General features: G+C 71.6%; 51 protein-coding genes and 1 other RNA gene. 20 read left to right on the forward strand and 32 right to left on the reverse strand.

Annotated elements, in window-relative coordinates; all coding sequences use genetic code 11:
- Positions 1–1,941, forward strand: a 1,941-nt coding sequence (locus tag VFW79_RS02760; RefSeq protein ID WP_329675783.1) for a DEAD/DEAH box helicase, incomplete at its 5' end; no start/stop codon positions are given.
- A 207-nt stretch (positions 1,942–2,148) separates the two neighbouring features.
- Positions 2,149–2,436: a hypothetical protein gene (locus tag VFW79_RS02765; protein WP_329675784.1), complete on the forward strand. Its 288-nt coding sequence runs from the start codon at positions 2,149–2,151 to the stop codon at positions 2,434–2,436.
- 14 nt (positions 2,437–2,450) lie between these two features.
- Here the strand turns inward: VFW79_RS02765 and VFW79_RS02770 are convergent, their stop codons facing one another.
- Positions 2,451–3,374, reverse strand: a complete 924-nt coding sequence (locus VFW79_RS02770; RefSeq protein WP_329675785.1) for a pseudouridine synthase — start codon at positions 3,372–3,374, stop codon at positions 2,451–2,453.
- A gap of 506 nt (positions 3,375–3,880) precedes the next feature.
- A complete protein-coding gene (gene katG, locus VFW79_RS02775; RefSeq protein ID WP_329675828.1) occupies positions 3,881–6,100 on the reverse strand; it encodes a catalase/peroxidase HPI in 2,220 nt (739 codons plus the stop codon).
- A gap of 733 nt (positions 6,101–6,833) precedes the next feature.
- On the opposite strand from katG, the gene VFW79_RS02780 reads away from it, so the two are divergent.
- Together VFW79_RS02780 and VFW79_RS02785 are read left to right on the forward strand one after the other, a co-directional pair.
- Positions 6,834–7,349 carry a hypothetical protein gene (locus VFW79_RS02780; RefSeq protein ID WP_329675786.1) on the forward strand — a complete coding sequence of 172 codons (516 nt, stop codon included), beginning with the start codon at positions 6,834–6,836 and terminating at the stop codon, positions 7,347–7,349.
- Between the two features lie 35 nt (positions 7,350–7,384).
- Positions 7,385–8,059 (forward strand): DUF4386 domain-containing protein, encoded by a 675-nt coding sequence (locus VFW79_RS02785; RefSeq protein ID WP_329675787.1) that lies wholly within the window; start codon positions 7,385–7,387, stop codon positions 8,057–8,059.
- A 452-nt stretch (positions 8,060–8,511) separates the two neighbouring features.
- Here the strand turns inward: VFW79_RS02785 and ssrA are convergent.
- Positions 8,512–8,878, reverse strand: a transfer-messenger RNA (tmRNA) gene (gene ssrA / locus VFW79_RS02790).
- Positions 8,879–9,064: 186 nt separating this feature from the next.
- Between ssrA and VFW79_RS02795 the strand changes: the two genes are divergently transcribed.
- The gene (locus VFW79_RS02795) at positions 9,065–9,586 is read left to right on the forward strand and encodes a DUF6328 family protein (protein WP_329675788.1); all 522 of its coding nucleotides are present in this window, start codon (positions 9,065–9,067) and stop codon (positions 9,584–9,586) included.
- Between the two features lie 12 nt (positions 9,587–9,598).
- On the opposite strand, the gene VFW79_RS02800 is transcribed toward VFW79_RS02795, so the two are convergent.
- From VFW79_RS02800 to VFW79_RS02865, 14 genes are all read right to left on the reverse strand, one after another.
- Positions 9,599–10,651 carry an ATP-dependent DNA ligase gene (locus tag VFW79_RS02800; protein WP_329675789.1) on the reverse strand — a complete coding sequence of 351 codons (1,053 nt, stop codon included), beginning with the start codon at positions 10,649–10,651 and terminating at the stop codon, positions 9,599–9,601.
- A gap of 46 nt (positions 10,652–10,697) precedes the next feature.
- Positions 10,698–12,545, reverse strand: a complete 1,848-nt coding sequence (locus VFW79_RS02805) for a DUF2207 domain-containing protein (protein WP_329675790.1) — start codon at positions 12,543–12,545, stop codon at positions 10,698–10,700.
- Between the two features lie 86 nt (positions 12,546–12,631).
- Complete coding sequence (gene smpB, locus VFW79_RS02810) at positions 12,632–13,102, reverse strand: SsrA-binding protein SmpB (protein ID WP_329675791.1); 471 nt, start codon at positions 13,100–13,102, stop codon at positions 12,632–12,634.
- A gap of 50 nt (positions 13,103–13,152) precedes the next feature.
- A complete protein-coding gene (locus tag VFW79_RS02815) occupies positions 13,153–14,472 on the reverse strand; it encodes a peptidoglycan DD-metalloendopeptidase family protein (RefSeq protein WP_329675792.1) in 1,320 nt (439 codons plus the stop codon).
- Position 14,473: 1 nt separating this feature from the next.
- A complete protein-coding gene (gene ftsX, locus VFW79_RS02820; RefSeq protein ID WP_329675793.1) occupies positions 14,474–15,388 on the reverse strand; it encodes a permease-like cell division protein FtsX in 915 nt (304 codons plus the stop codon).
- An 18-nt stretch (positions 15,389–15,406) separates the two neighbouring features.
- The gene (ftsE, locus tag VFW79_RS02825) at positions 15,407–16,096 is read right to left on the reverse strand and encodes a cell division ATP-binding protein FtsE (RefSeq protein WP_329675794.1); all 690 of its coding nucleotides are present in this window, start codon (positions 16,094–16,096) and stop codon (positions 15,407–15,409) included.
- A 153-nt stretch (positions 16,097–16,249) separates the two neighbouring features.
- Positions 16,250–17,380 carry a peptide chain release factor 2 gene (prfB, locus tag VFW79_RS02830; RefSeq protein ID WP_329675795.1) on the reverse strand — a complete coding sequence of 377 codons (1,131 nt, stop codon included), beginning with the start codon at positions 17,378–17,380 and terminating at the stop codon, positions 16,250–16,252.
- Positions 17,381–17,409: 29 nt separating this feature from the next.
- Positions 17,410–17,835: a pilus assembly protein TadG-related protein gene (locus VFW79_RS02835; protein ID WP_329675796.1), complete on the reverse strand. Its 426-nt coding sequence runs from the start codon at positions 17,833–17,835 to the stop codon at positions 17,410–17,412.
- A gap of 35 nt (positions 17,836–17,870) precedes the next feature.
- Positions 17,871–18,335 (reverse strand): pilus assembly protein, encoded by a 465-nt coding sequence (locus VFW79_RS02840; RefSeq protein ID WP_329675797.1) that lies wholly within the window; start codon positions 18,333–18,335, stop codon positions 17,871–17,873.
- Positions 18,332–18,682, reverse strand: coding sequence for a TadE/TadG family type IV pilus assembly protein (locus VFW79_RS02845; RefSeq protein WP_329675798.1), 351 nt, complete (start codon positions 18,680–18,682; stop codon positions 18,332–18,334). The genes VFW79_RS02840 and VFW79_RS02845 overlap by 4 nt, the downstream gene beginning before the upstream one ends.
- Positions 18,683–18,764: 82 nt before the next feature.
- Positions 18,765–18,971 (reverse strand): hypothetical protein, encoded by a 207-nt coding sequence (locus tag VFW79_RS02850; RefSeq protein ID WP_329675829.1) that lies wholly within the window; start codon positions 18,969–18,971, stop codon positions 18,765–18,767.
- Between the two features lie 79 nt (positions 18,972–19,050).
- A complete protein-coding gene (locus VFW79_RS02855; protein WP_329675799.1) occupies positions 19,051–19,983 on the reverse strand; it encodes a type II secretion system F family protein in 933 nt (310 codons plus the stop codon).
- Positions 19,980–20,840: a type II secretion system F family protein gene (locus tag VFW79_RS02860; protein ID WP_329675830.1), complete on the reverse strand. Its 861-nt coding sequence runs from the start codon at positions 20,838–20,840 to the stop codon at positions 19,980–19,982. The genes VFW79_RS02855 and VFW79_RS02860 overlap by 4 nt, the downstream gene beginning before the upstream one ends.
- 7 nt (positions 20,841–20,847) lie before the next feature.
- Positions 20,848–22,074: a CpaF family protein gene (locus VFW79_RS02865; protein ID WP_329675831.1), complete on the reverse strand. Its 1,227-nt coding sequence runs from the start codon at positions 22,072–22,074 to the stop codon at positions 20,848–20,850.
- Between the two features lie 200 nt (positions 22,075–22,274).
- On the opposite strand from VFW79_RS02865, the gene VFW79_RS02870 reads away from it, so the two are divergent.
- Positions 22,275–23,192: an aldose 1-epimerase family protein gene (locus tag VFW79_RS02870; protein WP_329675800.1), complete on the forward strand. Its 918-nt coding sequence runs from the start codon at positions 22,275–22,277 to the stop codon at positions 23,190–23,192.
- 38 nt (positions 23,193–23,230) lie between these two features.
- On the opposite strand, the gene VFW79_RS02875 is transcribed toward VFW79_RS02870, so the two are convergent.
- The 3 genes from VFW79_RS02875 to VFW79_RS02885 form a co-directional block, all read right to left on the reverse strand.
- The gene (locus tag VFW79_RS02875) at positions 23,231–23,974 is read right to left on the reverse strand and encodes a M15 family metallopeptidase (protein ID WP_329675801.1); all 744 of its coding nucleotides are present in this window, start codon (positions 23,972–23,974) and stop codon (positions 23,231–23,233) included.
- Between the two features lie 246 nt (positions 23,975–24,220).
- Positions 24,221–25,264, reverse strand: coding sequence for a hemolysin family protein (locus VFW79_RS02880; protein WP_329675802.1), 1,044 nt, complete (start codon positions 25,262–25,264; stop codon positions 24,221–24,223).
- The gene (locus VFW79_RS02885) at positions 25,261–26,610 is read right to left on the reverse strand and encodes a hemolysin family protein (RefSeq protein WP_329675803.1); all 1,350 of its coding nucleotides are present in this window, start codon (positions 26,608–26,610) and stop codon (positions 25,261–25,263) included. Before VFW79_RS02885 ends, VFW79_RS02880 begins: the two co-directional genes overlap by 4 nt.
- 244 nt (positions 26,611–26,854) lie before the next feature.
- Between VFW79_RS02885 and VFW79_RS02890 the strand changes: the two genes are divergently transcribed.
- The 3 genes from VFW79_RS02890 to VFW79_RS02900 all read left to right on the forward strand — a co-directional run bounded on the left by VFW79_RS02890 (position 26,855) and on the right by VFW79_RS02900 (position 32,718).
- On the forward strand, positions 26,855–27,610 hold the full coding sequence (locus VFW79_RS02890) for a response regulator transcription factor (protein ID WP_329675832.1): 756 nt from the start codon (positions 26,855–26,857) through the stop codon (positions 27,608–27,610).
- Positions 27,611–27,612: 2 nt separating this feature from the next.
- On the forward strand, positions 27,613–28,695 hold the full coding sequence (locus VFW79_RS02895) for a HAMP domain-containing sensor histidine kinase (protein ID WP_329675804.1): 1,083 nt from the start codon (positions 27,613–27,615) through the stop codon (positions 28,693–28,695).
- 213 nt (positions 28,696–28,908) lie between these two features.
- On the forward strand, positions 28,909–32,718 hold the full coding sequence (locus VFW79_RS02900) for a multifunctional oxoglutarate decarboxylase/oxoglutarate dehydrogenase thiamine pyrophosphate-binding subunit/dihydrolipoyllysine-residue succinyltransferase subunit (RefSeq protein ID WP_329675805.1): 3,810 nt from the start codon (positions 28,909–28,911) through the stop codon (positions 32,716–32,718).
- A 10-nt stretch (positions 32,719–32,728) separates the two neighbouring features.
- Here VFW79_RS02900 and VFW79_RS02905 read toward each other — a convergent pair whose 3' ends face one another.
- On the reverse strand, positions 32,729–33,685 hold the full coding sequence (locus VFW79_RS02905; RefSeq protein ID WP_329675806.1) for a GlxA family transcriptional regulator: 957 nt from the start codon (positions 33,683–33,685) through the stop codon (positions 32,729–32,731).
- Positions 33,686–33,778: 93 nt separating this feature from the next.
- Between VFW79_RS02905 and VFW79_RS02910 the strand changes: the two genes are divergently transcribed.
- Together VFW79_RS02910 and VFW79_RS02915 are read left to right on the forward strand one after the other, a co-directional pair.
- Complete coding sequence (locus VFW79_RS02910) at positions 33,779–33,946, forward strand: hypothetical protein (protein ID WP_329675807.1); 168 nt, start codon at positions 33,779–33,781, stop codon at positions 33,944–33,946.
- Between the two features lie 184 nt (positions 33,947–34,130).
- Complete coding sequence (locus tag VFW79_RS02915; RefSeq protein WP_329675808.1) at positions 34,131–34,736, forward strand: GDSL-type esterase/lipase family protein; 606 nt, start codon at positions 34,131–34,133, stop codon at positions 34,734–34,736.
- A 39-nt stretch (positions 34,737–34,775) separates the two neighbouring features.
- Here the strand turns inward: VFW79_RS02915 and VFW79_RS02920 are convergent, their stop codons facing one another.
- The 3 genes from VFW79_RS02920 to VFW79_RS02930 form a co-directional block, all read right to left on the reverse strand.
- On the reverse strand, positions 34,776–35,384 hold the full coding sequence (locus tag VFW79_RS02920) for a PadR family transcriptional regulator (RefSeq protein WP_329675809.1): 609 nt from the start codon (positions 35,382–35,384) through the stop codon (positions 34,776–34,778).
- Positions 35,384–36,202 (reverse strand): hypothetical protein, encoded by an 819-nt coding sequence (locus VFW79_RS02925; protein ID WP_329675810.1) that lies wholly within the window; start codon positions 36,200–36,202, stop codon positions 35,384–35,386. The genes VFW79_RS02920 and VFW79_RS02925 overlap by 1 nt, the downstream gene beginning before the upstream one ends.
- A 71-nt stretch (positions 36,203–36,273) precedes the next feature.
- Entirely contained in the window at positions 36,274–37,362 is a 1,089-nt protein-coding gene (locus tag VFW79_RS02930; protein WP_329675811.1) for a PilT/PilU family type 4a pilus ATPase, read from the reverse strand.
- A gap of 157 nt (positions 37,363–37,519) precedes the next feature.
- Here VFW79_RS02930 and VFW79_RS16485 point away from each other — a divergent pair, with 157 nt between their 5' ends.
- Positions 37,520–37,594 carry a 50S ribosomal protein bL37 gene (locus tag VFW79_RS16485; RefSeq protein ID WP_371861044.1) on the forward strand — a complete coding sequence of 25 codons (75 nt, stop codon included), beginning with the start codon at positions 37,520–37,522 and terminating at the stop codon, positions 37,592–37,594.
- A 96-nt stretch (positions 37,595–37,690) separates the two neighbouring features.
- On the opposite strand, the gene rsrA is transcribed toward VFW79_RS16485, so the two are convergent.
- Together rsrA and VFW79_RS02940 are read right to left on the reverse strand one after the other, a co-directional pair.
- Entirely contained in the window at positions 37,691–38,005 is a 315-nt protein-coding gene (gene rsrA / locus VFW79_RS02935) for a mycothiol system anti-sigma-R factor (RefSeq protein ID WP_329675812.1), read from the reverse strand.
- A complete protein-coding gene (locus VFW79_RS02940) occupies positions 38,002–38,628 on the reverse strand; it encodes a sigma-70 family RNA polymerase sigma factor (RefSeq protein ID WP_329675813.1) in 627 nt (208 codons plus the stop codon). Before VFW79_RS02940 ends, rsrA begins: the two co-directional genes overlap by 4 nt.
- A gap of 259 nt (positions 38,629–38,887) precedes the next feature.
- Between VFW79_RS02940 and VFW79_RS02945 the strand changes: the two genes are divergently transcribed.
- From VFW79_RS02945 to VFW79_RS02965, 5 genes are all read left to right on the forward strand, one after another.
- The gene (locus tag VFW79_RS02945; RefSeq protein WP_329675814.1) at positions 38,888–39,421 is read left to right on the forward strand and encodes a ferritin; all 534 of its coding nucleotides are present in this window, start codon (positions 38,888–38,890) and stop codon (positions 39,419–39,421) included.
- Between the two features lie 46 nt (positions 39,422–39,467).
- Positions 39,468–39,968 carry a DoxX family protein gene (locus tag VFW79_RS02950; RefSeq protein WP_329675815.1) on the forward strand — a complete coding sequence of 167 codons (501 nt, stop codon included), beginning with the start codon at positions 39,468–39,470 and terminating at the stop codon, positions 39,966–39,968.
- 80 nt (positions 39,969–40,048) lie between these two features.
- Entirely contained in the window at positions 40,049–41,359 is a 1,311-nt protein-coding gene (gene aroA, locus VFW79_RS02955) for a 3-phosphoshikimate 1-carboxyvinyltransferase (protein WP_329675816.1), read from the forward strand.
- 28 nt (positions 41,360–41,387) lie between these two features.
- Positions 41,388–42,479 (forward strand): ribosome small subunit-dependent GTPase A, encoded by a 1,092-nt coding sequence (rsgA, locus tag VFW79_RS02960; RefSeq protein ID WP_329675817.1) that lies wholly within the window; start codon positions 41,388–41,390, stop codon positions 42,477–42,479.
- A 79-nt stretch (positions 42,480–42,558) separates the two neighbouring features.
- Positions 42,559–43,359 carry an inositol monophosphatase family protein gene (locus VFW79_RS02965; RefSeq protein WP_329675818.1) on the forward strand — a complete coding sequence of 267 codons (801 nt, stop codon included), beginning with the start codon at positions 42,559–42,561 and terminating at the stop codon, positions 43,357–43,359.
- Between the two features lie 49 nt (positions 43,360–43,408).
- On the opposite strand, the gene VFW79_RS02970 is transcribed toward VFW79_RS02965, so the two are convergent.
- Genes VFW79_RS02970 through VFW79_RS02980 form a run of 3 tightly spaced genes read right to left on the reverse strand, consistent with a single transcriptional unit; the run spans position 43,409 to position 45,978 of the window.
- Entirely contained in the window at positions 43,409–43,906 is a 498-nt protein-coding gene (locus VFW79_RS02970; RefSeq protein ID WP_329675819.1) for a DUF6912 family protein, read from the reverse strand.
- Positions 43,907–43,929: 23 nt separating this feature from the next.
- Positions 43,930–45,312: a hypothetical protein gene (locus VFW79_RS02975; RefSeq protein WP_329675820.1), complete on the reverse strand. Its 1,383-nt coding sequence runs from the start codon at positions 45,310–45,312 to the stop codon at positions 43,930–43,932.
- Between the two features lie 3 nt (positions 45,313–45,315).
- A complete protein-coding gene (locus VFW79_RS02980) occupies positions 45,316–45,978 on the reverse strand; it encodes a hypothetical protein (RefSeq protein ID WP_329675821.1) in 663 nt (220 codons plus the stop codon).
- A 125-nt stretch (positions 45,979–46,103) separates the two neighbouring features.
- On the opposite strand from VFW79_RS02980, the gene VFW79_RS02985 reads away from it, so the two are divergent.
- On the forward strand, positions 46,104–46,358 hold the full coding sequence (locus VFW79_RS02985; protein ID WP_329675822.1) for a helix-turn-helix domain-containing protein: 255 nt from the start codon (positions 46,104–46,106) through the stop codon (positions 46,356–46,358).
- An 11-nt stretch (positions 46,359–46,369) separates the two neighbouring features.
- On the opposite strand, the gene VFW79_RS02990 is transcribed toward VFW79_RS02985, so the two are convergent.
- Positions 46,370–46,897, reverse strand: coding sequence for a hypothetical protein (locus VFW79_RS02990; protein WP_329675823.1), 528 nt, complete (start codon positions 46,895–46,897; stop codon positions 46,370–46,372).
- Between the two features lie 206 nt (positions 46,898–47,103).
- On the opposite strand from VFW79_RS02990, the gene VFW79_RS02995 reads away from it, so the two are divergent.
- Both VFW79_RS02995 and VFW79_RS03000 read left to right on the forward strand, forming a co-directional pair.
- A complete protein-coding gene (locus VFW79_RS02995) occupies positions 47,104–47,916 on the forward strand; it encodes a LysM peptidoglycan-binding domain-containing protein (RefSeq protein ID WP_329675824.1) in 813 nt (270 codons plus the stop codon).
- The gene (locus tag VFW79_RS03000; protein ID WP_329675825.1) at positions 47,913–48,689 is read left to right on the forward strand and encodes an Rv3235 family protein; all 777 of its coding nucleotides are present in this window, start codon (positions 47,913–47,915) and stop codon (positions 48,687–48,689) included. Before VFW79_RS02995 ends, VFW79_RS03000 begins: the two co-directional genes overlap by 4 nt.
- Before the next feature lie 112 nt (positions 48,690–48,801).
- On the opposite strand, the gene secA is transcribed toward VFW79_RS03000, so the two are convergent.
- Positions 48,802–51,657 carry a preprotein translocase subunit SecA gene (gene secA / locus VFW79_RS03005; RefSeq protein ID WP_329675826.1) on the reverse strand — a complete coding sequence of 952 codons (2,856 nt, stop codon included), beginning with the start codon at positions 51,655–51,657 and terminating at the stop codon, positions 48,802–48,804.
- A gap of 144 nt (positions 51,658–51,801) precedes the next feature.
- A partial coding sequence (locus VFW79_RS03010; protein WP_329675827.1) for a DNA glycosylase AlkZ-like family protein occupies positions 51,802–52,135 on the reverse strand: 334 nt, incomplete at its 5' end.

Here is a 52,135-nt window from a genome sequence, read left to right on the forward strand (position 1 = left end):
CGGGCCCGGGTGATGCCCGACGGCGGCTCGACCGAGTCGGCGCGCGCCAAGCAGCTCAAGCGGCTCGACGGCGTGGCGACGGTGCTGGCCAGAACCGCTGCCCGGGACACCTCGCTGCTCGAGCTGCTCGCCGAGGATGCCCGGGTCTCCGACGCGGCGCGCGCCTTCAAGGCGACGGTGATGCGCGCCGGCGGGCTGGAGCCACCCGAGGAACCCGCGCCCGCCGCGCCGGCCCCGCCGGTGCCCGGCGCCGAGAGTCAGGTGGTGCCCCGGTCGGTGGTCTCGCGCCAGCTCGCGAACCCGTTCCTGGCCCCGGACTTCGGGGCCGCTGCGGAACGGAGCGCTCCACGGACCCGCCGTCTGGCCGGCTGGGAGCTGCTCGAGCCGCTCTTCAGGTCGTTCGAGCGGGCCGCAACCGGTGCACCCGCCTGCATGCCGCTGCCCGAGGCCCGCTCGGTGTCCGTTCCCCCCGGCCTGGAGCTGATGCCGCACCAGGCCAAGGTCGTCACGGCCACGGCCCGCGGCCATCGCACATTCCTGCTCGCCGACGAGCCCGGGCTCGGCAAGACCGCCCAGGCGCTGCTCGCCGCCCAGGTGGCCGGCGCCTACCCGCTGCTCGTCGTGGTGCCCAACGTGGTGAAGACGAACTGGGCGCACGAAGTCGAGCTGTGGACGCCGTCGCGGCGGTCCACGGTGGTCCATGGTGACGGTGACCGGGTCGACGGGTTCGCGGACATCGTGATCGTGAACTATGAGCTCCTGGACCGGCACGTCGGCTGGCTCGGCGACCTTGGCTTCCGCGGCATGGTCGTCGACGAGGCGCACTTCATCAAGAACAAGACCTCCCAACGCTCCCAGCACGTCCTTGCGCTCTCGGAGCGGATCCGCGCGCGCACCACCCGGCCGCTGCTGATGGCCCTCACCGGCACCCCGCTGATCAACGACATCGAAGACTTCCGAGCGATCTGGCAGTTCCTCGGCTGGATCGACGACACGAAGCCGCTCGGCGCACTGCAGACCGCCCTCGAGAAGACCGGGCTGACCCCGGCCGACCCGGGGTTCTACGCCGCCGCGCGGGCCAGTGTGATCAACATGGGCATCGTGCGTCGCCGCAAGGTCGACGTGGTCGCCGACATCCCCGCCCGCCGGGTCGCGGACCTGCCGGTCGAGCTCGACGGCGCGGCCGGCCGCTCGATCCGCGCCGCCGAGGCCGCGCTCGCCCGCCGGCTGGTCGAGCGCTACCGGACCGCACTGGAGGTGCGGACCGGCGGCGGCGTCCTGGACGGGATCGACCACGGGCTCGCCCGCCGGGTCGCGGCGGCGGAGCTCAAGGACTCGAGCTCGCAGACCGGTGGCGAGAACGTGTTCACGATGGTCCGCCGGATCGGCCAGGCCAAGGCCGGGCTGGCCGCGGACTACGCCGCGCAGCTCGCCCGCAACGTCGGCAAGGTGGTGTTCTTCGCCAAGCACGTCGACGTGATGGATCAGGCCGAGCAGACCTTCGCCGACCGCGGCATCCGCTTCGCCTCGATCCGTGGCGACCAGACGCCCAGGGTGCGTGAGAAGAACATCGCCGCGTTCGTGAACGACCCCGAGGTGTCGATCGTGGTGTGCTCCCTGATGGCCGCGGGCGTGGGGCTCAACCTTCAGGTCGCCTCCAACCTGGTCCTGGCCGAGCTGTCCTGGACCGACGCCGAGCAGACCCAGGCCATCGACCGGATCCACCGGATCGGCCAGGCCGAGCCCGTCACCGCGTGGCGGATCATCGCCGCGCAAACCATCGACTCCAAGATCGCCAAGCTGATCGACAGCAAGTCGGGGCTGGCTGCCCGGGCGCTGGACGGAGCGCCCGACGAGGACATCTCCTCGTCCACGACTGTGCAGCTCGAAGCCCTGGTCGAGCTGCTCACCGACGCGCTCGCCGCCGAGGGCGTGGGCTGAGCCGCGAACGTGCGAGCGGTGTGCAGCCATGCCGGACAGCGGCGTGTGCGGGCATCCGCAACCTGCGTGCGCATGTGACGACTGTGCGGAAGGCCAGCGTGCTGTTCGGTTACGGGTCGCAATCAGCCCGATGTCGAGTGAGATGGCGCAGCCGCCCAGTAACGTCTCCCGGGAGAGGCTCGCGAAGTACCGAGGAGGCCGCGTCCTGTGCATTCGACCGCGAAGAAGTGCGTTCAGTGGGCTGTCGCTCTGTTCATCTCGGGTGCGCTCTTGTTGGTGTTTGGGACCGATCTGTACGTGGGCCTCGCCCGTGTTGCCGGCGCCAACGCCGAGGCCGGGCTCGGCGTGGTCAACATCCTGCTGACCCTCATTCGATCGACGACCTTCCCGCTAGGCGCCGCTCTGATCGGGGCCGCCATCGTGGTCCAGACGCTGGCTCCCCGCGACGAGTCGCTCGCCCACGAGCGCAGCGATAGGCCTGATGACCGGGATTGACGGCATCTCCCGGCTCATTCCTCCGCGGTGAGCGGCAGCGAGCGCACGCTGCGGAACTGCCGGGGCTGCCCGTCGACGGGGTCTGTGAACGCGATCTCGGCCGCGAGGAGCTGGAGGGGTCGACGGAAGTCGTCGACCGGGACGTCCCGCACGACGGGGTACAACGGGTCGTCCACGATGGGGATGCCGAGCCCCAGCAGGTGGAGGCGCAGCTGATGCGTCCGGCCCGTACGGGGCGTCAGCCGGTAGACCCCGCCGCCGTCCACCTGACGCTCCAGCTCGACGAGCGTCTCGGCGTTGACGAGCGCCCCGGGCACGACCTCGGCGCACCAGGTGCCGGGCACCTTGCGGATGTGGTTGCGCACGATGGCGGGCAGCTCCAGGTCGGCGCGCAGCGGCGCGACCGCCCGGTAGGTCTTCTCGACCGCGCGCCGCTCGAACGCCGTCTGGTAGGGGCCCCTCCACCGGCTCTCGGTGGCCAGCATCAGCAAGCCGGACGTGACCCGGTCGAGGCGGTGCAGAGGCGACAGCTCCGGCAGGTCGAGCTCCGCTCGCAGCCGGACGACGACGCTCTGCATCACGTGCCCGCCGCGCGGGATCGTCGCGAGGAACGGCGGCTTGTCGACGACGACCAGACGCTCGTCCCGGTGCACCACGTGGATCCGACCCGGCACCTCCGGCTCGTCGCGCAGGTCGCGATGAAACCACACGAACAGGTGCGGCCCATACGGGTCGGCCTCGCGCACGGCGCGGCCGCTCTCGTCGACGAAGCGCTCCTGCGCCAGCATCCCCGGCACATCGACGTGCTCCGGCAGGCGGTGCCGCAGCCACGCACCCATCGTCGGCCACGAGGTCGGGCTCGCGCGATCGCGGTCGGGCGTGCGGAGCCAGGCAGCGGCGAGGCCGTGGCGTGCCGGGAGCGGTGAGCGGGGAGGCACCGGTCGATGGTACGAGGCAAGCCCCAGGGTGTCCCGCGCCTCCGCACAGCCGGTCAGTGGCGGTGCGGCACGCCTACTCGTGCAGGCGTTCATGCTCCTCGCGACCGGCCTGGGCTGCGACGCGTGCGGCGACGTCCTCGCGGCGCAGCGGCGGCGCTGGTCCACCGTCTCGAGGTGGAGATGCACGACGACGGTCGGCCCTTCGGTGACGACGATCGCGTCGCCAGCGTCCACCTCATGGGGCTACTGGTGATCGCCGAGCCTGAAGCCGCGAGACGCTGCGGGACGCCCAGGGGCAGTCGCCATCGCCATTACCCTGATGCCGTCTTTGCGGGCGATGCCGCGGGCAGCGTCGTGTGTGGAGGCAGGACGTCGGATCGTGATCCCCACCATGGGCTCGCCGCGCGTACCGGGCGTCGACGGCGTCAACGTCCCGGCCACACACACGAAGGCCGGCGTCCACGGCACCTCGGCGCGTGCGACCGGGCGTCGAGGCGTCCAGGCGCTCAACGATGCAGGTCGAAGCGGTCGAGCTCCATGACCTTGACCCAGGCGGCGACGAAGTCGGCGACGAACGTGTCCGCGGCGTCGTCGGAGGCGTAGACCTCTGCGACCGCCCGCAGCTCGGCGCTGGAGCCGAACACCAGGTCGGCGCGGCTGCCGGTCCACGTCCTGCCGGTCGCGGCAACGGTGCCGACGAACCGGGTGGAAGCCTCGTCTGCGGCGTGCCACTCGACGCCAAGGTCGAGAAGGTTGACGAAGTAGTCGTTGGTCAGCACGCCCGGCCGGTCGGTGAGCACCCCCGTGTCAGAGCCGTCCCAGGTGGCCCCCAGCACGCGCAGACCGCCGACCAGGACGGTCGTCTCCGGGGTGCTGAGGGTGAGCAGGTTGGCCTTGTCGACGAGCAGGAACTCGGCCGGCAACGACACGCCCGCGGCGACGTAGTTGCGGAAGCCGTCGGCCTGCGGTTCCAGGTAGGAGAAGGAGTGCACGTCGGTCTGCTCCTGCGTCGCGTCCACGCGGCCCGGGGAGAACGGCACGGTCACGTCGTGGCCGGCGGCCTGCGCCGCGGCCTCCACGGCCGCCGATCCGGCGAGCACGATCAGGTCGGCCAGGGAGATCGCCTTGCCCGGGCTCCGGGCGTTGAACGTCTCGGCGATCGACTCGAGGCGGGCCAGCACCTGAGCCAGCTGGTCAGGGTTGTTGACCTCCCAGCCTGCCTGCGGCGCCAGCCTCAGACGGGCACCGTTCGCGCCGCCACGGCGGTCACTGCCGCGGAACGACGACGCCGCCGCCCAGGCGGTGGCGACCAGCTGCGGGACGGTCAGCCCCGAGGCGAGCACCGCGGCCTTCAGCGCGGCGACGTCGTCGGCGTCCACCAGTCCGTGGTCGCGCGTGGGCAGGGGGTCCTGCCACAGCAGCTGCTCCGCCGGGACCTCGGCCCCGACGTAGCGGGCAACCGGCCCAAGGTCGCGGTGCGTGAGCTTGAACCAGGCCCGGGCGAACGCGTCGGCGAGCTCCTCGGGGCGCTCCAGGAAGCGGCGGGAGATCTTCTCGTAGACCGGGTCCACGCGCAGGGCGAGGTCCGAGGTCAACATGCGCGGCTCACGCGTGCCGTCGCCGAACGCCTCCGGCACCAGACCGGAGCCACCGCCGTTGACCGGACGCCACTGCTTGGCGCCGGCCGGGGACTCGAACAGCTCCCACTCGTAGGCGAAGAGGATGTGGAAGAACTCGTTGTCCCACCGGGTCGGGTGGTAGGTCCAGGTAACCTCCAGACCGCTGGTGATCGCGTCGATGCCCTTGCCGGTGCGGTAGCTGGACCTCCAACCCAAGCCCTGTTGCTCCATCGGGGCGGCCTCGGGCTCAGGGCCCACCGCGTCAGCAGGCCCAGCGCCGTGGGTCTTGCCGAAGGTGTGGCCGCCGGCGATGAGCGCCACGGTCTCCTCGTCGTCCATCGCCATCCGGGCGAAGGTCTCGCGGATGTCGCGCGCCGAGGCCAGCGGGTCCGGGTGCCCGTCAGGACCCTCCGGGTTCACGTAGATGAGGCCCATCTGGACCGCGGCAAGCGGGTTGGCCAGCTCACGGTCGCCGGTGTAGCGCCGGTCGCCCAGCCACTCGACCTCCGGACCCCAGTACACCTCGTCGTCGGACTCCCAGACGTCGACCCGACCGCCGGAGAAGCCAAAGGTGGCCAAGCCCATCGACTCCAGGGCGACGTTGCCGGCGAGCACGATCAGGTCCGCCCAGCTCAACGCCTTGCCGTACTTCTTCTTGACCGGCCACAGCAGGCGCCGCGCCTTGTCCAGACTGACGTTGTCGGGCCAGGAGTTGAGCGGCGCGAACCGCTGCTGCCCGGACCCGGCGCCGCCGCGACCGTCCTGGACGCGGTAGGTCCCGGCGCTGTGCCAGGCCATTCGGATCATCAACGGGCCGTAGTGGCCGAAGTCGGCGGGCCACCACTCCTGCGAGCTGGTCTGGACCGCCGCGATGTCCCGCTTGACCTCGGCGAGATCGAGCGCAGCGAAGGCGGCGGCGTAGTCGAAGTCGGCGCCCAGCGGGTTGGCCACGGCCGGGTTCTTGGCGAGGACCTTGAGGTTGAGCCGCTCAGGCCACCAACGCGCGTTGGTGGGCCTGCCGGTCGGGCTGCTGTCGTGGGCGACCGGGCAGCTGCTGGCCGGCCCGGTGCCGGTTGAGGCGGTGGTTGCGTCGTCGAGCTCAGTCATGGTGCTCCCGTGGGTGTCTCGCGTGGGTGGCGGGTTCGGTGCGGGTGGGATCTGCCCCGGCTGCGCGATGCGCGCAGGTCGGACCTCGGCCTCGTCGATCTCGAAGCCGTGGCCCTGGGCGGGGGTGAGGCACGGCGCAAGACCGCCGGCGCAGTCGACGTCGCGGATCAGCCAACAGGTGCGGCAGACGAGGTGCTGGTCGTTGTCCCCGACCCGCGACTCGTAGCGCGCGACCGAGCCGCGCGGTTGGATGCGGCGCACGAGGCACCGTTCGGCGAGGGTTTTCAGCGAGTCGTCCACGGCCTGGTGCGAGACCCCGCACGGCACTCGCGCGGACGGTGGCGATGATCTGGTCGGTCTCGGCGTGGGGATGCGCATCGACCGCGTCCAGCACTGCCAGACGCGGGCCGCTCACCCGCAGCCCGGCGCCGCGCAGCAGGTGCTCGAGGTCGAGCCGAGTGCTGGCCACGTCATGACCGTAGTCCACAGTCTTGAATGACTCAAGAAAGAACCTTCCGTGGCGTGCTCTCCTTCGCCGAGGCCAACGGGCCCGATGGTCGGCGGGTCGGCCTCCACTGGAGCGGGTGGCCCTGATGGAGCAGGTGTTCCTCTCACGCAAGGGGTGCGTGCGGTCGTGTGGTTCTACAGGCGTGAAGCGGACCACGTAGGGGTCTTCCCTGTGGGACGCTCTGGGTGGGGATGGGCAGCGACCCCGTCCCGTCGGAGCGCGAACATGGACGTCATCGGCGTTCCGTCGCCCGGTGAGCAGAGTCTGAAGCCGGCAAGGCGGATGAGGGGCGGGTGGCCAGCACCCGCGCTGGCGGGCGCGGCTGCGTTCTGGATGGCAAACCTCGCCATCTCTGCGACGCCGGTGGCCGCTGGTTATCGGTCCGCCCTCACGATCTCCTATGTGCCGATGCTGGTGGAGTCGGCGGCAGGTGGGTTGGTTCTGGGCAGCGTGGTGGCGTTCCTTCTTGTTCACTTCCCGGCGAAGATCCCCGGGTCCGACCAGCTGAGCAAGGCCCTGCTGCTGGGAGCGGCGGCAATCGTCCTCCTGACGATTGGCCTCGAGCTTCCCTCGAAGTTGAGCTCGGACGTCGACGACCCGGCCCGCTGGCTGTTGGTGGCCACGGTGTTCAACGTGATCCGCATTCTCGCCCTCGCGGTCACCATCGGTGTGGTCACGCGCGCCGGAGGCCAACGGCGCAGCCGTCACCATGGGCGCACACGGAGGGAGACCAGGAAATGACATCCGTCACCGCATCCCCGTTGGCACGCAGCGCCATGGCTAGACGAGCGGGCATCCTGTACCTGACTTACATCGTCCTGAACATCGTCGCCAGCCTGCTGGGCCACATCGGCTTGAGCGATGCGAAGACGCTACAGGCGACGATCGCCGACGACGAGGCGATGTTCCGCCTCGGACTCGTTGCGGCACTCGGATCCGGTCTGCTGTTCGTGCTCACGGCCTGGGCTCTCTATGCGCTCCTGCGCCCGGTCGACGGGACGCTTGCCCTGCTGTTCCTCGTCCTCAACGCGGTCGGGGTGGCTGTGCAGTGCGCCAGCTACCTCCCGCTTCTCACCGCCCTGGCACTCGGAGACGGCTCCACGGGAATGGCGGGCCTCGACGGACTGGCTGCGCTCTCGGTCACCACGTATCAGACCGCCTTCGTCATGGCCCAACTGTTCTTCTCGGCGTGGCTCTTCCCTCTCGGCTGGCTGGTCCTGCGCTCAGGCTTCCTCCCACGCTTCCTAGGCTGGCTCCTCATCCTCGACGGCGTCGGAGTCCTCGTGTGGTTCCTTCAGGTGATGCTTGCGCCGGCACACCCCGAGATCAGCTACCCGGCGTGGGCGATCGGCTTGGTCGCCGAACTCGGTCTCGCGCTCTGGCTCGTTGTCAAGGGCGCCGGACCCCAGCCGGAGACACCAACGACCTCGTTGCCCAACGCCGCAGTCTGAGCGCTCCCAACGAGCAGGTCCGCCAGGCGACCGGCGCTCCCCTGCGGATCCGGATCTCCGTGAGTGCGAGTCCGGATGTGAGCCGCCAGCTGCTGGCGGCAATGCGACCGCGTGTCAGCGCCGACACCCGTGAGCAGGTCGATGTGCTCGGAAATGGCCTCGAGCACCGTTGGGCCAGGTTTCCGCACCGCTTCGGCAATGCGGGCCGCCTCGGTCGCGTACCAGCCGGCTGCCTCGATCAGCTCCTTGGCAACCTTGGCCTCGCGCTCGTCGTCGTACGTGAGCGGCGTCTGGCGTCCCGTCTCGGGATCGCGCCACAGCGCGGCGAAACGAGCGTGTTCCGTCGGCTCTGTCAACGCTCGCGCACGCTGGCCATAGACACAAAAATAGCCACCCGTGTCAACGGATGGCTATCCCTGTGTCAACATGACTTGCGTTTCCGCAGGTCAGAGGGGTGGAGGTGGCGGGAATCGAACCCGCGTCCGATAACAGTGAACCAGGACTTCTCCGGGCGCAGCTTGCTGCGCTTTTCTCGGCCCCAACAATCTAGCAAGCGTGCTGCTGACAGGCCCAGCCGTCTAGATGTCCCCGCGACGCCGACGGCGAACGTTGCAGGTAAAGCTCTCTAGATGACGCTAGCTACCGAGGCGAGAGCAAACTCGGGCTAACGGACTTCAGGACTCGCTCAGGCGGCGAGTGCGAAGTCGGTGCGGTTTGTATTGGCACCTATTGGTTTTGCGCGGATCGTTAACGAGATAACCGTGCGTCCTCGGCCCGCTTCTCCTGGCTCGACGATCACCGTCGAAACCGATCACCCCCATGTTGAATTTTCAATCGCACCGCCTCCTCGTGAGGGGGCCGCGCTGGTCAATCGTACGTGACAACGCCGTCCGTCGCGCTCCCATTCCCGGGCGACGCCGACGACCGCCCTGGGCAGCCTGCAGCCCCACGGCAGGCCGGGCATGATGCAGAGGAACCTGACCGACCCCGCACCCGGAGGTGGACATGTCGCAGCCCGACGCCGACCCGACCGACGGCCGGAGCGAGTCGGTCAACCAACGCATGGACCGCAACTGGAACGAGCTGCTCCAGGAGATGCGGGTCACCGAGACGGGGGTGCAGATCCTCACAGGGTTCCTGCTCACCGTGCCCTTCCAGCAGAGGTTCGCGACGCTGGACAGCTACCAACGCACGGTCTACCTCGTCCTGGTCGTGCTGGCCATCACGGCAACCGGGGTCATCGTCGCGCCCGTGAGCCTGCATCGCATCCTGTTCCGCCGCCATCTCAAGTCGGAGCTCGTTCACCAGGCCGACCGGATGGCGCGAGGCGGACTCCTCGCCCTGGCCCTTGTTCTCGCGGGGTCGGCGCTCCTCCTGTTCGACATCGTGCTCGGGCGCGCTGCCGGTACGGTCGCCGGGGCGACTGCGCTGCTGTTCCTCGTCCTCGTCTGGCTCGTCCTCCCGCTGCGCCTCGGACGCCGCGCGGGCGCCGACCGGTCAGCTGATCCGGCACCGCCAGCGCGCTAGAGACGACCGTCCTCAGCGTGCAGCGAGCACGTCGGCGAGCGCGAACCCGACGGGCTCCTCGAGCTGCGCGTACGTGCACGACGCCGGGTCACGGTCGGGCCGCCACCGCCGCAGCTGGGTCGTGTGGCGGAACCGGTCGCCCTCCAGGTGGTCGTAGGCGACCTCGACCACGAGCTCGGGTCGCAGCGGCACGAAGGACAGGTCCTTGCCGGCGTTCCACCGGCTCGTCTCGCCCTCGCGCGGCGTGCGGCCTGTCGCGTCGAGACCCCACGGGTGGCCCTCGAGCCCTGTGACGTACGGTGCCAGCACGGTGACGAGCTCGCGGCGGCGCGCCATCGGAAACGACGCCGCGACCCCGACGGCCGCAAGCGTCCCCGCGTCGGTCCACAGACCGAGGAGCAGCGAGCCGACGGCGTCGGGCCCCGAGACGTGCGGACGGTAGCCCGCGACGACGCAGTCGGCTGTTCGCTCGTGCTTGATCTTCGCCATCACGCGCTTGCCGGGCTGATAGTGGTCGCCCGGGCGCTTCGCGACGACACCGTCGAGCCCGGCCCCCTCGAACTGGGCGAACCACTCCCCCGCGAGCGCCTCGTCGTCCGTCGACGGGGTCAGATACACCGGGCCTGTGAACCCGATCGTGTCGTCGAGGATCGCGCGCCGCTCCGCGAACGGGCGTCCGGTCAGGTCGTCGTCCCCCAGCGCCAGCACGTCGAAGACGACGAGAAGGGCGGGGGTCTGGCGCGCGAGCAGCTGCACCCGGGACGCGGCCGGGTGGATCCGCGCCTGCAGCGCCTCGAAGTCGAGGCCCCCGGCCACGCCCGGCACGACGATCTCGCCGTCGACGACGCACCTTGCCGGCAGGTGTGTCAGCGCGGACTCGACGACCTCCGGGAAGTACCGCTGGATCGGCTTGGTGTTGCGGCTGCCGATCTCCACCTCGTCACCATCGCGGAAGAGGATGGCGCGGAAGCCGTCCCACTTGGGCTCGTACCGGTGCCCGACGGGGATCGCAGCGACGGCCTTGGCGAGCATCGGGTCCACCGGCGGCATGACGGGCAGGTCCATCGCGCCAGTGTGTCCCGCCGACCGGGCGCTGGCTACCGCTCGGCCGTCACCAGCCCCCGCCACCCCCGCCGCCGACTCCGCCACCCGAGAAGCCGCCGCCCGAGAACCCCGACCCGCCCGACGAGCCGGGCGTCGGTGCCGACAACGACTGCGTCGCGATCGAGGTGAAGGACTCGAGGCTGTGACCGAACGCGGCGTACGACATCCAGAACGCGCCCGTCTGGAAGCTCGAGCCCGAGTACCAGACCGGCTCCGGCACCGCGCGTCCCTGGGCGGCGAGCTCACCGAACACGCCTGCCCACCGCTCGGCGACACCGAAGACGATCGCGTAGGGCAGGTACCTGCTGAACAGGTCCTCACCCTCCTCGAACCGGATCTGGTTCGCCTCGGCAGTCTCGAGGTAGCGCTGGAAGCCCACAGCCTCGGCGAGCACGGCGGTGCCGGCGGCCGTCCGGGCCGGTGCGGACCGGGCGAGCGCGAGAACCAGCAGGCCGACGACGGCAACGGCACCGCCGACCAGGGACAGTCCCTTCACGCCGGTTCCGCCGCTGACCACCGCCCCGCCGACGCCGAGCACGAGGAGAACAGCCCCGGCGGCGCCCCACTCCCGACGGACCGTGCGCGGGTTGTGGGAGAACCAGCCCTTGCTCGTGACGTCCTCGTAGAGCCCGGTCTGCACCAGCGCCATCGAGGCCGCGAAGGTCGTCTTGAGGTCAGAGAGCTTGACCGAGGCGCGTGCCCCGAACAGCTCGTCGAGCAGCTTGGACTCGAACGCCAGGAGACCCGAGCGATCGCTGTTCAGCGCGACGAGCTCCCAGTCCTTGACCTTGCGGCGGGGGTCCTTGCGCGGGACCTCGCGGATCTGCAGGAACCCGCGGACGGCGAGGTCGATGATCGTTGCCGTGACGTCGCGCGGGTCGGCCGTCTCGTCGAGCAGCGTTCCGAGCTCGCCCGCGCGGGCGTCCTTGGGCGGGCTGAACTGCACCGCAACCGGGCCCCGCTTGTCGCGGTATCCCGTGGTGCCGGCCTGGCCCGCGGCCGGCATCAGCCCGGGGGTGAGCCCGAGGTAGGCACGGTCACGTCCGGTGCGACGCACGCGCGAGATGGCGAACGCCGACCCGGCGCCGGCGACGAGCAGGGCGAGACCCCCGGTCACGGGTGTCGGGGTCACGGGGTCGAGCGGGTTCGGCCGGTCGCTGAGGATGAGCCCGACGCCGGGGAAGGTCCCAGCCGGCCAGCCGGTCACGACCGAGAACTCGTCGCCGACCGGGACGTCGGCCTGGGTGAACGTCGCCGTCGGGCCCGACGCGACCGCGCTGCCGCAGGGGTCGGTGCTCCCGTAGGGTCCGGCGAAGCACGTGACCCGGGCGACCTCGGCCGGACCGGTGACCGTCACGGAGAGGTTCGCCAACGGGATCTGCCAGTCCGGCCCGATCACGTTCCAGTAGAGCTGGTCGCCGTCGTGCGTGGTGCTGTCGGGGTTGATCCACCCGTCGACCGTGTAGCTCACGTCGTACGTGTGGACACCCTGGATCTGACCCTGGTTGGGGTCGCCGATCTTCAGCACGATGGCGTCGGCGGAGTCCTCGCGGTTGACCTGGGCGGGCGCCGTCGCGCTCGACGCCGTGATCGCCGAGATCCTGAAGACCCGGTCCTGCTTGTCGTTGCCGTCGATCCTCTGCCGGACCGGGAGGGTCAGGTACGGACCGTGGCCCGGGTCGTTGCCGAAGTCGAAGTCGAAGTCGAGCGTGACCCGCGCCACCCCGTCCGCGGTGACGGCGACATCTGCGGTGTAGCGCGTGATGTGCTGGCCGGTCGCGTCGGCCCGGGCAGCGGGCGCCGTGGCGAGCCCGACGCCGGCCCACCCGAGCAAGGCCACGGCCGCGACGAGCACGGCCAGCAGACCCCGCCCCCTGCGGACTGTCCTGCTCGCATCCGACGACGCATTCGTGTGAGTACCGCGGACCGCTACGTCCATCACTACCTGTCTCGCTTCTCCCTGATCGCCCGCTGCGACTCCAGGTTGTCCTGGCGCTCGCGGAGCGCCTGACGCTTGTCGTACTCCTTCTTGCCGCGCGCGAGTGCGATCTCGACCTTCGCGCGTCCGTCGACGAAGTACAGCGCGAGCGGCACGATCGTCTGGCCCTTCTCGCGGGTCTTCGACTCGAGCCGGTCGATCTCCGTGCGATGCAGCAGGAGCTTGCGCTTGCGGCGCGGTGCGTGGTTCGTCCAGGTGCCCTGCGCGTACTCGGGGATGTGGACGCCCTCGAGCCACGCCTCACCGTTCTCGACCTCGCACCAGCTGTCGACGAGGGAGGCCCGGCCGGCCCGCAGCGCCTTGACCTCGGTGCCCATCAGCACGATGCCGGCCTCGAACACGTCCTCGATGATGTAGTCGTGACGCGCCTTGCGATTGGACGCGACGAGCTTGCGCCCAGTCTCCTTGGCCACCGACCCGCCCTCCCCATGCTCACCGGCACCGACGTGCCCAGCGCACGAGCCTACAGGCCGAGCAGGGGCCGAGGATTGACGGTCGCGCCGTTCACGTAGACCTCGAAGTGCAGGTGGCACCCGCCCGACGTCCCGGTGTTGCCCGAGTACCCGAGCAGCGTCCCCTGGTTGACCTGCTGCCCGGCATGCACGACGAAGCTCGTCATGTGGTTGTAGCTCGACATGAGCGAGTTCCCGTTCACGAACCCGTGGTCGACCATCACCTGGTTGCCGAACCCGAACCGCATCTGCGCCCACTGGACCGTGCCCGCGCGGCCTGCGTAGATCGGCGTGTTGCAGTAGGTGCGCAGGTCTATCCCGGCATGCAGGCGCACGTAGTGGAGGATCGGGTGCATCCGCATCCCGTACTCCGACGTGACGTAGATCGGGTTCACCGACGTCGGGTTCGCGAACAGGCTGTTGCCGATCGGTCCCGCCGGGGCGACCTTCTTGCCCTTCGCCTTGGCGGCTGCCTCGAGGGCCGCCCGCTGCGCCGCGATGATCTGCGCCAGCTCGGCTGCGACCTGCGCGGCCTCGGCATCGATGCGTGCCTGCTCCGCCTCGGTCGCGGCCTTCTCGGTCTCGATCGTGGCCTTCTTCTCGGCCTGCTGCGTGACGAGCTGCTCGATCTCCGCCTTGCGGTCCGCGGCCGCCTGGCGCGCCTGATCGGCCTCGACGACCTTCTGGTCGGCCGCGGCCTTGAGCTCGGTGACGCGCTCGCGGATCGCCACGAGCCGCGCCGCGTTGTTGCGGTCCTGCGCCTCGATCTGCCGCAGCGCGTCGAGCGACTGGCTCTGCGTCCGCAGTGCTGTCGAGACCAGGCCGTACTGCTGGATGAAGTCCTCGGTGCTCTGCGCGTCGAGCACGATGCTCACGCTCGAGACCCCGCCGCCGCCCTTGTACGCCTCGCGGGCCATCTGCCCGATCGCGACCCGGATCTGGGCGCTCTTGCCGGCGTCGGCGGCGATCGTGGTGCCGATCGCCGTCTCCTGGTCCTTGGCGTCCTGGAGCCGGGCCGCGATGATCGCGGCCTCACGCTGCGAGCGCTCCAGGGTCGCCTGCGCGTCCAGGAGCTCGGTCTGCGCCTCCGGAAGTCGCTGCTCGACGGTCTGCAGGTCGAGGACGGCCTGGGCGAGGTTGGCGTTGATGTCCTCGAGCGACGCCGCCAGCTGGTCGTGGGCCTTCTGGTTCGCGGCCGCCTGCTGCTCGGCGGCCTTGCGACGATCAGACAGCGCATCGGCCGACGCGGGACCGGCAGAGGCCGTGAGCGCGGCCAGGACCGCGACGAGGACCGTCGCGAGCAGTCGGGCGAGGCTGGGGCGTCGGCTCATGTCACACCTTCGTGTAGCGGCTGAGGGTCACGAGCGAGGAGACAGCTGCCAACCCGATGGCGACCGCCACGAGGAACGGCGCGACCGTCCAGACGTCGGCCGTCGTCACGTACGGGATCCACGAGATCGAGGCCCCGAGCCAGTCGGTCACGAGGTACTTCACGCCCAGCCAGATGCCGCCGACGGCGAGACCTGCGCCGAGCGTCGCCGCGAGCGCGCCCTCGAGCATGAACGGCAGCTGGATGAACAGGCTCGACGCACCGACGAGCCGCATGATGCCCGTCTCGCGTCGACGGCTCATCGCCGACAGCCGGATCGTCGTCGTGATGAGCAGCACGGCCGCGAGCAGCATCACCGCGGCCAGCCCGACCGACAGGAGCGTCGCCCGGTTGAGCACGAGGAACAGCGAGTCGAAGAGGCGCCGCTGGTCCTGGACCTCCTCGACCCCCTGGCGACCGCTGAGGACGTCCGCGACCACCTGGTACTTCGTCGGGTCGGCGAGCTTGATCCGGTAGGAGGAGTTCATGTCGGCCGCGGTCGTCTCCGCCGCCCACCACTGGTCCTTGAACTGCTTCTGGAACGCGGTGAACGCCTCGTCCTTCGACTCGAAGTACACCGTCTGGATGTACGGCTTGACGTCGGGCGCGTCGAGCGCGGCCTGGATCGCCGCCTTCTGCTCGTCGGTGACCTCACCACCCGCGCACGTCGGCTGCTGGGAGTCGCGCGGGCACAGGAAGACCGACACCTCGACCTTGTCGTACCAGTTGTCCTTCATGGCGCCGATCTGCATCTGCAGGAGCGCAGCGGCACCGACGAACGTGAGCGACACGAACGTCACGAGGACGACGGAGATGGTCATCGACAGGTTGCGGCGCAGGCCGATCCCGATCTCCGACAGGATGAATTGCAGTCTCACAGCGTGTCCAGCTCCCTGTCAGCGCGCCGAGCCGTACACACCGCGCGACTGGTCACGAACCAGCTCGCCGGAGGACAGCTCGATCACGCGCTTGCGCATCTGGTCGACGATCTCGTCGTCGTGGGTCGCCATGACGACCGTGGTGCCGGTCCGGTTGATGCGGTCGAGCAGTCGCATGATGCCGAGCGACGTCGTGGGGTCGAGGTTTCCGGTGGGCTCGTCGGCCAGCAGGATCGACGGCCGGTTCACGAACGCGCGCGCGATCGCCACGCGCTGCTGCTCACCGCCGGACAGCTCGTGCGGACGCCGCTTCTCCTTGCCGGCCAGCCCGACCATCTCGAGCGTGTCCGGGACCGTCGTGAGGATGTGGTGACGCGGCTTGCCGATCACCTGGAGCGCGAACGCGACGTTCTCGAAGACCGTCTTGTTGGGCAGCAGCCGGAAGTCCTGGAACACCGCGCCGATCTGGCGGCGCAGGTGCGGGACCTTCCACGACGACAGGGTCGTGAGGTCCTTGCCCGCGACGAACACGTTGCCGGCGGACGGTCGCTCCTCACGCAGCACGAGGCGCAAGAAGGTGGACTTGCCAGAACCGGAGGCCCCGACGAGGAACACGAACTCCCCGCGCTCGACGTCCAGGGACACCTGGTCGAGGGCGGGCCTCGCGCCGCGCGCGTAGACCTTGGTGACGTTCTCGAATCGGATCACGGCTCGGGGGCCAGTCTCGGGGACATGGGGTGGAGCGCATCTGGCCTTCCCGAGGGTAGGCAGGCTCCCCTGCGGATCGACGTCAGACACGCCGCACCCCGGCGTACCTCCAGGAACTGACCCGTCCCGGACCTGAGCAATCCGCGTCGCGCGTCAGTCCCTGACGACGTCCTGCGCGCGGCGCCAGCGGATGCCGGCCTCGAGGAACCCGTCGATGTCGCCGTCGAACACGGCGGACGTGTTGCTGACCTCGTATTCGGTGCGCAGGTCCTTGACCATCTGGTACGGGTGCAGCACGTAGGAGCGCATCTGATCGCCCCAGCTCGCCTTGACGTCGCCCGCCATGGCCTTCTTCGCGGCGCTCTCCTCGGCCTGGCGCACGAGCAGGAGCCTCGACTGCAGCACGCGCAGCGCGGCGGCCCGGTTCTGGATCTGGGACTTCTCGTTCTGCATCGAGACGACGATGCCGGTGGGGATGTGGGTCATCCGCACGGCCGAGTCCGTCGTGTTGACCGACTGCCCGCCCGGGCCCGAGGACCGGAACACGTCGACCTTGATCTCCGACTCGGGGATCTCGACCGAGTCCGTCTGCTCGATGAGCGGGATGACCTCGACCGCGGCGAAGGACGTCTGGCGCCGACCCTGGTTGTCGAACGGCGAGATGCGCACGAGCCGGTGCGTGCCCGCCTCGACGGACAGGTGACCGAACGCGTACGGCACCTTCACCTCGAAGGTCGCGGACTTCAGACCGGCCTCCTCCGCGTAGGAGGTGTCCAGCACCTGGGTCGGGTAGTTGTGGCGCTCGGCCCACCGCAGGTACATCCGCAGGAGCATCTCGGCGAAGTCCGCCGCGTCGACGCCACCCGCGCCCGAGCGGATCGTGACGACCGCCTCGCGCGCGTCGTACTCGCCGGACAGGAGGGTCCGGACCTCGAGCTCGCCCAGGTCGGCGCGGATCTTCGCCAGGTCGGCCTCGGCCTCGGCGATCGCGTCGGCGCTGTCCGCGCCCCCGACCGCGTCGTCGCCCGCCATCTCGACGAGCGTCTCGAGGTCGTCGATGCGGCCACCGAGCTTCTCGACCCGGTCGAGCTCGGCCTGCGAGGCCGACAGCGCCGACGTGATCTTCTGCGCGGCGTCCGGGTCGTCCCACAGGTCCGGCGCCGACGCCTGCTCGGACAGGCGTTCGATCTTCGCCTGGAGCGCTGTCGGGTCGCTCACTGCCTGGATGGATTCCAGCGTCGTTCGCAGGTTGCGGATCTCGGCAGAGAAGTCAGTGGTGGCCACAACCGTCCAGATTACCCGGTCGTCCCGGTTCACCAGGCGCGCGCACTCGACTCCGCCTCGAGCGCGATGCCGTCCGACCACGGCGCCGTGACCCAGCTGATCAGCGCCGGGCGAGCGAGCGCACCGAGCCGCACCTGGGCCGACCGGCCGTCGTCCGACGTCGCGTCGAGCACCTGGAAGCCCTCGAACCGGGCCGCCACGGCAGGGTTGTCCGCCAGGTACGCGTCGACAGCACGCCGCACGTCCTGATCCGTCAGCCGGATGGCGCCGGTTGCGGCGAACCCGTCGGCTCCCGCAGGGAAGTAGTCCGGGGTCGACAGCTCGTCGGCAGCCTCGATGGCGATCGAGTCTGCGGCCGCAAGGAGGCGCTTGCGCTCGACGTGGATCCCGGTCGCCGAGACGACCCCCGTGACGAGCAGCAGGGCGACGACCATGAAGCCGATCGAAAGGATCATGATCTGGCCGTCGTCGCCGCTGGGACGCCGCACCGCTACCGCCGCCTGAACTGGTCGACCGGTGCGACGGCGTCGCCACGCACCGGGATCTCGAGCGGGACGACGGAGCTCACGAACGACGGCACGAACGGGAGCCGCACCGCGAACCGCACGGTGGCAGCGACGTCGCTGCCGGGCTGCAGGCACGGAACGCTCGAGCACTCCAGCACCAGGGACGAGGCAGGGTCGACGCCCTCGAACCCCTGGTCGCGCAGGGCGATGGCGACCGCGGCGACCGCACGCGTGCTGCCGAGGTCGGTCGTCGAAGCCTCGGCGTACGCACGACCGGCCTCTCCTGCGGCGCCGTCTGCCGCGAACGTCGCAGCCTGCAGCCGCCCGAGGAGGAGCACGAGGTACAGGATCGGGACCAGCAGCAGCACCGTGACGGCGAGGAACTCCACGATCGAGCTCCCGGCGTCGTCGACCAGGGGCCTCGGTCTCGCTCCCGTTCGCGATCTCATGGGCCCTCGACCAGCGCATGGCCGGCCACCGTCAGCGAGCCGGCGGGTCCGACGAGCCCCGCGACCGGGAGCGGCGCGACAACCGTGACCTCGACGACCTCAAGACCGTCGACCACCGTCTGCCGAGCGGTGACGTCCTGCGCGTACGCCGAGGACAACGCCGCGGCGATGAGCTGTCGTGCGCGCCCGACACCGTCCTCCGGGGTCCGGTCCGCGAGCGCCGCATACCGGGCACCTTCGGCCGCGCAGTCGACCAGCGTGTTGCGCACGTGCTGGGCCAGCGTGAGCTGCAGAACGCCCGCGAACACCAGGGCCACGAGACCACCGACGAGCGCGAAGTCGACCACGGCGGACCCGTGTTCGGCGTCGTCCCCCAGCCACCTCGTCCTCCGCACGGCCAGCACGGCCCGCTGGCGGATCATCCGGCCCTCACGGGACCGTCGGACCCTGGACGCTCTTGATCGCGTCGCTGAAGACCTGAGCGAGCGCCGGTCCGGCCACAGCCCACAGCGCGATGACGAGCCCCGCGGTCATCAGGGTGACGAGCACCCAGCCGGGCACGTCGCCGCGCTCGCGGTCCGGGCCCCGACGCCCGTTGAGGCCGGCCCGCAATCTCGCGAGCGCCGTCCGCGCCATGCTCATCCCTGCGTGTGTCATCGTCCCTCTCCTGTCCTTCCCCGACGGGCCGCCGGGGTTCGATGCTGCCGATGGCCGGTCACAGCCCGCTCCTGAGCACGGCGAGGCTCGGGAAGGCGGCGAACACCACGGTGACCGGCAAGATGAGGAACACGACGGGAACCATCATCAGGACCTCCTTGCGGCCACCGGACTCCATGAGTGCGCGCCTGCCCTGCTCGCGAACGTCCTGAGCCTGAGCGCGGAGGACGTCGGCCAGTGGCGTCCCCCGCTCGACCGCCACTGCGACGCCCTCCGCGAAGCGCGCCAGTCCGGGCAGCCCTGTGCGGTCCGCGAGCCGCTCGAGAGCGATCGTCAACGGTGTGCCCGACCGCGCGTCAGCGAGTGTTGCGGCGAGCTCGCGCGACAGCTCGCCTCGCGTCGTGCGGACCACGCGCTCGAGGGCGCCGACTGCGCCCTCGCCCGCGCTCACGGAGAGCGCGAGGAGCTCGGCCACGGTCGGCAGCTCCGCCAGCAGGCGCGACTCGCGTGCCGTGACCTCGCGCGAGAGCTGGTAGTCACGAGCCAGGACGCCCGTCAGCCCCGCCGCCAGGACGAGCAGGACGAGCGGAGCTGGCTGGGCTCCCCGCGTGGCGGCGAGGCTGAGCGCGAACGCGAGACCGGCCGCCAGACCGAGCACCCCCCAGACGACCTGCTCGGCGCGGAACTGCTCGACGGGCTCGGTCCGGCCGGCCCGTTCGAGGCGGCGGCGCACGTCCGCGGTCGAGGAGCCGAATCGCGTGACCATCCGGACGCCGTCGGCCATGACGGGGGCGATGAGTCGCTCGAGGGTCGGGAACGGCGTCCTGACAACGGGCGCCCGCAGCAGCGTCGAGGCGGTGCGTTGCGGGCGCAGGTACGGCGCGAGCCGGTGGTCGAGCACGGTCCGGCGGGCGCCGAGCCGCCACCAGGCGATCCCTGCACCGGCTCCACCCAGCGCACCGATGCCGGCCCCGACCAGCGCGGCGTTCATCGCAGGACCCGAGGATCCGCGGGCAGTCGACCGATGCGGGTCATCAGCAGGTAGGCGACGACGCTGCACGCTCCCCCGCCGACCAGGACGACCAGGCCAGCGAACGTGTTGAAGGCGCGGGCCGCCTCGGGGCGGGTACCGAGAAGTGCGAGCACGATCCACGGCGCGGCCACAGCGAGGCGCGCGGCGTAGACGGTCCAGCTCTGCCGGGCTTCGAGCTCGCCCCGGGTCCGCGCGTCCTCGCGCAAGAAGCCGGACAGCGTGCGCAACAGCCGCCCGAGGTCCGTCCCGCCGACGTCACGCGTGATCCGCAGTGCCTCGACGATCCGGTCGGCGACCGGGTCGGCGAGCCGGGCCTTCAGCGCGTCGAGGCACTCGCCGAAGCGACCGGTGGCGCGGTAGTCCTCGGCGAACGCGAGGAACGGCTCGCGGACCTCGGCGGGCCCGCGGTCGCCGAGCTGGCCCAGCGCCTCGGGCAGCGACAGCCCGGCGCGGATGCCCGACGCGAGATGGTCGACCACCTCCGGCCAGACGTCGCGGAGCCGCACCGCGCGACTGCGCGCCCGGCCACGCACCAGCGCCGTGGGACCGGCGCCGGTCATCAGCGCGAAGCACCCGGCGATCGCGGGCGACCTGGTCACCGCGATGCCCACCAGGAGCACGAGCAGCCCGAGCGAGATGCTCGTCGCCACGAGCGCGCCCGGCGTGACCTGGGGAGCGCCGGCCTGGACCAGGAGATCCTGCGTGCGGGCACGCCAGCGCTCGCCGCGCCGGACGTGACGCTGGGGCGGCGTCCACAGCGACCACCAGGCACAGGCCAGACCCGCACCGAGAAGGAGACCGACGACGACGCCCATCGCGGCCTCAGCGCTCGCCGCGCAGCAGTGCGGGCAGGTCCACCCCGGCATGGGCGAAGCGGTCCTGGTGCGGTGGGTAGCCGTCGCCGCGCACGAGCTCCTCTCCGCGCAGGTGGTAGAGGTCCGCGATCTCGACGACGCCGTTCTCGACGCGCCCGGGCACGCCCACGATCTCCCGAACACGACGTCGGCCCCGCGCGTCGAGCCCGAGATGCACGACGATGTCGATCGCTGCTGCGACGGTCGGCACGACGAAGCGGTCGGACACGTTCTCCCCCGCCAGGAGCGGCAGCGTGCACAGCTTGGTGAGCGCCTCGCGTGCCGAGTTCGCGTGCAGGGTGCACATGCCCGGCACCCCGGCGTTGAGCGCGACCAGGAGGTCGAGAGCCTCGGCCTCGCGGACCTCGCCGATGATCAGGCGGTCCGGGCGCATCCGCAGCGCTTCCTTGACCAGTCGACGCAACGGGATCTCGCCCGTGCCCTCGAGACTCGGCTGACGGCACTGGAGCGCGACGACGTCGCGGTGCCCGAGGTTGAGCTCGAAGACCTCCTCGCACGTGATGATCCGCTGCCGGGGCGGGACGGAGCCGACCAACGCCCCGAGCATCGTCGTCTTGCCCGCCTGGGTGGATCCCGCGACCAGGACGTTGAGCCCGACGCGCACCGCGGCGTCCAGGAACGTCGCTGCGCTCGCCGGCAGCGAACCGAGGGCGACGAGGTCCTCGAGGTGACGGGCCCGCGCGACGTACTTGCGGATGTTGACGGCCCAGTCGCGATGCGTGACGTCGGGGATGACGACGTGCAGCCGTTCGCCGCCGGGCAGGCTCGCGTCGACGAACGGGCTGGACAGGTCGAGGCGGCGCCCCGATGCCTTGAGCATCTGCTCCACCAGGTCGCGGATCTGGCCCGCGGTCAGGATGGTCGTCGTGAGCTCGGGCTCGCCGCGGCGGGCGACGAAGACCTTCGACGGCGAGTTGATCCAGATCTCCTCGACCTCGGGGTCGTCGAGGTACTGCTGCAACGGACCGAGCCCGGCGACGGCGTCAACGATGGACTTCAGCGCTCCGAGGGGGTCCGTCAGTGGAGGGACCGCCCCGATGACGCTCCGCCCGTCGTAGTCGGCGAGCGCGTCGGCGACAAGGTCCTGGATGCCCCGGCGGTCCCGGACAGGATCGATGCCGCGGCGACGGATGAGCTCGCGAACCTCGGTCTCGAGGAGCGCCACGCCTTCCATCGTCACCGTCGCCCCCCGCTTCTCAGCCCACCCGTGTGCGCACGACCGTGCCCTCGGACGGGCGCGACGCACCCCGGTCCGAACCGGGGCGGACCTGACAGTAGGGGACGAACCGGGCATTCCGCACGCGTCCGTCCACAGTCGGACTCGTGGCGCGTCGCGCGCACGCTCCCGCGGGCGGCGCCGACTACCGTGTGAGCGTGAACACTCCCGCGCCGTCCGGCCGTCAGTTCGAGCTCGTCCTGGGCGCCCAGCGCGCCACGATCGCCGAGGTCGGCGCGAGCGTCCGCGAGTATGCCGTCGGCGCGCGCGACGTCGTCCTGCCGTTCGCGCCGGACCGCATCGCGCCCGCGTTCTCCGGCGCGGTGCTGGTCCCCTGGCCGAACCGCCTGGGCGACGGCCGGTACTGCTACGCGGGCGTCGAGCACCAGGTCGCCCTGACGGAACCCGAGCGGTCCACGGCTCTGCACGGCCTCGTCGCCCACGCGCGGTTCACCCCGGCGCCGGACGCTCCCCCGACGGCCACGTCCGTGACGCTGGAGCACCACCTCGTGCCGACCTCGGGCTACCCGTTCCCGCTGCTCACCCGCGTCACCTACACGCTGACCGACGCAGGGCTCGGCGTCACCGTCACGACCACCAACCTCGGGGACACGACGGCGCCGTACGGCATCGGCTTCCACCCGTGGCTCTCACCGGGCGGTGCCACGGTCGACGAGTGCACTCTCCGCCTCGACGCCGACAGCCGCGTGACGGTCGACGACCGGCTGCTCCCCACCGGGACGGAACCCGTTGCGGGGTCCTACGACCTGCGCGAGCCGCGCCTGCTCGCCGGCATCGCCCTGGACGACGCGTTCGTCGATGTGCGACGGGACGCGGACGGCCTGTCCTGGATCCGGCTCGGCGCACCCGACGGTCACGCCGCAGCGGTGTGGATGGACGGCTCGATGGACACCTGGCAGGTGTGCACGGGCGACGGCATCCCGGTGATCGAGCGTCGTGGGGTCGCGGCCGAGCCGATGAGCTGCATCGCCGACGCGTTCCGCACGGGTGAGCGACTGGTGCACCTCGCGTCCGGCGAGGGCCACACCGTCCGCTGGGGTCTGACGCTCCTCTGAGGGGAGCGTGCCGGCCCTGCCCGACGGGTCAGGCGGCGTCAGCCGTAGTACTCGCCGTCCGCCTGGACGCCCTTCGAGAACTCCCAGTGCCATTTCTCGAAGGGGCCGCTGCCGCCGGGGCGCGCCCACGACGGGTTGTCCCAGCCGTACGCCGGACCGTTCTCGTTGAGCCACGTCCACTTGACGCCGGTCGTCTCGGACTTGCAGAGGTCGACGGCCAGGCCCCAGCCGTGGTTGCTCTTGCCCGGGGGGGCCGCGAGGCCGCCCTTCTCTGCCTTGACCGCCCGCTGCTGGGCGAGAGTGCGGTACCCGCTCTCGAGGCACATGTCCGCACCGAAGCGGGCCACGAACGCCTGGTTGAGGACGGCGAACGACACGGCGGCATCAGCGCGGATCTGCGTGTGCCCGTCCCAGAGCGTGCAGAGGTCGGCGACCTTGAGCAGGCCGTTGCTCCCCGCGGGGCGGGTCGTCCCGTCGCAGCCGGGCAACGGGTCGCGGTCTTCGGACCGGCTGGCTGTGAGCGTGGAGCGGACGGCGGTGGCGTCCGCCGAGACGAGCGACGCCGGCGGCAGGACCGAGAGCGGCACGGATGTCAGCGCATCGACCGTGCCGGGCAACGTGGAGTCGGTCAGTGCGTCACCGGCGGCGGCAGCGCCCGCGAACCCCGCCCTCTGGCTGACCGGCACGACCACCGTGATGCCGACGAGTGCGACGAGGACCCCGAGTCGAGCCAGGTTCCGGCCCGGTCGTGCTGTCGCGCGCTCGGCAGGGGCGTGGGTCACGGAGGCGCTGCGTGCCTGCTCCGACGCGCGCACTCGACGCCGGGAGGGGGCATCGGCAGATGCTGGCTCCGCACGATGCGACCCCACGACACCTCCGAAGCTCTCGACCTGGACCACGGCACCGCGCTCAACAGCTGGGCGCCGGGAGCGGCGCCAGATACGTCGGTGCGATCACGAAACAGTAACGGAACATGAGAGCCCTTCCAAGCCCCCTGGACACTTGTCCAACCAAGCCGACTGTGGTAATCAGCGTGGCTGGTCGCGCTGCATCGCGTCCCGAACCTCACCCACGAGCTCCTCGATGATGTCCTCGAGGAACACGACACCCACGACCCGACCGCCGTCGTCCACGCGCGCGAGGTGTGACCCCGACGCCTGCATCGCGGCGAGCGCGTCCTCGACCTCGGCCTCGGGCGTGACGGCCGCGAGCGCACGCACGCGCCACGCGGGCACCGGGACGTACCGGGTCACGTCATTGGCGTAGAGCACGTCCTTGACGTGCACGTACCCCGTGAGCTCACCCTCCGGCCCGGCGACGGGGAACCTGCTGTACCCGGTGCGCGCCACGAGTCGCTCGACCTCGTCAGGGCTCGCCCCGACCGGCACTGTGCGCAGCTCAGCGAACGGCACCATGACATCGGCCGCGGTCCGGTCCGAGAACTCGATCGCTCCCGACAGCAGCCCCGACGGGTCGGCCAGCAGCCCCTCGGCGCGCGAACGCTCGACGATGGACTGGACCTCCTGGGCGGTGAACGCCGAGGCGATCTCCGCCCGGGGCTCGACGCCGAAGAGGCGCAGCGCGTGGTTGGCCGTCCAGTCGAGCGCGGTGACGACTGGCCGCACGAACCGCCCGACCCAGACGAGCGGAGGCCCGAACAGCAGCACGGCCTTGTCCGGACCTGCGACGGCGAGGTTCTTCGGCACCATCTCGCCGAGCACGACGTGCAGGTACACGACCAGCACGAGCGCCACGACGAAGGCGATCGGGTGCGCCAGGCCGGGACTCGCGCCGACCGCGTCGAGCAGTCGGAGGAGAAGGTGCGCGATCGCCGGCTCCGCGACGAGGCCGAGGCTCGTGGAGCAGACCGTCACGCCGAGCTGGGCGACCGCCAGCATGAGCGAGACGTGCTCCATCGCCCACAGCACCGTCCTCGCGCGACGGTCGCCCGCGTCGGCGAGCGGTTCGATCGAGCTGCGCCGCGCGGAGATGATCGCGAACTCCGCCGCGACGAAGAACGCGTTGCCCGCGAGCAGCAGGACGGCCAGGAGGAGCGCCCACGACGGGCTCATCCGCGCCCACCCCCGTCGCGCCCGCGCTCGTCGCCCGGCGTCTCGTCCTCGTCGACGGGCGCGACGGCGACGCGCTCGACCCGCCGGCCCTGCATCGCCTCGACCCGCAGCCGCACGTCGCCGGCGACGACCTCGTCACCCACCTCGGGGACGCGCCCCAGGAGCGCCATGACGAGACCGCCCAGGGTCTCGTACGGGCCGTCTTCGGGGACCGACATCCCGGTCGCCTCGGTCAGCTCGTCGGGCCGCAGGAGTCCCGGCAGCGCCCACGACCCGTCGGCCCGCCGCGTGACCGCGTTGCGTCGGCGGTCGTGCTCGTCGGCGACGTCACCCACGAGCTCCTCGACGACATCCTCGAGCGTCACGATGCCGGACGTGCCGCCGTACTCGTCCACGACGACCGCCATCTGCATCCCGAGCTCGCGCAGCTCGACGAGCAACGGGCCGAGGCGCACGGTCTCCGGCACGCGGGGCGCGTCGACCATGAGCGCCGCGGCGGGCACGTCGCCCCGCCGGCTGTACGGCACCCCGATCGCCCGGCGCAGGTGCACGAGCCCGACGATGTCGTCGCGACCGTCGCCGACGACCGGGAACCTCGAGTGGCCCGTCTCGCGAGCGAGCGCGACGACGTGGGACGCGGGGTCGTCGCGACGCACGACGACGACCCGCTGGCGGTCGGTCATGACGTCGATCGCGGTGAGCTCCTCGAAGTCGAGCGAGTTGGTCAGCAGCATGGCGGTCGACTCGTCGAGCGTGCCGACCTGCGCCGAGCGCCGCACCAGCGAGGCGAGCTCCTGGGGTGAGCGCCCGCCGGACAGCTCCTCCCGCGGCTCGACCCCGACGCGGCGCAGCAACGCGTTGGCGCTCCCGTTGAAGACGACGATCAGCGGGCGCAGCGCGGTCGTGAACGCACGCTGGAAGGTGGCGACGGCGCGCGCCGTGCCGAGCGGGCGACTGAGCGCGAAGTTCTTGGGGACGAGCTCGCCGAACAGCATGGAGAACACGTTGACCAGGACCAGCGCCAGCACCCCCGCGACGGCCGCGCCCGCCGCTCGCCCGAGCACGGACGACTCGAGGGGGACGCGCAGCAGGGCGATGACCGCCGGCTGGGTCGTGTACCCGAGGAGGATCGTCGTCACGGTGATCCCGACCTGCGCCCCGGACAGCTCGGTCGACAGCCGCGCGAGCGCCTTGCGGACGGACTGGCCGCGGCGGTCGTCCGCCTTCGTCATGCGGTCCACGACCCCGGGGTCGAGCGTGACGAGGGAGAACTCGCTCGCGACGAACACGGCGGTCCCAGCGGTCAGGAGCACGCCGAGGCCGACGAGGAGCCACTCGGTCAGCACGCGCCACCGCCACGGCGCGCCTGGCGGGCAGGGATGATCAGGACAGTGTGGGAGCCGGCATGGTCGTTCCCGGGCTCGAGAGCCCGGGAGGGACGCCGGCAGCTACTTGAGCTGCTCATGGTGAGAGCCATCATACGGAACCCGTCTGGCGCAGGACGATGGCGGCTCCCCGCGTCCGACCGGGTGTCGCGAGGCGTCCTGCCAGGAGTTCCGCCTCCCGCTGTGCCACGCTGGCCCCATGGCGATGAGCAACAGCGCCGGCGCGCCGACGCGGCCGAGCGAGGGAACAGCCACCACCGTGGTGCTCGTGGTCGAGGACGAGCCCGCGATCGCGTCGGCGATCGTCCAAAGACTGTCGGCCGAGGGCTGGCGCGTCGAGTCGGTCGGTGACGGCCATGCGGGCGTCGAGGCGGCGGCACGGATGCGGCCCGACGTCGTCGTGCTCGACGTGATGCTGCCGGGCATCGACGGGCTCGAGGTGTGCCGCCGCATCCAGGCCGAGCGTCCGGTGCCCGTCCTGATGCTCACGGCGCGGGACGACGAGACCGACATGCTCATCGGCCTGGGCGTCGGCGCGGACGACTACATGACCAAGCCCTTCTCGATGCGCGAGCTCGTCGCCCGGACCAAGGCGCTGCTGCGACGCACCGAACGCGCAGCCCGGGCAGCCGAGCTCGCGAGCACACCGAACCTCGCCGAGCCACCCCTGACGGTCGGCGACGTGGTCGTCGACCAGGCCCAGCGCCGTGTCTACCGGGGCGACGTCGAGGTCCACCTCACGCCGACCGAGTTCGACCTCCTCGTGACGCTCGCGGGGAGCCCGCGCACGGTGCTCACGCGCGAGCGGCTGCTCGCCGAGGTGTGGGACTGGGTCGACGCGAGCGGCACACGCACCGTCGACTCGCACGTCAAGGCGCTGCGGCGCAAGCTCGGCGCGGACCTGATCCGCACCGTCCACGGCGTCGGGTACGCCTTCGAGCCCGCGGAGCCGCCCGAGTGAGCATGCCTCAGCACGTGCGCGGCGAGGCCCTGCGAGGCCGCCTGCCGGACGTGCGCCCGCTCGACGGCCTGCGGTCGATCAAGATCAAGCTCGGGGTGCTCGTCGCCGCGACCGTGACGCTCGCAGCACTGATCACCTGGCTCGGGACCAACAACCACCTCGGCCCGTCGCGGACGCTCCCGCTCGCGATCCTCATCTCGCTCGTCCTCACGCAGCTGCTGGCCCGCGGCATGACGTCGCCGCTGCGCGAGATGACCGCGGCGGCGCGCGCGATGGCAGGCGGCGACTACTCCCGCCGCGTCCGGGCGACGAGCCGCGACGAGGTCGGGCAGCTCGCGACCGCCTTCAACACGATGGCCGACGACCTCGAGCAGGCCGACACGCTGCGCCGCGAGCTCATCGCCAACGTCTCGCACGAGCTGCGCACCCCTGTGACCGCCCTGCAGGCCCAGCTCGAGAACATCGTCGACGGCGTGAGCGAGGCCGACCCCGCGACGATGCGGGTCGCGCTGGCGCAGACCGAGCGCCTCGGCCGCCTGGTCACCTACCTGCTGGACCTGTCGCGCGTCGAGGCGGGCGCCGTGGGGCTCGAGATCACCGACGTCCCGCTGCGCGCGTTCCTCGAAGAGGCCGCGGCGGGCGCGTCGCTCGTGGGTGCAGAGAAGGGCCTCACGTTCCCCGTCGACGTCGACCCGCCCAACCTCGTCGTGCCCGCGGACCCCGAGCGTCTCCACCAGGTCGTGGCCAACCTGCTCCACAACGCCGTGCGGCACTCCCCTGCGGGCGAGGAGGTCCGGCTCGTGGCGACGCGTGCCGGGTCGGACGTGCGCATCGACGTCGTCGACCACGGCCCCGGGATCGACCGCGCGCAGCGGAACCAGGTCTTCGAGCGGTTCGCCCGCGGCAACAACCCCGCGATCACCGGACAGGCCTCGACCGGCGGCACAGGCCTCGGCCTTGCGATCGCGCGGTGGGCGATCTCGCTGCACGGAGGGTCGATCGAGGTCGCCGACGCCGAGGTCGGCTGCACGATGCGGGTGACCCTTCCGAGCCGACGCCCGACGTCGTTCTTCGCGCGCAAGTAGATCGCATGACCCGTCTGGACGATTACCGAACCCCCCCTTTGTCCTCGCCCGGAGCGGCCGTTGCCCTGCGTTGACCAGATTGTCGACGTGTCGTGAAGGTGCGTCCGGGATGCGTTCTGCGTCGCGTCGCCACAGGTCGCAGGCCGTAGTGTTGTCAACAACAGAACCGACGATGACGCGGAAGATGCCGCGGCGGAAGTGGGCGGAACTCGCGTGTCCCAGAAGGCCCAGCCCGACTCGAACCACGCCGACTTCGGCGCCAACGAATGGCTCGTGGACGAGCTGTACGAGCAATACCTCAAGGACAAGGACGCGGTCGACCCCGCGTGGTGGGAGTTCTTCGAGGGCTACAAGCCCGCTGGAGCCACGACGACCGCTCCGGCCTCCGCGCCGGCGGCACCTGCCGTCGCGCCGGCGACAGGAGTCACGACCGCACCCGTCCCCGCGACGCCCGCGGCCGCGTCGCCCGCGATCCCTGCGGCCCCCGTCCCGTCGCCTGCTGTGACCGTTCAGACCCCGGCCTCGACGTCGGACACCGATCCCGAGCCGACTGCGCTGGCCCTCGCGTCACCCGTCGCCACGGCGCAGCCCGCGACGGCCCCCTACGCCGAGGTCGCAGCGACGCACCACATGCCCGAGCCTGCCGTCGAGGCGACCGACGACGTGCAGAAGCTCCGTGGCCCCGCCGCGCGCGTCGTGGCGAACATGGAGGCGAGCCTCGAGGTCCCCACGGCGACCTCGGTGCGTGCGATCCCGGCCAAGCTCATGGTCGACAACCGCATCGTCATCAACAACCACCTGGCCAGGACGCGCGGCGGCAAGATCTCCTTCACGCACCTCATCGGGTTCGCCCTGGTCGAGGCGCTCGCGGACATGCCCGCGATGAACACCGCCTACACGCTCCTGGCCGACAAGCCGGCCGTGCTGACTCCCGCGCACGTCAACCTCGGGCTCGCGATCGACCTCGCCAAGCCCGACGGCACCCGCCAGCTGCTCGTCCCGAGCATCAAGAAGGCCGACACGCTCGACTTCGCGCAGTTCTGGAGCGCGTACGAGGACGTCGTCCGCCGCGCGCGCGGCAACAAGCTCACTGTCGAGGACTTCGCCGGCACGACGATCTCGCTGACGAACCCGGGCACGATCGGCACGGTCCACTCGGTCCCGCGCCTCATGGCCGGGCAGGGCACGATCATCGGCGTCGGCGCCATGGACTACCCGGCGGAGTTCGCCGGGACGTCCGAGGACCAGCTCAACCGGATGGGCGTGTCGAAGGTCCTCACGATCACCTCGACGTACGACCACCGCATCATCCAGGGCGCGCAGTCGGGCGACTTCCTGCGCATCCTCGGCGTCAAGCTGCTCGGGAGCGACGGCTTCTACGACCGGGTGTTCGCCGCCCTGCGCGTCCCGTACGAGCCGGTGCGGTGGGTCCGGGACTCGTCGACCGACCCGGACTCCGAGGCGATCAAGCCGGCACGGATCGCCGAGCTGATCCACTCCTACCGCTCGCGCGGCCACCTCATGGCCGACACCGACCCGCTCGCCTACCGCCAGCGCAAGCACCCGGACCTCGACATCCAGTCGCACGGCCTGACGTTGTGGGACCTCGACCGCACGTTCCCGACCGGCGGGTTCACAGGCAAGCCGCGCGCGCGGATGCGCGAGGTCCTCGGACTGCTGCGCGACTCCTACTGCCGGTCCGTGGGCGTCGAGTACATGCACCTGCAGGACCCGCGTCAGCGCCGGTGGCTCCAGGAGCGCCTCGAGTCCGGGTACGCGCGCACCCCGCGCGAGGACCAGCTCCGCATCCTGCGCCGGCTCAACGCCGCGGAGGCGTTCGAGACGTTCCTGCAGACGAAGTACGTCGGGCAGAAGCGCTTCTCGCTCGAGGGCGGCGAGGCGGTCATCCCGCTGCTCGACGCGATCCTGTCGAAGGCCGCGGATGGCGGTCTCGACGAGGTCGGCATCGGCATGGCCCACCGCGGGCGGCTCAACGTGCTCGCGAACATCGCGGGCAAGAGCTACGGCCAGATCTTCAGCGAGTTCGAGGGCAACCAGGACCCGAAGTCGGTCCAGGGCTCGGGCGACGTCAAGTACCACCTCGGCACCGAGGGTGCCTTCACCGCGGAGTCGGGCGCGACGACGCAGGTCTATCTCGCGGCGAACCCGTCCCACCTCGAGGCCGTCGACCCGGTGCTCGAGGGCATCGTGCGCGCCAAGCAGGACCGGATCGACCTCGGCGGCGACGGATTCTCGGTGCTGCCGATCCTCATCCACGGCGACGCGGCGTTCGCCGGCCAGGGCGTCGTCTTCGAGACGCTCAACCTCGCCCAGCTGCGTGGCTACCGCACCGGCGGAACGATCCACGTCATCATCAACAACCAGGTCGGGTTCACGACCGGAGCGTCGTCGTCGCGGTCCTCGCAGTACGCGACCGACGTGGCCAAGGGCCTGCAGGTGCCGATCTTCCACGTCAACGGGGACGACCCGGAGGCGTGCGTGCGCGTCGCCGAGCTCGCGTTCGAGTACCGCGAGCAGTTCGACCGCGACGTCATCGTGGACATGGTCTGCTACCGCCGTCGCGGCCACAACGAGGGCGACGACCCGTCGATGACGCAGCCGCTCATGTACAACCTCATCGAGGCGAAGCGCTCGGTCCGCAAGCTCTACACCGAGACCCTCGTCGCGCGCGGGGACATCACGGTCGACGAGGCCGAGCACGTCCTGCGGGACTACCAGACGCAGCTCGAGCGCGTCTTCAGCGAGACGCGGGAGGGTGGCTACACCCCGCCGCCGTCGAGCGAGCCGGTCGCCGGGCTGGAACGTCCGGAGTCGCAGCTCGAGGATGCCGGGGTCATGGTCGGCTGGAAGACGGCCGTCGACGCGAGCGTGCTCGAGCGCATCGGCCGCGCGCACATCCGGCCGCCCGAGGGGTTCACGATCCACCCCAAGCTCGCCCAGCTGCTCGCCAAGCGCGAGCAGATGTCGCGCGACGGCGGGATCGACTGGGGCTACGGCGAGCTGCTGGCCTTCGGCTCGCTGCTCATCGAGGGCACACCCGTGCGCCTGGCCGGACAGGACTCGCGCCGCGGGACGTTCGTGCAGCGGCACGCCGTCATGCACGACCGCGAGACCGGTGCCGAGTGGACTCCCCTGCTGTACCTGTCGGCCGACCAGGCGAAGTTCTGGATCTACGACTCGTCCCTGAGCGAGTACGCGGCCCTCGGCTTCGAGTACGGCTACTCGGTCGAGCGCCCCGACGCGCTCGTCCTGTGGGAGGCGCAGTTCGGCGACTTCGTCAACGGCGCCCAGACGGTCATCGACGAGTTCATCTCCTCGGCCCAGCAGAAGTGGGGCCAGCACTCGTCGGTCGTCCTGCTCCTGCCGCACGGCTACGAGGGCCAGGGACCCGACCACTCGTCGGCACGCATCGAGCGGTTCCTGCAGATGTGCGCCGAGGACAACCTCACGGTGGCGCAGCCGTCGACCCCGGCCTCGCACTTCCACCTGCTGCGGCGCCAGGCCTACGACCGGCCGCGTCGGCCCCTCGTCGTGTTCACGCCGAAGTCGATGCTGCGGCTCAAGGCTGCCGCCTCCGACGTCGCCGACTTCACGTCCGGCACGTTCCGGACGGTCATCGGGGACGACGTGGCGGCGACCCGCGCGAGCCAGGTCGACCGCGTGGTCCTGTGCTCGGGCAAGGTCTACTGGGACCTGCTCGCGCACCGCACCGAGATCGGCGACGAGAGGACCGCGATCGTCCGCCTCGAGCAGCTGTACCCGCTCGACGGCGACACGCTCGCCGAGGTCCTCGCGCCGTACGGCGACACCGAGCTCGTGTGGGTCCAGGACGAGCCCGAGAACCAGGGCCCGTGGACCCACGTGTCGATGCACCTGCCGCAGGTCGTGGGCCGTCCGGTCCGGGTCGTGTCGCGGTCGGCGTCGGCGTCGCCGGCGTCGGGTCGGGCCAAGCAGCACCAGGCCGAGCAGGCCGCCCTCCTCGAAGGCGCGTTCGCGCGCTGATGCTGCTGAGTCAGGACCCTGCCGGCGTATCCGCGAAGGTGCGCCGGTAGGCCTGCGGACTCGTCCCGAGCGTGCGTGCGAAATGGTGCCGCAGCAGGGCCGCCGTCACGAAGCCGGACAGGCGCGCGACCTCCTCGACACCGGCCGTGCTCTGCTCGAGCAGCTCTTGCGCCCGCGCCACCCGCTGCCGCGCCACCCACGCTGCGGGCGTGGTCCCGGTCTCCGCGCGGAACCGCCGTGCGAACGTGCGCTGCGACATGAGCGCGCGCGTCGCGAGGACCTGCACGGTGAGGTCGCTCGCAAGGTTCTCGGCCATCCAGTCCAGCACGGGCGCCAACGTGTCGGCGGCGCACGGGAGCGGGGTGTCGATGTACTGCGCCTGCCCCCCGTCCCGGTGCGGGGGCACGACCATGCGGCGGGCGACCACCGCTGCAGCCGCCGCGCCCAGCTCGCGGCGCACGAGGTGCAGGCATGCATCGATCCCCGCGGCAGTCCCCGCGCTGGTGATCACCCCACGGTCCTCGACGTAGAGCACCGCGGGGTCGACGACAGCCGTGGGATGCTCGCGTGCGAGCCTGTCGGTGTACATCCAATGCGTGGTGCAGCGGCGCCCGTCGAGCAGCCCGGCCTGACCCAGCGCGAACGCCCCGCTGCACATGCTGAGCACCCAGGCCCCCCGGGCGTGCGCGTCCTGCAGCGCCCGCAGCACCGCAGGGTCGGCGACCTCCGGCGCGCCGAACGGCATCATCACGACGAGGTCGACGTCCCGGGTCGCCTCGAGACCGTGCCCGACGACGAGGTCGCCGCCCGTCTTCATCGGCACCACCCCGGGCTCGACGCCGCACACCGTGAAGTCGAACGACGGCCCGCCGCTCTCGCGTCGGTCGAGGCCGAACACCTCGCAGGCGACCCCGAGCTCGAACGGCGACACCCCGGGCAGGACGATTGCGGCGACAGATCGAAGCATCGACCGAGTATGCGACAGAACTGGCAGAATCTCTATGGTCATCGGCTGAACTGCCACTCGCGGCTGCTTCTACACGCTCGGACACTTTCTGCCATGACCCTCTTCTGGATAGTCGTCGGACTCCTCGTCCTCGCCTGGCTGGTCGGACGCCTCGTCGTGACCGTGCGCGGCGATGGGTACGGCGAGCGGCCGCCGGACAACCCGGACGCCTGGCGCGCGCGCGACCTGCCGTCGACGCCGTACCGCCTGCCACCGTTCTGACACCCGACACCCGGCACCTGGCACCTGGCACCTGGCACCTGGCACCTGGCCACGCAGCACACCCGGCGCGCCCGGCGATGACCACTCGTGTGCGCCCACCTCCTGAGACACTGGAGCCCGACACGTGCGACCCACCGGGCACGCAGCCCGGCGGGTCGCGCACGCGCACGAGTGCCAAGGAGTGATGACTGTGGGCGACCTGCCGCTGCGCCTCGCGGTGATCGGCGACGAGCTCGTCGCCGGTGTGGGTGACCCGAAGGGCCTCGGCTGGGTCGGGCGGGTCACGGCGCGCACCCATGCCCCCACGCCCGTCACTGTCCTCACGCTCGCCGTCCCCGGGGAGACCAGCACTGCGCTCGGTGCGCGCTGGGAGGACGAGGTCGGTCGCCGCCTGTCCCCCGAGGCCGACAACCGCCTCGTGGTCGCGCTCGGTCGCGCGGACGTCGACGCGGGGCTGTCACTCGCGCGCAGCCGGCTCAACCTGGCGAACGTGCTCGACATCGCCGAGCAGCGCCGGATCAGCACGTTCGTCGTCGGTCCGCCGCCGGGTCGCGCTGGGGACGGCGACAAGATCGCTGACCTCTCCGGCGCCTACGGCGACGTCGCGACGCGCCGCCGGGTCCCCTATGTGGACACGTACAGCCCGCTCGCGTCTCACGAGCAGTGGCTCGGCGACCTCGCCGCAGGTGACGGCGTCCTGCCCGGACAGGCCGGCTACGGACTCATGGCATGGCTCGTGCTCCACACGGGGTGGCACGGCTGGCTCGGGCTGCCCGACGACGCCGCCTGAGCGCACGTCGCCCGATCCGGACGCGGTCGGCCGTCCGCGTCAGCGAAGCGTCGCGCGCACGGCGGTGCGGGCGCTCTCGAGCACCGTCCGCAGCGTGTCGACCGTGAGCTGGGGGACGCCATCGACCGCGTCGACCCGCCGTAGCTCGGCCCGCAGGTCGTCCCGGAACCGCTGGAGCATCGCCTCGCTCTCGGCCCAACGGACGTGCGAGGCGGTGCGGGCGTCACCAGGCCGGGCGCTCGCCGCAGGGACGGCCGATGCCCGGGCCTCCTGCGCCGCCGCCGCGAGATCCGCTCGCAGGCCCGCCATCGAGCCTCGGACGTCGGCGCGCACCTGGGCCGCGAGGGCGCGCACCGTCTCGGCGAGCCCCTCCTCGAGCGCAGCCAGCTCTCCGCTGCGCGCGGCGAGCTCGGCCAGGCCGACGTCCGTCAGGGCGTACGTGCCCTTCCGGCCGTCGTCCACGCGTCGGATGAGGCCCTCCTCCTCGAGCCGGGCGAGCCGGGGATAGACCGTCCCCGGGCTCGGCCGGTAGGTCCCCCCGAACCGGTCCGCCAGGGCCGTGATGAGCTCGTAGCCGTGCTTGGGCCCGGACTCCAGGAGGGAGAGCAGGTACAGCCTCAGCTGGCCGTGCGCGAACACCGGCGCCATCACGCCACCCCGCCGCCACGCAGGACCGTCAGGTGGCCCGAGACGCTCGTGGTGGACACGAAGCACGCACCGTCTCCCGAGCGCAGGTCGACCTTCGTCTGACCGGGCATGGGCGCCTTGTAGTCGTGACCGTCGACGACGACCCGGCCCGTCACGCTGCGTGCCTCGACGTTCACTCCACGCCCCTGCGGCAGGCGCACGGTGATGTCTCCCGAGACTGTCGTCGCACCGATCGAGGACGTCCCGGTCGACACGTCGAGGACCAGCGCGCCGGCGACCGTGTTCGCGTGCACGCGGGCGAGGTCCCCTGCGGCCGTGACGTCGCCCGAGACGGTGTTGAGGGTCAGGTCGCCCGTGTGGTTGCGAACGACGATCTCACCCGAGACCGCGTTCGCCGACAGCGCCCCGCGCGTCGAGTCGGTCACGATGCTCCCCGAGACGGTCGAGACGCTCGCGTCGTGCTGGACGCCGGCGAGCAGGCCCTCGGCCGTCACCGTGCCGAGCTTGACGGCGATGGTCCGCGGCACGGCGATGTGCACGTCGGCCGCTTCCTTGTCCCGGAAGGTGCGGAACTTCTCGACGAACCCCTCCCAGCCGACCAGCGTGAAGCTGTACCCGACGCGCAGCTCGCCGTCGGCCAGCGACACCTCGAGCGGCTTCCCGCTCACGGCGTGCACCTCGATGCGCGCACCGGTCTCGGCCGGGTCGTCGTGCACGACGACGTCCACCCGGCCGCCGACCAGCTGCACGCGCAGCGAGTCGACCTGCTCCACCTCGATGATCTGCGGGCCGGCGACGACCCAGGACTCCGTGGGCATGGCAACTCCTCATGTCGAGATATATCGCGTTCCAAACACGATATATCTCGACATGCGCAGGAGGCAAGGGGTCAGGACACGAGTCCCGCACCCCGCAGCTCGACCGTGAGGTCCTGCGGGTTCGTGGCGACCGAGCAGGCCTCCTCGTACGTGATGACGTCGTCGCGGATCAGCTGGAACAGGTGCTGGTCGAACGTCTGCATCTTGTAGTACTCGCCCTCGCGGATGAGATCGAGGAGCGGTGGTGCCGTCGAGGGATCGAGGATCGCCTCGGCCGTACGGCCGGTGTTGACGAGCACCTCGATGGCCGGTCGCCGACCGCTGCCGTCAGCCTTGCGCACCAGGCGCTGGGACACGATGCCGCGCAGCCCCTGCGCCAACGCGATGCGGATCTGCTTCTGCTCGTGCGGGGGGAAGAAGTCGACGATGCGGTTGACGGACTCCGCCGCGTCGATCGTGTGCAGGGTCGACAGGACGAGGTGGCCGGTCTCGGCGGCGGACAGTGCGGCACGCACGGTCTCGACGTCGCGCATCTCCCCGACGAGGATCACGTCGGGGTCCTGCCGCATCGCCGCACGGAGCGCGACGGTGAAGTCCGCCGTGTCCTGACGCACCTCGCGCTGCGAGATGATCGCCTTCTTGTCGTGGTGGAGGATCTCGATCGGGTCCTCGATCGTCACGATGTTGACCTCACGGAAGCTGTTGATGAGGTCGACCATCGACGCCAGGGTCGTCGTCTTGCCCGAGCCGGTCGGCCCGGTCACGAGGACGAGCCCGCGGGGCTCGAGGGCCAGCTCGCCGACGACCTCGGGCAGCCCGAGCTCCGCCAAGGACTGCGCCCCGATCGACACGCGACGGAACACGAGACCGAACGTCCCGCGGGCCTGGAACGCGTTGACGCGGAAGCGCCCGACCCCCGAGACGGAGAACGCGAAGTCCGCCTCGTGCGTGCTGCGGAACTCGTCGACGAGATCCTCGGGCAGCACCTCGGCGACCATGTGCTCGGTGTCCTTCGGGCGCAGCTCGGGGACCTGCAGCTTGCGCAACCTCCCGTCGACGCGGACACGGGGGGCGGAGCCGACCTTGACGTGCAGGTCGGAGCCTCCTGTGCTTGCGAGGGCGTGCAACAGCGGGATCACGGACATGGGCTGGTCACTCACCCCTCGTACATCGGAGCGCACTCGGCCCGACTTGAACCCGTGGCGGCGTCAGATCACCGGTCGCGTCGAGACGGGCGGCGAAGGCGACCCGCGCAGTGTGGGACGATGGAGCCGAATCCGGCGCGCACCGTGGGCGCCAGAACCCGAGGAGATACCGATGAGCAAGCGTGGCCGCAAGCGTCGCGCCCGCAAGGGCAGTGCCGCGAACCACGGCAACCGCCCGAACGCCTGAGTCGTTCGCGCGGACGTCAGAGACATGACGCGGGCCCGGTGCGCAAGCACCGGGCCCTTCGTCGTCCCCCGGTCCCCCGGGTAGCCTGCCGTTCGCTCAGAGGGTGCTCTCCCCCACCCGCAGCGACACGATCCGCTCGTGGATCCGCACCCTCAGCTGCGCCGGGGCCGCCTCCTGGCAGCTGCGGCGCACGATCTTCTTCACGACGGCCTCGACGTCGAACTCCTCGAGGCAGCCCTTGCACTCGTCCAGGTGCTGTCGCACCCGGTCGGCGTCCGGCGCGACGAGCTCGGAGTCGAGATACTCGAACAACCTGTCGAGCGCCTCGGTGCAGCCGACGCCGCAGTCCGAGTGGGCTCTGGGCGTGAGGTCCAGGCCCGACGTGCTCTCAGGTTCCTCTCGGGCACTCATCGGGCATCCTCCGGTGTCGACGGGGCAGCCGCCACGAGTCCCCGGCCGCGGGCGTAGTCCGACAGCAGGTCACGCAGCTGAGCGCGGCCGCGGTGGAGCCGGGACATCACCGTCCCGATCGGCGTCCCCATGATCTCGGCGATCTCCTTGTACGCGAACCCCTCGACGTCTGCGAGGTACACCGCGATCCGGAAGTCCTCCGGGATGCTCTGGAGCGCCTCCTTGACGTCGGAGTCCGGCAGGTGGTCCAGCGCCTCGGCCTCGGCCGATCGCAGCCCTGCGGACGTGTGCGACGCCGCACGCGCGATCTGCCAGTCCTCGACATCCTCTGCCGCGGACTTCAGCGGCTCGCGCTGCTTCTTGCGGTAGGTGTTGATGAACGTGTTCGTCAAGATCCGGTAGAGCCACGCCTTGAGGTTCGTGCCCGGCCGGTACTGGTGGAAGGCAGCGAACGCCTTGGTGAAGGTCTCCTGCACCAGGTCCTCGGCGTCGGCAGGGTTGCGGGTCATGCGCAGCGCAGCACCATAGAGCTGGTCGAGGTAGACCAGCGCCTCTGTCTCGAACCGCTCGCTGCGGGCCGCGTCGTCCTCGGCGCCAGGCGCTCGGTCGGTGTCCTCGTTCATCGTCGACGAGCCTAGCCCCGCAACCACCGGGCGGCTCGACGCGGACCACCCCTCGGGCGAGAGGGGTTCAGTGAGGCCGGGCAGCGACCTGACGGTCGGGCGGACGGCGAGTGCACAGCTCATGATGCGCACAACGCGGTGTGGTAGCCCGCGATTCCCTGCCCGCCTCGACGGGCTCGGGCACGGCCAGGCGTGCACGGGACTGACGACGGTCCGGCGCCCCTCGGCAGACCCCGGGCGTGAGCGCTAGCGTGACGTCATGACCGACTCGAGATACCTGCAGCTGCTCCGCGAGCAGATCGGCCACGAGTTCGACGCCCACCAGCAGTACGTCTCGATCGCCGTCTGGTTCGACGGCCAGGACCTGCCTCAGCTGGCCCGGCACTACTACCGGCAGGCCATCGAGGAGCGCAACCACGCTCTGATGATCGTGCGCTACCTGCTCGACCGGGGCCTGCAGGTCGAGATCCCGGCCGGCGGACCGGTGCGCAACGACTTCGCGTCGGTCCTCGACCCGATCTCCCTCGCGCTGGCGCAGGAGCAGCAGGTCACCGAGCAGATCGAGGCCATCTTCCGGGCTGCCCGCGCGGAGGGGGACGCCCTCGGCGAGCAGTTCCTCCTGTGGTTCCTCAAGGAGCAGGTCGAGGAGGTCGCCTCCGCCACGACGCTGCGCACCGTCGCGACGCGCGCGGGCGACAACCTGTTCGACCTCGAGAACTACGTCGCGCGCGAGCAGGTCGGCGACGGCGGCGAGTCCGCGGACGCGCCCGCGGCAGCCGGCGGAGCCCTCTGAGCACGACCAGCGACCGCACCTGCCCCTGCTGTCAAGGAGAACCGTCATGCTGCTCCGCCACATCGCCCGCCCGCTGCTCGCCTCGTGGTTCGTGTCCGAGGGGTACGACGCGGCACGACGTCCTGAGGTCCACGCGGTGCGCACCCGGGCCACTGTCGCGCGCGTCGCCCGCCTCGCGCCGCGTGGTGCGCTCGGCGGCGCCTTCGACCGCTACCGCGAGCCGACGACCGCCCAGCTCGTGACGCTCGTGCGCGCGCACGGCGCTGCCATGGCCGCAACGGGTGCGCTGCTCGCTGCCGGTAAGGCACCCCGCACCGCCGCGCTCGCCCTTGCAGCCCTGACCGCACCGCTCATCCTGGCCAACCTGCCGCTTCCCGAGCACCCTGCGCTCGACAAGGAGGCGCGCCGCGATCGGTGGGACCGCCTCGTGCGCGCCGTCGCATTCACCGGAGGCGCGCTGCTCGCCGGCGCCGACTACGAGGGTCGTCCCGGCATGGCGTGGCGGGTCGCGAAGGCACGCGAGGAGCATGCGTCCGCAGCACACTGACCCGTCGGGGCGGATCGCGCGGCGGCCCCGGCCGGACCGTCGCCCGTCGGCGCCGACCCCCGGGCCGATATCCTGACCCCATGACGACGCCCGAGACTCTCGACCCCGTCGGCCTCGGCCACGACGTGTGGGACGCGCCGCTCGCGCGGGGCCCGCTCGACGCCACGGTCGAGGTCCCCGGCTCGAAGTCCCTCACCAACCGTTACCTCGTCCTTGCGGCGCTCGCTGACGCGCCCGGGCGGCTGCGCGGCGCCTTGCGCTCACGCGACACCCTGCTCATGGCCGAGGCCCTCCGCGCGCTCGGCACCCGCATCGAGGATGTGCCCGGCGGCGACGACTGGGTGGTGACACCGACGCCTCCTCGCGCACCTGCGACGATCAGCTGCGGACTCGCCGGAACGGTGATGCGCTTCCTGCCCGCCGTCGCCGCCCTTGCGGACGGCGCCGTGCACTTCGACGGCGACGCCGGGGCACGCATGCGACCGATGGGCCCCGTGCTCGACGCGCTGCGGATCCTCGATGTCCGGGTCGAGGAGCACGGAGAGCCCGGACGACTGCCCTTCACCGTGACCGGCCGCGGCTCGGTCCGCGGCGGGCACATCGACGTGGACGCGTCAGGCTCGAGCCAGTTCGTGTCGGGGCTGCTCCTCGCCGCCGCGCGGTTCGAGCAGGGCCTGACGCTTCGGCACATCGGACCCACGCTACCGAGCCTGCCGCACATCGACATGACCGTGCAGCTGCTCCGGGCCGCCGGGGTCGAGGTCGACGACTCCCGGCCCGCGATCTGGCACGTCGCGCCGGGCCCGATCCGCGGGCGCGACGTCCGCGTCGAACCCGACCTCTCCAACGCCGCACCCTTCCTGTGCGCCGCGCTCGTCGCCGGCGGAACCGTGCGTGTGCCGGGCTGGCCCGCCACCACGACGCAGCCCGGTGGCCTCCTGCCCGGCATCCTCGAGCGCATGGGAGCCACGACGGTCCTCGAGGGTGACGTGCTCGCGGTGAGCGGCACCGGCGCGATCCACGGGCTCGACCTCGACATGCACGCCGCCGGCGAGCTCGCCCCGACGATCGCGGCGCTCGCTGCACTCGGCGACTCCCCGACTCGCCTGCGCGGCATCGCGCACCTGCGGGGTCACGAGACCGACCGGCTGGCCGCGCTCGCGGCTGAGATCACGCGGTTGGGCGGGCAGGCCGAGGAGACGTCGGACGGCCTCGTCATCACGCCGCGACCGCTCAGGTCGGGCACCGTGCGCACGTACAAGGACCACCGGATGGCGACCGCGGGCGCGCTGATCGGGCTCGCGGTCCCCGGGGTCCGCGTCGAGGACGTCGCGACGACCGCCAAGACCATCCCCGACTTCGTCGGCCTGTGGTCCGGGATGCTCGCATGAAGCCCGTCCGCGGCGGGGGCTGCTGACCGTGGCGCGCCGAGCCCTCGACGAGTCGGACGTCCGGATCCGGCCGGGCCGCCGCGGCACGCGGCCACGCACGAAGACCCGGCCCGAGCACGCCGACTCCGAGGTCGGGTTCGTCACGGGCGTCGATCGCGGCCGGTACACCGTGCTGGTCGACGCCGGCGGGCCCGGCGAGCGGAAGGCCATCGCGATGAAGGCCCGCGAGCTGGGCCGGGAACGCGTCGTGCCCGGCGACCGCGTCGACCTCGTCGGCGACACGTCGGGCATCGACGGCTCGCTGTCCCGGATCGTGCGGATCCGCGAGCGCACCACCGTGCTGCGTCGCACCGCCGACGACTCCGACCCCGTCGAGCGCGTCATCGTCGCGAACGCCGACCAGCTCGTGATCGTCACGGCCCTCGCGGACCCCGAGCCCCGCACGCGCATGATCGACCGCTGCGTCGCGGCCGCCTACGACGCGCGCATGGATGCGCTCCTCGCGCTGACCAAGGCGGACCTTGCCGACCCCGCCGAGCTCGTCGCGATGTACGAGCCGATCGGGGTGCGCGTCGTCATCACGAGCCGCGGGCCGGACGGCATCGTCGGTCTGGACGAGCTCCGCGCGGCGATCGCCGGGCGCACGTCAGTGCTCGTCGGGCACTCCGGCGTCGGGAAGTCGACTCTCGTCAACGCGCTCGTCCCGGGTGCGTACCGCGCGACCGGCGTGGTGAACGACACGACCGGGCGCGGGCGGCACACGTCGTCGTCGGCGGTCGCCCTGCGGGTCGTCCTACCGGACACCGCCACGCCCACGTGGGTCATCGACACGCCAGGCGTCCGCTCGTTCGGTCTCGCGCACGTCGACCCCCAGCACCTCCTGGGGGCGTTCGCCGACCTCGCCGAGGTCGCCGACGACTGCCCGCGCGGCTGCACGCACACGGCCGACGCGCCCGACTGCGTGCTCGACGCGTGGGTCGCGGGTGCGCCCGACGAGCAGGTGCGGCTCGCGCGCGCAGCCCGCGTGGAGTCCTTCCGTCGACTCTTCGCAAGCCGGACGGGCGCCGCCGAGGCGGAGCCCACGGTCAGCTCCGCCCCCGACGTCGGCGGCGGGGTCTGATGCCGGATCTGCCGTGTCGCGTCGCGTCGCCCCGGTGGGTCTCCCCGGGCCCGGACTCGGCGCCAGTACGGTGTCTCGCATGACCCTGCGCCCCGGCTACGACGACGACCTGCGCCTCGCCCACGTCATGGCTGACCAGGTCGACTCCGTCACCATGGCCCGGTTCAAGGCACAGGACCTCCGCGTCGAGACCAAGCCGGACCTCACCCCCGTCACGGACGCCGACCGGACGGCCGAGGAGATCATCCGCGGTCAGCTCTCGCGTGCCCGCTCGCGCGACGCCGTGCACGGTGAGGAGATGCCCGACACCGGGCACGGTCCGCGCCGATGGGTCATCGACCCGATCGACGGCACGAAGAACTTCGTCCGCGGTGTCCCCGTCTGGGCGACGCTCATCGCCCTCCTGGACGGCGACGAGGTCGTGGTCGGGCTCGTGAGCGCGCCCGCCCTCGGCCGGCGGTGGTGGGCCGCGCAAGGCTCCGGCGCGTGGACCGGCAAGTCGCTGGCCGCGGCGTCACGACTCCAGGTCTCCGGCGTGAGCACCCTCAAGGACGCGTCGTTCTCCTACTCGAGCCTGACCGGCTGGGAGCAGCGCGGGAAGCTCGACAACTTCCTCGAGCTCGGTCGCCAGGTGTGGCGCACGCGCGCCTACGGCGACTTCTGGTCCCACGTGCTGGTCGCCGAGGGGGCCGTGGACCTCTCGGCGGAGCCTGACCTCGCCCTGCACGACATGGCCGCGCTCGTCCCGATCGTCACCGAGGCGGGCGGCACGTTCACCTCGATCACCGGCGTACCGGGACCGTTCGGCGGGTCGGCGCTCGTCTCCAACGGCCTGCTCCACGCCGCCGCGCTGGAGGTGCTCGACCCGCTCGACTCCTGACCGCCACCGCGGTCCCCTGCAGGGAACCCATGAACGGCTGGACGGCGCGTCAGCGCGGGATCGCGGCCAGCTCCGTGGCGTCGTACCAGAGCAGGTCGAGGTCATCGAGCCGCTCGGCCGCCCCGGCGTCTCCTGCGAGTGCTCGCTCGACGTCGGCCGACGCCGCCGGCTCGTCGACGTGTGCGCACACGAGGTCGTCGCGTCCCACCGCGACCCTGAGCCGGATCGCGCTCGGTGCCTGGTCGTCGTCGTCCATGGCCGCGAGGTCCGCCTCGGAGACGTCGAGCGACAGGACGAGCCGCAGGCGGGGTGCGTCCGGACGCGCGGCGATGCGGAGAAGGGCCTCGTCGGCGGCGGCGAGCAGCGCGACGAACTCGAGGCCCTCCTCGTCCTCGTCGGGCAAGGCCGCCCGGAGCGCCGGCGTCACGGCGTGGACGATGCGCGGCTCGAACGACGCAACCGCGCTGCCTGGTCCGTCGGACGAGACCTCGGCACCTTTCGCTGTCGCGTCGAGCTCGTCGAGGGTCGAGGGAAGGTAGATGCGCACGCGCCCAGTCTGCCGCGCGCCGCTCACGCCCCTGCCAGGCGCGCCGCGTCCCGGGGCGCGGCGACGCTGGCCCGTTCGCGAGACCGGCCCTCGGGGCGGGCGAGGCTCGCCTGGCGCGGCCGCTCGACGAGACGGAGTGCCAACGCTGCGATCGCACGTCGCGCGGGCGACGTCGGCGCGAGCTCATGGAGCAGCCGAGCCTCGAGCAGGGCAGCGTCGAGCGCCGACCGGTCCTCGGGGACGAGGTGCGGGGCGCTGACGCCCGCATAGCGGTCGAGCGCCGCCGTGATCGCCTCTCCCGGCCGCGGACCGGCCACCGACGCCCGCACCTGGTTGACCACGACCGTCGTGCGGCCGACCAGGCCGAGCTGGGCGACGTCGCCGAGCGCCCGGACCAGACGCTGGACACCGAGCGGGTCACCGGCCCCGACGACGACGATCTCGTCGGCGTCGCCGAGCGCGGAGAGCGTCGCGGCGTTGCGGCGCGGAGCACGCGTGTCGTAGCTCAGCACCTCGTCCTGCTCGATGCAGAACCCGCAGTCGATCACGGTCCAGGCGGCGAGGGTCCGGGCCACGGTCCACACGACGTCGAGGGCCGCGGCCGGCAGCTCGGGCCACCGGTCCGCACGCGAGATCCCGGACAGCACGCGCAGGTCCGGGGAGATCACGGGTGAAAGTCGCGCGAGCAGCTCCGTGTCGAGACCACCCTGACCAGCGGCCCGAGCGGCAGCGGCCAGCCCGGGCGCCTCGTCGAGCAGACCGACCGCCTGGGCGATCGTGCCGCCGTAGGTGTCGGCGTCGACGAGCAACGTGTGCCCGCCGAGGAGCGCCAGCTCGGCCGCAAGATTGACCGCGACCGTCGTCCGGCCAGGCGCGCCCGTCGGACCCCACACGGCCACGACCTTGCCCAGCTCGGTGCGCCGTGGCGTGCCGCCGGAGCGGTCGACGGCGACGGCGTCGAGGTCGGGCGGGTCGAAGCTCGGGCCGCGAGCATCCCGGTCGGTCGCTGTCGCGCCACTGCGCCCCGGATGATCGGCCGCACGCCCGAGCACCTCGACGACGTCGCGCACGAGGTCTGCCGCCCCGGCTGTGTCGTCGGGGGCGTCGACGACGAGATCGGCACCCAGCGCGGTGATCCGCTCGCCCAACCACGGTGCACCCGGGTCACCGAGCCCGACGAGGCGGACACCCGAGCGGTGCAGCGCCGCGACCGCGTCCCGGTCGAGCATCGGGAGGTCCGCCGAGACGACAGCGATGCGCCCGAGCCCCGCCTCTGCCGCAGCCAGCAGCTCGGCCAGGTCGGCACACCGTCTCGTGACGGTCAGCCGCCCGCACGTACCGTCGACGGCCTGCACGATGGCGGCCTCGGCCGCTCCCCGCACCGCGCACAGCACCCCGACCGTCATCGCCTACCGCCCCGACCCAGGGACGTGCACGAGCTGCACCGCACCGTCGCCTGCCACCGCCGCAAGCACCGTCGGCAGGATCGCGGTCGGGACCAGCACGTAGACGACGGTCGATCCGCCCGTCGCGAAGGCTCCGTCCGGGCGCTTGACCTGGGCCACGGTCAGGGCGGGCGCGAGCTCGTGCGGCAGAACCGCGGCGGCGTCGCCCGTCGACCTCGTCGGCGCCGGGACGTACCACAGGTCGACGAGCGAGCCCGCGACCAGGTCGGCCGAGGGCGCCACGGTGACGGCGATCGCCACGGGACGCACGTCGAGCTCGGCTGCCGAGCCGAGCGCGGCGCGCGGCACGAGCTCCCCGGGAGCCACGACCCGCAGGGCGACCGAGTCCTGTGGGAGCCCGCCCGCCACGGTGAGGTAGCGCGACACGTCGACGTCGACGAGCCTCACCTGGGCCACCCCGAGCCCGCTCGCCTCGACGGCCGACCCTGGCGTGAGGGCGTCGCGGGCCACGTAGACCTGGGTCGTCCGTTCGGCTCCTTGCACCACCCACGACCCGAGCGCGACCGATCCGGCAACCATCGCAACCCCCGCGAGCAGGCGTGGGTCACGCCAGCCGGGGCGTCGCAGCCGGTTCGCCACCGGCGCCGGCAGGTCAAGGACCGTCATGTCCATCTGTTCCTCAGTTCAGCTCGTCCACGCGCGTGGGCACCATCATGCCGACGATTCCGACATCTCGGGCACAGCCTTGTGGACAACCGGACCTCCGTGCGCGCCCATGCCACACTTCGGTCATGGCTTCTCGGTTCCTCACGCTCGCCGACGTGATGGAGGTGCTGAACATCTCCGCACCTCAGGCCTACGCCCTCGTCCGGTCGGGCGAGCTCCCCGCGATCCAGATCGGCGGGCGGCTCCAGTGGCGCATCGAGGCGACGGAGCTCGAGGACTACATCCAGCGGATGTACCGGCAGACCCGCGCCCGGATCGAGACGGAGCACGACGCCCCGGGTGGCCCGGGCGCGCAGGCCAACAGGTTGCTCGTCGACTGACGACCGCGACCTCAGCTCGACCGCACGACGCGGATGGCGGCGAACGGCACCGCCCACAGCTCGCCGCCGCGCGACTCCACGTGCCCGGCGGCGAGGTCGAGGTGATCGGCACCGACGCGCTCGACGCGTCCGGTGAGGTCGCCACCGTGGGTCACGATCTGCACGATCACCCGGTCGCGCGCGAGTGCGCGCAGGGCGTGGCCGAGCGTCAGCCGCCGCTCGACGACCCCGCACCCACCCGCGGAGTGCCGCGTCAGGCCGCGGATCGCTGTCACGGCGGCGAGCGGGACGAGTGAGCTCCGCCCCTGCGTGTCGAGCAGGATCCACTGCGCGGACGCGTCGCGCAGCATGCCGCTGACCTGCTCGCCGCCGTCGGTCCGCACGGTCAACGTCGCTCCGCGGGCCGCTCGAAACCGGTCGGCAACGGAGACGGTCGCTCGCTCCGCACGCGTCAGCTCCACGACCTCGGCGGCGAGGTCAGCGGTGCGCGCCGCATCCAGCTGCGCCTCCATGTCGGCGAACAGGGCCTCCCAGCGCATCGGCTCACAGTAGGGCACAGCCGTAGCTCCGCACGCCCGAGATGTCGGGTTGTGGACACACTGTTGAGCAGCGATGCCGCACTCCGACAATCGCGCGCCCGAAAGTCCGCAGCGTGGCTGCACGACGGCCGTCGGGTGCGCCACTGGACGCCACAGGGGTCAATGCGCTACACCTAGTCGCACCACGCATCATCAAACGACATCAAATGCGATCAACGACGGAGGCGGCCATGCGACCGACCGGCACCACTCCCACCGGCCCGCGGAGGCGCCCGCGGACGGCGCCCGCGGCGCTCGGCGTCCTCTGGCTCGGGCTCCTCGCCGCCTCAGGGCTCACCGTCGGGATCGCCGCACGGCTGGACGCCGTGCTCGCCGACGGCCTGGCGGGCGCAGGCGTCGACAGGCTGGTCGAGACCGCGGTGCTCGGCGTCGGTCTCCTCCTCGCCGGCTGGCTCGCGCTGTCCCTCGTCGTCGCAACCGCGTGCGCCTCCGGTCGCGCCGCGGGAGTCACCTGGCGCGCCGGGGAGCGAATCGTCGCCCGCTGCGCGCCCGACCTCGTCCGCAGGGTCCTCGTCCTGGCCGTCGGGGCGGGCCTCGGGCTGTCGGCCGCCACCGGCGCGACCGCAGCAGCGCCGGGCGACCTCGACCTGGGGTGGGCTGCCACCGCCGCGACGGCGACGCCGACTGCCACAGCGGGTCCCGTCATGGCAGCTGCCAGCAGCACGGCGCCGACCACGGCAGCTGCGATCACCACGACCGTCAGCTCCGTGGCGAGCGCGTCCGCACCGGCCACGGCGCACGCAGCACAGGTCGACAGCGTCGTCGTCGAACCGGGCGACACGCTCTGGCACATCGCCCAGAACGCGTTGCCGAGCGGCGCGGGGTCCGCCGACGTCGCCGCGGCTTGGCCCGCCTGGTACGCCGCCAACGCAGCACTCATCGGTGACGACCCCGACCTGCTCCAGCCCGGCCAGGTGCTGAACGCCCCCACCACGACCTCGACGGACGGCGCCTCATGACCACCCTCACCCTGGACCGCGCGCGCGCCGCGAGCAATGCGGTGGAGCTCACGGCCGCTGAGTCCGCGATCGTCGGCATCGCCGCAGCCGTCGAGGCGCGCGCGCCCCGCGGAGCAGCGCTCGACCGTGCCTCGACGCCGTCGGCGTCGACCGCATCGGGTGATGCCGCGCCGCCCTTGGCGAGCTCCACGCGGACCGGCCACCCCGGCCGCAGCGCCGACGCGGACCCGACCGCTCGCCCGGACCGACCGTCCGAGTCACCGACACCCGTCCGGACCCGCCTCGTGCCGACCCTGGCCCCGCTCCCGCGGCTGACAGCACCGACCGGCCCGGGGCACTCCCGTCCGCCGACGCTCGACGAGCGGGTCCTCGCCCGCCGCCGCGCCGCGCTCGCCGCCGAGCGGGCCGCCGCCACGGCCGAGGCGGCCGTCGGGCCCGTCCCGAACGGCGACCCGACGTCCGTGTGCTGCTCGCTCGTCCTGGCCGCGGTCGAGTCGCTCGCGGGGATCCGCGCCGTCGCCCAGCTGGCCCGCTGGGTCACTCCCGAGGTCTACGAGGCGCTCAGCACGCGCGCCGCGCTGACCGTGCGCGTGCTCGGCGCTGGAGCGGCGTCGCGCCGGCCGGAGGTCCGGCGGGTGCGGGTGTGCCGCATCGGCGAGCACGTGGCTGAGGCGAGCGTCGTGATCGACGACGGGCGTCGGGTCCGTGCCGTCGCCGTCAGGCTCGAGTCGTGGCGAGGCGCGTGGCGAGCCGTGGCGCTCGAGATCGGCTGATCGGGGGCGCACGTGATCCCGTGGGTACGGCAACCGACGCGCGCGGTCGCGCCCGACACGACTCAGGCCCGCCCCCCGGAGGGACGGGCCTGAGTCGGTCGGTGATCAGTGATCAGCCGCGGCGACGCTGCTGCTTGGCCGCCTTGCGGCGCTCCTCGCGGTTGCTGCCGGCCGATGCTGCGCTCGCGTCGTCCGACCCGGCTGCCGCGGGCGCGGCACCCGCTGCTCCCGCGTCTCCGTCGACGCTCGGCGCCGAGTACTGCAGCGGCGCGCGTCGCTCCGGACCGTCGATGCCCTTCGCCACGATCGTCGGCCGTCGAGTGCGCTGCGGTCCTGGCTCGGCCGCGGCCGGCGCGACCGCCTGCTCCTCGTCGGCGCCAGGGCGCGGTCCTGCTGCCGCTGCTCCGGCACCGAGAGCGGCCTGGGCGGCCGACTGGGCCGTCACCTGACCCTCGTCGGACTCCGGCTCGGCGACCTTGACCTCGAGGTTGTGCAGGTATGCGACGGACTCCTCCTTGATGGCGTCGGTCATCGCCCCGAACAGCTGGAAGCCCTCGCGCTGGTACTCGATCAGCGGGTCGCGCTGGGCCATGGCCCGCAGGCCGATGCCCTCCTTGAGGTAGTCCATCTCGTAGAGGTGCTCGCGCCACTTGCGGTCGAGGACCGACAGGACGACCCGCCGCTCGAGCTGACGCATGTTCTCCGCGCCGATCATGCCCTCGCGCTCGGCGTAGGCGTGCGTGGCGTCCGAGATCACCTCGGTCTCGATCAGCTCGGTGCTGAGGCGGGTCGGGCCGCCCGCCTGCTCGACGACCTCGTCCGGCGTGATCGTGATCGGGTACACGCCGCGCAGCGCGACCCAGAGCGCGTCGAGATCCCACTCCTCCGGGCGCCCGCCGGACGTGGCCCCGGTGATGTACGCCGACAGCACGTCGTGCGAGAAGTGCTGGATCTGCTCCTGGAGGTCCTCGCCCTCGAGGACGCGGCGACGCTCGTCGTAGATCACGGTGCGCTGACGGGACATCACGTCGTCGTACTTCAGGACGTTCTTGCGGATCTCGAAGTTGCGCGCCTCGACCTGCGACTGCGCGCTCTGGATCCCACGGGTCACGAGCTTGGACTCGAGCGGCAGGTCGTCCGGGAACCCGGCGCGGGTCATGAGCGACTCCGCGAGCCCCGAGTTGAACAGGCGCATCAGGTCGTCCTGGAGCGACAGGTAGAACCGCGACTCCCCTGGGTCACCCTGGCGCCCGGACCGACCACGCAGCTGGTTGTCGATGCGCCGGGACTCGTGCCGCTCGGTGCCGAGCACGTACAGCCCGCCGAGCTCGACGACCTCGTCGTGCTCGGAGGCCACCGCCTCGACGGCCTTCGCGAGCGCGCCGGGCCATGCGGCCTCGTACTCCTCGGCGTTCTCCGCCGGGTCGAGCCCGCGTGCGGCGAGGTCCGCGACGGCCATGAACTCGGCGTTGCCGCCGAGCATGATGTCGGTGCCGCGTCCGGCCATGTTCGTCGCGACCGTGACCGCGCCCTTCCGCCCGGCCTGCGCGACGATCGACGCCTCACGTGCGTGCTGCTTGGCGTTGAGGACCTCGTGGGGCACGCCGAGCTTCTTGAGCTTCGCCGACAGCAGCTCGCTCTTCTCGACGCTCGTCGTGCCGACCAGGACCGGCTGACCCTTCGCGTGCCGCTCGACGATGTCGACGACGACCGCATCGAACTTGGCGGCCTCGTTCTTGTAGACGAGGTCGCCCTGGTCGATGCGGCGCATCGGCTTGTTCGTCGGGATGGGCACGACGCCGAGCTTGTAGGTGCCCTGGAACTCGGCGGCCTCGGTCTCGGCGGTACCGGTCATCCCCGCGAGCTTGCCGTACAGGCGGAAGTAGTTCTGGAGCGTGATCGTGGCGAGCGTCTGGTTCTCGGCCTTGATCGCCACGCCCTCCTTGGCCTCGATGGCCTGGTGCATGCCCTCGTTGTAGCGGCGCCCGGGCAGGATGCGCCCGGTGTGCTCGTCGACGATGAGGACCTCGCCGTTCATGACGACGTAGTCCTTGTCGCGCTTGAACAGCTCCTTGGCCTTGATCGCGTTGTTGAGGAAGCCGATCAGCGGCGTGTTGAGCGACTCGTAGAGGTTGTCGATCCCGAGGTAGTCCTCGACGCGGGCGATCCCGGGCTCGAGGACCCCGACGGTCCGCTTCTTCTCGTCGACCTCGTAGTCCTGCTCGGCGGCCAGGCGTCGCGCGACCTTCGCGAACTCGCCGTACCAGCGGTTCGCGTCGCCCGACGACGGGCCCGAGATGATCAGCGGGGTGCGCGCCTCGTCGATGAGGATCGAGTCGACCTCGTCGACGATCGCGAAGTTGTGACCGCGCTGGACCAGCTCGTCCGTGGTCCACGCCATGTTGTCGCGCAGGTAGTCGAAGCCGAACTCGTTGTTCGTGCCGTACGTGATGTCGGCCGCGTACTGCTCACGCCGCTCCGCGGGCGTCTGGTTCGACAGGATCACGCCGGTCGACATGCCGAGGAACCGGAAGACGCGACCCATGAGGTCGGACTGGTAGCTCGCCAGGTAGTCGTTGACCGTGACGACGTGCACGCCCTTGCCCGACAGCGCGTTGAGGTACGCCGGGAGGGTCGCGACGAGCGTCTTGCCCTCACCGGTCTTCATCTCGGCGATGTTCCCGAGGTGCAGTGCCGCGCCGCCCATGAGCTGCACGTCGAAGTGGCGCTGGCCGAGCGTCCGGCGCGACGCCTCCCGCACAGCCGCGAACGCCTCCGGCAGCAGGTCGTCGAGGCTCTCACCGTCGGCGAGCCGGGCCTTGAAGCGGTCGGTCTCCTCGCGGAGCTCCGCGTCGGACAGGCTGTGGAAGCTGTCCTCGAGCGCATTGACCTGGTTGGCCATGCCGGACAGCTTCTTGACGATCCGGCCCTCGCCGAGGCGCAGGACCTTCTCGAGGATCGCAGGCACGCGTGACTCCCGACGTGTTCGCGCTCCGCGCGCGCGGCGTCGGAGCGAGCTGAGCTGACCCGACCGCTCGGCCGGGCCCGACCATCGTAGGCGAGCCTGCACGCCCCCGACGAAGAACGCAGGTCGCGGCGCCGTCCGGGACCGTCAGCGCGCGACCTCGTCGACGCTCGCCAGCGCCGCCACCAGCGCGGGCGCGAGGTCCCCGAGCAGACCGGTGCCGGCGGTCCCGACGGCCACCTCGCCGAGACCGAGCCAGTCCGCGAGCAGCCGCAGCTCGGCCGCGAGGGCCGCCGGTACGTCCGGGTCGGTGCGATCGGCCCCCGCCGGGACGCTGTGCGCCGCGTGCACCCGCAGCACACCCGCCCGGCGGTCGGCCTTGAGGTCGACGAGTGCCGCGAGGCGATCGCCGAGAAGGAAGGGCAGGACGTAGTAGCCGTGCACGCGCTTGTCGGCCGGGACGTAGATCTCGATGCGGTAG

It is taken from the genome of Cellulomonas sp. (assembly GCF_036279715.1).
Taxonomy (GTDB): Bacteria; Actinomycetota; Actinomycetes; order Actinomycetales; family Cellulomonadaceae; genus Cellulomonas_A.

Excerpts from the sequence above, each read along its gene's own strand:
- katG (WP_329675828.1), bottom strand. The coding sequence starts at position 6,100 with ATGACTGAGCTCGACGACGCAACCACCGCCTCAACCGGCACCGGGCCG.
- VFW79_RS02780 (WP_329675786.1), top strand. The coding sequence starts at position 6,834 with ATGGACGTCATCGGCGTTCCGTCGCCCGGTGAGCAGAGTCTGAAGCCG.
- VFW79_RS02785 (WP_329675787.1), top strand. The coding sequence starts at position 7,385 with ATGGCTAGACGAGCGGGCATCCTGTACCTGACTTACATCGTCCTGAAC.
- VFW79_RS02795 (WP_329675788.1), top strand. The coding sequence starts at position 9,065 with ATGTCGCAGCCCGACGCCGACCCGACCGACGGCCGGAGCGAGTCGGTC.
- VFW79_RS02800 (WP_329675789.1), bottom strand. The coding sequence starts at position 10,651 with ATGGACCTGCCCGTCATGCCGCCGGTGGACCCGATGCTCGCCAAGGCC.
- VFW79_RS02815 (WP_329675792.1), bottom strand. The coding sequence starts at position 14,472 with ATGAGCCGACGCCCCAGCCTCGCCCGACTGCTCGCGACGGTCCTCGTC.
- VFW79_RS02835 (WP_329675796.1), bottom strand. The coding sequence starts at position 17,835 with ATGATCCTTTCGATCGGCTTCATGGTCGTCGCCCTGCTGCTCGTCACG.
- VFW79_RS02840 (WP_329675797.1), bottom strand. The coding sequence starts at position 18,335 with ATGAGATCGCGAACGGGAGCGAGACCGAGGCCCCTGGTCGACGACGCC.
- VFW79_RS02850 (WP_329675829.1), bottom strand. The coding sequence starts at position 18,971 with ATGGCGCGGACGGCGCTCGCGAGATTGCGGGCCGGCCTCAACGGGCGT.
- VFW79_RS02855 (WP_329675799.1), bottom strand. The coding sequence starts at position 19,983 with ATGAACGCCGCGCTGGTCGGGGCCGGCATCGGTGCGCTGGGTGGAGCC.
- VFW79_RS02860 (WP_329675830.1), bottom strand. The coding sequence starts at position 20,840 with ATGGGCGTCGTCGTCGGTCTCCTTCTCGGTGCGGGTCTGGCCTGTGCC.
- VFW79_RS02865 (WP_329675831.1), bottom strand. The coding sequence starts at position 22,074 with ATGGAAGGCGTGGCGCTCCTCGAGACCGAGGTTCGCGAGCTCATCCGT.
- VFW79_RS02880 (WP_329675802.1), bottom strand. The coding sequence starts at position 25,264 with ATGAGCCCGTCGTGGGCGCTCCTCCTGGCCGTCCTGCTGCTCGCGGGC.
- VFW79_RS02890 (WP_329675832.1), top strand. The coding sequence starts at position 26,855 with ATGAGCAACAGCGCCGGCGCGCCGACGCGGCCGAGCGAGGGAACAGCC.
- VFW79_RS02895 (WP_329675804.1), top strand. The coding sequence starts at position 27,613 with ATGCCTCAGCACGTGCGCGGCGAGGCCCTGCGAGGCCGCCTGCCGGAC.
- VFW79_RS02905 (WP_329675806.1), bottom strand. The coding sequence starts at position 33,685 with ATGCTTCGATCTGTCGCCGCAATCGTCCTGCCCGGGGTGTCGCCGTTC.
- VFW79_RS02910 (WP_329675807.1), top strand. The coding sequence starts at position 33,779 with ATGACCCTCTTCTGGATAGTCGTCGGACTCCTCGTCCTCGCCTGGCTG.
- VFW79_RS02915 (WP_329675808.1), top strand. The coding sequence starts at position 34,131 with ATGACTGTGGGCGACCTGCCGCTGCGCCTCGCGGTGATCGGCGACGAG.
- VFW79_RS02920 (WP_329675809.1), bottom strand. The coding sequence starts at position 35,384 with ATGGCGCCGGTGTTCGCGCACGGCCAGCTGAGGCTGTACCTGCTCTCC.
- VFW79_RS02925 (WP_329675810.1), bottom strand. The coding sequence starts at position 36,202 with ATGCCCACGGAGTCCTGGGTCGTCGCCGGCCCGCAGATCATCGAGGTG.
- rsrA (WP_329675812.1), bottom strand. The coding sequence starts at position 38,005 with ATGAGTGCCCGAGAGGAACCTGAGAGCACGTCGGGCCTGGACCTCACG.
- VFW79_RS02940 (WP_329675813.1), bottom strand. The coding sequence starts at position 38,628 with ATGAACGAGGACACCGACCGAGCGCCTGGCGCCGAGGACGACGCGGCC.
- VFW79_RS02945 (WP_329675814.1), top strand. The coding sequence starts at position 38,888 with ATGACCGACTCGAGATACCTGCAGCTGCTCCGCGAGCAGATCGGCCAC.
- VFW79_RS02950 (WP_329675815.1), top strand. The coding sequence starts at position 39,468 with ATGCTGCTCCGCCACATCGCCCGCCCGCTGCTCGCCTCGTGGTTCGTG.
- aroA (WP_329675816.1), top strand. The coding sequence starts at position 40,049 with ATGACGACGCCCGAGACTCTCGACCCCGTCGGCCTCGGCCACGACGTG.
- VFW79_RS02965 (WP_329675818.1), top strand. The coding sequence starts at position 42,559 with ATGACCCTGCGCCCCGGCTACGACGACGACCTGCGCCTCGCCCACGTC.
- VFW79_RS02975 (WP_329675820.1), bottom strand. The coding sequence starts at position 45,312 with ATGACGGTCGGGGTGCTGTGCGCGGTGCGGGGAGCGGCCGAGGCCGCC.
- VFW79_RS02980 (WP_329675821.1), bottom strand. The coding sequence starts at position 45,978 with ATGACGGTCCTTGACCTGCCGGCGCCGGTGGCGAACCGGCTGCGACGC.
- VFW79_RS02985 (WP_329675822.1), top strand. The coding sequence starts at position 46,104 with ATGGCTTCTCGGTTCCTCACGCTCGCCGACGTGATGGAGGTGCTGAAC.
- VFW79_RS02990 (WP_329675823.1), bottom strand. The coding sequence starts at position 46,897 with ATGCGCTGGGAGGCCCTGTTCGCCGACATGGAGGCGCAGCTGGATGCG.
- VFW79_RS02995 (WP_329675824.1), top strand. The coding sequence starts at position 47,104 with ATGCGATCAACGACGGAGGCGGCCATGCGACCGACCGGCACCACTCCC.
- VFW79_RS03000 (WP_329675825.1), top strand. The coding sequence starts at position 47,913 with ATGACCACCCTCACCCTGGACCGCGCGCGCGCCGCGAGCAATGCGGTG.